We start from the raw sequence: 57671 nt of genomic DNA on the forward strand, positions 1-57671 counted from the left end.
CCGTTCATATAGATGCTTCAGATTGATCTGCTCGCGCAGCGGATGCCGGAACAAATCGCCCTCCGTTACAGCCTCCTTCGGACCCGTCCAAACCTCGCCAGAAATTGCAGGATTCAGCCTTCAATTTGCCAGGTTCCTGCAATTCCTACAACCCCATTTCCATATCAACGCCTTACCGCTCAAGGCTCGCCCGATTGTTCAGGGCCGACTCATTATTTCACGGATACGTTTCCGCATAAAACATCTTTAACCCGACTTCCCACTTCACATATCTATTAATAGTCTTTAAATCATATTTCCGGCTTGGTTCGCTCATTTCTCAGGAAGAATATATGGTTCAAATTTTTCGGAGCGACACTGCTGCCTGGAAATGAGAATGCCATTTTGCTCAACAGTTACACCAGCCCAGTGCGAATTCTTTTCGCCATCAAAATCGACGGTATAGCGAAATTCACCGTTTCTGAACGATTCAGAGCGCGCTCCATCTGTCGCGCCGGCAACGAATGACTTCTCCAATGAAAGCTCAACTTTTCGCGCTGAGCCGACTCGATATTGCAACACTTCAAAGTCATTCTTTCTGTCTATGCAAACGGAAATAGCCTTTCTTTCAAGATTGCAGACGAAGATGTCAAACTGATTGCTGTCGCACAGGCTAATTCCGCGCCCCATAAACTCGCGCCTGATCAAATTAGCCATCGACGAATCGACTTTTTTATTCAGTTGACGCGAGTAATTATCTGGAAACTCCGCATCGAGTTTTCGAATTTCATCCATCAACCCGGGAATGGCAAAGAAAACCATCGCATCATCAAGTGATTGAGTCCGGACGGCATCCGTGAACTCCCCTCGATTGAGCGAAATTGATTTAACGATTCTTGATATTTCGTCCAGACTGGCTTGTTTTATCCATTCCGGTGAACTTCGGTTGATTTCAACATACTTTCCGTTGTCCATGCTTAACTCGATCGCCCCAATGGTAACCAGACCATCATCGACCGGATCGAGGTATGTCACCTTGTAACTTCCATTCATGCCACCCACCTTTTCCGAGACGGTTACAAGGCCGAGCCCACTCTTGCTGACCATGGCCGGCGCATTAATGGAAAAGGTATAAATTTTTCGCGATACTCTCTGTCCGTCAATCTCATAAGTCAAACGCATTGATCCCCATACACCATCAGAATTGGAAGATTTTTCGACGTTGCTTGTCGTGATGATGAAGTTTCGGCCAGAATCGGTCTGACCGGCGAGTTCGCCTGAAATCGCTGGCCGAAAAAACAATATAATCCAAACATATATCGAAAATTCAATATATTTTGATAATCTTCTGCTCATCACTAAGTTTTTCAAACTGATTTTTTTGGGGAAAATAAATTTCTCAACTTCAGCAATCGAAGCGTAACAATTTTGTATTTTATGATGGATGTAATATTTAACAGAAATCGACCTCCTCCACCTGCACGCGGATAACCGTCGTCCAATAAATCACCGGCTGATCTGGCTATTTTACCTGTGCATTAATGTCAACCGCACTACACATTAGCCACATCTCTAATGGTTTCGCGCCTCGGGAATAGCTAACGTGGCACCATCCAGCTACAGCCTCGTCAACGATAGCTCGATCTCCTTCGATCAGATATTTCCTAGTCTTATTCATAACATTAGGGCTTTCGAACAGATAGCTTTTACGTTTCACTCTAACGGGAATCGACTTTTCCCTGTTCATCAGCAAGGCGAAAGGAGAATCCATTGCCTGCAGAACGTCCTTTTTTGACTGAAAGGGAAATTTATAAATTACCCTTCGCCCGTCAGATAGCCAGCTGTAGTCGGCCCCAAACCAAGCGGAAGCCCGCTCATCGAGACGCAGGGTGTTCCCGATCGGGTCAAATACAAAGACCGAATAAAATTTGCCCGATGAATTCGCCTGTACGAGAGATTCGCGTACCTCGAAGGAATGGATCACGAAGACTTTTTCATGATGACCGCGACCGCAACGCGATGAAAATGCGTCGACAATTTCACCGGGCGTATCATCGTACAAGAGGCTCCGTCCTTCTGCCCTTACGGGAGAACTTCCATTGGAAATATAGTACAAATAAATCGCCTTAGCATCGATCGGCGCACTGGTCTTAGGATCCAATACCGGCTCCTGAACAAAACAAATAGTTCCGTTCGCTATGGTGAGCGGCGGATAGCTTTGCTGACCGTGGATATCCGCACATGTGCTCTTCGCATATACCGAACCACTTATAAGGACGATAGTCAAAAGAAGGCAGCCTTTAATCATCAGTACACCCCGACGAAAAATCATGATTGAATATGACAGATATTTCTCTTTTAAATTGTTGCCGATCTGGAAGGCCTTTGTATGCGGAATTTATCGGATAAGTAACCTTCCTAACCCCATCATCGCCGATATTGGCAGGATTGTCGGCAATCAAACCAATCCCCCTGTCACTCCAAAACCACAATCCAGTTTCTATAATAACGTCGAGGTTATTTTCGACTAGCTCTGGTTGCCTATCAATAGGATAACCAATCGCCTGTGCGCAGCGTTCGTATGTCTCGTAATGAGTCAACTGTAATAAACCACGACCGCGGAAGTCTTTTCCAGGCTGTTCGTTCGTACCGAAACAGTGCTCTCCATAGGCAGGATCATTTGCGATCAAATGGTCTTGAATCCATGCGATCTTTGCTGCAGGAGTTGCAAAGGTCAGCTGTTTGCGAGTGAATCCATTATTAATTGCAGTGGGAGCCATATTATATAAGCTCTGCCCAGTATAGCTTACATAGTTGAGCGACTCTCTGAATACAGTAAAGCGTTTCGTCTCGACCTTGGCCTGCGCCAATAAATGCTTTATCTGATGGCAACTATTAATACCGTATTTCGGAAATAAATCGGCTGAAGCACGGATTAATTCATGAAGGAAGTTAGCGTTAGCATTGGGGGCAATTTTTCTCAAAAATTCTCCGGTCAATGTGATTGACGCACCACACTTCTTGCACATGATATTTTTGCGGGCAAAATTCCCCACCAACCCAATCGGATGAATATGAAACACGTCCGATTCGGGCAAATCAGGCACACCCGCCTTGACCTCATCCCACCAGACCAGCTTTTCAATCCGCTTCTGCTCGGCCTCATGCTGAGCCTGCGGGCCGGTCTGCTTTTCAATCTCCGCGATGAGCTGCTTCCACTTCTCGGGATTGGCCCACTCGCTCTCGTGCCTGATGATCAACCGCGACATGCGCAAGGCAGTCCACCGATTCTCCGCAGCCGCGTACAGTTCGTCCGCGGCCCTGCTGCCGTCGCCGGTCGGATAGAGCGCTCGATAGACCGATGCCATCAGTGGACTGAGTTTGCCAATCGCGGCCGGCTCCGGCACATCCGCGCCTGTCGAATAGTCGACAAACGCTTTCGTGGTTGCAAACATGGTGTGCGCCGGATCGTGCGCGTCCTCCAGGGGCAGGAAGTCGATCCACGACTGCGCGAACTCCCGGGTCACGCGACCGCCCGCGAAATTCTGTTCCCGCACCCAGCCATCGATGGGATTGCCTCGCACGTCGGCGCTGTCTACGTGCCACCAGTGCAGTTTCAGGTCGTCTGAACCCGGGTCAGTTTCCACATACTGTTCGCTGTGCTTCGCCAGTCCGGAAAACGTGGACACCTGGATGACGCCCGTCTGCGGTGGATTCTGCCCCGGCTGCGGATTCTGCCCGGGCTGGCTCGCTGGCCGGTACAGGCTCGTGCCCTTATCGACACGCAGAATCGTCGGGTCGCCGGACAGTCCCAACTGCTGCCATCGGTCAGGATGCGCCCCGTTATTGCGGATCCACGTTCGACCCTGCTCCAGAAACGACTTGATGCTGTCGTCACAGAACACCTCGATGTGAACCATGCGGTTTGCGCCTGGCTGACTCAGCGAGTCATAGCGCCCCAGATGACCGATCAGGTCACCTGCCTTGACGGGAAACGGCACGGGCGGCACGACCACGCGATCGAGCGATGAATCCGGCATGACTTCCTCGACGACGGGACCGCCGTTCTCCTTGCCCAGGAAAATCCATCCACTCGCCGCGTTCGTCGCTACAAGCCCGCCCACCGTCGGCGCGACCAGTTGCGCGCCATGCGTATCCGTCAGCTTGCCCCAGTCTCCCTCGCGTTGGCCGATGCTGACCTGTGCCCCCTGCGGCAGAATGCCGAGGATCGTGCCGTGCGGCCGGCTCGCGCGAATCCTTATCCCTTGCTGCCCGGCGGGAGCCATCTGTCCGTTCGGGCCGGCGTGAGGCCTGTCCCGGGCAAACCCGGTGACCTTGAACTCCGTCAACCAGTACGCAGGCCTCTCCAGTGACGTATCGTTTTCATAGCCCGCGAGATCCTGCAGATGCATGTACAGCGCGAAAAACCTGAGCGTCGTACCTCGCGGAAACTCCATCGCGTGACGCACCAGCGCAAACCCCGTGCTGTACGGCGCGCTGATCGCCGGCTTGCCGTTCTCGGCAGGAATCTCGCTGACCGGGCAGGCGCGGTTGGCACGCCATGCGACCACTTCGCCCCTGGCAATGCTTCGCACGCCATACCTCAGGTCCAGAGATTGACCGGCTCCGGCCTCGGTAACATGAATTCCACCGTGCCACATGCCCTTCGCACTGACGGAGTAGCTGCCCGACGGCTCCTGCTTCAATAGTTTGTGGAAATCATGCTCGTCAGTGAATTCGGTCGGCGACGTTGAATCGCCTTGAGCCTTCCTGCGAAATGGAAACGCAAAGCGCAACCGTTTGAGGAGGCTAACCGGGTTCGTATTTTCCATCGTTATATCTATTTAGGAAACCAGAATGGTGCATCACTGATCGCAACTGCGTGCGGCGATGCTACCGTCAAAGAACATCTCGAAAAACTATCGTCAGATGATTAAGATCAATAGATGTGCCCCACGATCGCAAGGTCGCACCCGGACAACCAGGACAGGCCCGAAACGGCGAAAAGACTTCGCCGAAGCCTCCTACCGGAGATAGCGCAAAGCCCAAACATCGGACGGTCAGTTAGATACAAGCGCAACGGAAACTAGCTCGCTGCCGGGGCGCTCGACAAACGTCGCGGGATTCCAACCTCCGGCCCGCCCCAACACGGAACCCGCCCCCGGTTTGGTACAATCCCGCAGTTCCCCACCCCATCCGGCTGCATTTCAACCCGTCGAAAACAATCATGAATATCGAGCAAGCGCGTTTCAACATGATCGAACAGCAGATTCGCCCCTGGGAAGTGCTGGACCAGGACGTGCTGAACCTGCTCTCGATCGTCAAGCGTGAGAACTTCGTCCCCCGGGCCTACGCGAACGTGGCGTTCGTCGACTTCGAAGTGCCGCTGCCCGCCGGCCAGCACATGCTGGCGCCGCGCGTCGAGGCACGCGTGCTGCAGGAACTGGCTGTCCGGAAACACGAAAGCGTGCTGGAAATCGGTGCAGGCGCAGGCTATATGGCCGCGCTGCTCGCGCACCGCGCACATCACGTGCTGACCGTCGACATCGAGCCGGAACTCGCCGAACTCGCCCGCACGAATCTCGCGAACAACGGCGTGCTGAACGCCGAAGTCGCCACCGGCGACGCATCGCGAGGCTGGGCCGGCGCCGCGCCTTACGACGTGATCTGCGTGTCGGGCGGCCTGCCGGTTCTGCCGCAGGAAATCCTCGACCAGCTGAAAGTGGGCGGCCGTCTCGCCGCGTTCGTCGGCACGGCGCCCGTCATGAAGGCGCAGATCATCACGCGCATCGACGAGAAGCAGTACCGCATCGCCGACGTGTTCGAAACCTATGTCGAGCCGCTGATCAACGCCGTGCAGCCGCCGCGCTTCAAGTTCTGAGCAGCGCTACCCCCGACCCCATCGACGTCACGGACTATTCATCTGATGCAAAACCTGACTGCTCCCGCGCTGGCCGAATGGCTCGCTGATACGTCGCGCGCCGCGCCCGTCCTGCTCGACGTGCGCGAACCCTGGGAAATCGAAACCGCGAAGATCGCCGGCAGCACGTCGATTCCGATGCGCGAAATCCCGGCGCGCAGCGAAGAACTCGAAGACGACGCGGAAATCGTCTGCGTATGCCACCACGGCGCACGCAGCGCGCAGGTCGCGATGTTCCTCGAATCGCGCGGCCACACGAAGGTGTTCAATCTGCAGGGCGGCATCGACGCCTGGTCGCGTCAGGTCGATCCGTCGGTTCCGACTTACTGAGCCATCACCCGCGTCGCATGTCAAAACGGGCGTCTCCTGAATGGAGACGCCCGTTTTTCATTGCAGCCGCGAAAACGCGCCGCTAGTCGGTCTCGCGCAGCACTTCAGCCACCGTCGTGAAGATCTCGTCGATCTGCGCTTCATCGATGATGAGCGGCGACAACACCAGGATGTCGCCTGTCCAGCGATCCGGCTGCGCCGCCGGCTGACGGATCAGACGTTCCAAGGGTTTCGCGCTGATTCCTCGAAGCTGGCTCTTCCGACGGCTCTTCCTGCAAGTCTTCCAGCGGATCTTTCAGCGCTGGCAGCGGCGACGGCATGCACACCGACGCGTCGCCCGATGCACCGCCGCCGCCCGCGCCCCAGGGGATGCGCGCGGTTGCAGCGCGGCACGCACCGTCACGATGCGCAACGTCTGGTCGTGCACCACTTTCGTCCCCAAGCCGCATAACGCCGCGAAACGCCTGCCCGCATGACGGCGGCCTTGCGGGGTCTTCAGGAATGATTTACCGCCTGGCATATGCCTTGCAGTAGGAACGGGGCACGAGGCATTTAAAACCGTCGGCGCGATACCGATACCGGCGCCCATATCAGTCACCATCCAGATGGCAAGGGGAAGCACAGATGAAACGTCGCAGTCTGCTGAAATTCGGCTCGATGTCGGGCGCACTCGCGCTCGCGGGCCAGAGTCCTTTCGCAAACGCCCAGAGCAGCGGTCCGATCAAGGTCGGCATCCTGCACTCGCTGTCGGGCACGATGGCGATCTCGGAGACCTCACTGAAAGACACCGCGCTGATGACCATCGCGGAGATCAACAAGAGCGGTGGCGTGATGGGCCGGCAGATCGAACCGGTTATCGTCGATCCGGCATCGAACTGGCCGCTCTTTGCCGAAAAGGCTCGCCAGCTGCTCACGCAGGACAAATGCGCCGTGGTGTTCGGCTGCTGGACATCAGTGTCGCGCAAATCGGTGCTGCCGGTGTTCGAGGAACTGAACGGCCTGCTCTTCTACCCGGTGCAATACGAAGGCGAGGAAATGTCGCGCAACGTGTTCTATACGGGCGCGGCGCCGAACCAGCAGGCCATCCCGGCCACCGAATACCTGATGAGCGCCGAAGGCGGCGGCGCCAGGCGCTTCTTCCTGCTCGGCACCGACTACGTGTACCCGCGTACGACGAACAAGATCCTGCGTGCGTTCCTGAAGGACAAAGGCGTGCAGGAAGCCGACATCCAGGAGGTCTATACGCCGTTCGGCCACAGCGACTATCAGACCATCGTCGCGAACATCAAGACGTTCTCGCAGGGCGGCAAGACGGCCGTGATCTCGACCGTCAACGGCGATTCGAACGTGCCGTTCTACAAGGAGCTCGGCAACCAGGGGCTGAAGGCGACGGATGTGCCGGTCGTCGCGTTCTCGGTGGGCGAAGAGGAGTTGCGCGGTATCGATACGAAGCCGCTCGTCGGCAATCTGGCTGCGTGGAACTACTTCATGTCGGTGAAGAGCCCGGCCAACACGAAGTTCAAGGAACAGTGGGCCGCGTGGGTCAAGTCGCAGAACCTGCCGGGCGGCACGAAACGCGTGACCAACGACCCGATGGAAGCCACCTTCGTCGGCATCCATATGTGGAAGCAGGCTGTCGAAAAAGCGAAGAGCACGGATGTCGACAAGGTGCGCGTCGCGATGATCGGCCAGAAGGTGGCGGCGCCCTCGGGCTTCACGCTCGAGATGGACGGCAACCACCATCTGCACAAGCCGGTGATGATCGGCGAAGTGCGCGCCGACGGCCAGTTCAACGTCGTGTGGCGCACGAAAACCACCGTGCGCGCGCAACCGTGGAGCCCGTATATCGCGGGCAACGCCGGCAAGCCGGACGTCGTCTCGTCGATCCCGGCGTTCCTGCGCCGCTCGCGCGTGGCGTGATCGCCGCGCTGGTTTCGGGGTAGCACTGCTATAGCGCTGTAACGACGGCGCGGCACCGTTTCGCGTTCGATGCCGCGCCGCCCTGCCGCTTCATCTTCAAAGGCCACCATGGCGTTTCTTACTTTCAGGTCAGCAGGGCGTGCATGCGTCGGCCTCGCGCTCGTCGCGTTGATGCCGGTGAGCGCTCATGCGCTGAGCGCGGCGGATGTCGCGCCGCTCGCCGGCGACGACTTCGATGCGAAGTCCGCCGCCATCGACAGACTGATTGCCAGCCACGACGCGCCTTCGCTGGCGCTGCTGAAGGCGCTGTCTGAAGACAACGCACTCGCGACCGATTCCGGCGAGATGCTAATTCAGGATAACGACACCGCACGCGACGCCGTGACCGGCAAGACCGTTGCCGCCGATGGCGCGCAGCCGGTCACGCTGAACAACATTTTGCGCTCGAAGGTGTCGGGCGCCGTGTCGGGCCTGGCGCTCGACGACGCCGATCCGGCCGCGCGCGGTGCCGCGATCGATGCGTTGCTGAAGAACCCGGATGCTGCGATGAAGCCGATGATCGACCGGGCGCGCGCGAAGGAGACCGACCCTACTCTCAAGAAGCGTCTCGATACGCTCTGGGCGATGACCGCGCTGCACGACAGCGACGCGGCGAAGCGCCTCGAAGCCGTGCAGCTCGTCGCCGCGCGGCACGATCTCGACATGAACGAACTGCTGCGGCCGCTCGTCGTGAAGAAACCCGACGGCACGTTCGTCGAAAGCGATGCCCGCGTGCGCGCGGCCGCGCAAGCCGGTATCGACGAACTCGATTCGATCCAGCGACGCAGCCAGATCGCGGGCACGCTGTTCGCCGGTCTTTCGCTTGGCAGCGTGCTGCTGCTCGCGGCGCTGGGGCTTGCGATCACGTATGGCCTGATCGGCGTGATCAACATGGCGCACGGCGAATTCCTGATGATCGGCGCCTATGCGACTTACGTGGTGCAAAACCTCGTGCAGCGCTTCGCACCCGGCGCGTTCGACTGGTATCCGCTCCTTGCGATTCCCGCTTCGTTTGCCGCCGCCGCGCTGGTCGGCATCGTGCTCGAGCGGCTCGTGCTGAAACATCTGTATGGACGTCCGCTCGAGACGCTGCTTACCACCTTCGGGATCAGCCTGATCCTGATTCAGGCCACGCGCATGCTGTTCGGCGCGCAGAACGTGCAGGTGGTGAATCCTTCGTGGATGAGCGGCGGCGTCACCGCGTTGCCGGGTTTGATCCTGCCGTATAACCGACTGGCGATTCTGGCGTTCTCGATGATCGTCGTCGGCATTGCGTGGGCCGTGCTGACGAAAACCCGTCTGGGTCTCTTTGTGCGCGCCGTCACGCAGAACCGCCGCATGGCTGCGTGCGTCGGCGTGAAGACCGCGCGCGTCGATTCGTATGCGTTCGCGTTCGGCGCCGGCATCGCGGGCCTTGGCGGCTGCGCGCTTTCGCAGATCGGCAACGTCGGTCCCGATCTCGGGCAGAGCTACATCATCGATTCGTTCATGGCGGTGGTGCTGGGCGGCGTCGGACAACTGGCCGGGACGGTCATTGGCGGCTTTGGGCTGGGCCTCGTCAGCAAGGCGATCGAGCCGTTCTGGGGCGCCGTGCTCGCGAAGATCGCCGTGCTCGTGCTGATCGTGCTGTTCATCCAGAAGCGTCCGCAGGGCATGTTTGCCCTGAAGGGCCGCAGCGCGGAGGCATGAGATGACATCCGTGACCTCTTCCGCCCCGGTTTCGCCCGCGCGTACGGATGCGCCGGACGAACGCGCCGCGCTATCCGGCTTCGCACTCGGCTTGCCGCCGCGTCCCGCGCTGCTATCGCGCCGCGCGTGGCAGGCGCTGATCGCGCTCATCATCGCGATCGGGCTGGGCGTGCCGTTCACCGCGCTCGTGCTGCCTGAGTCGAGCGCATTCCACCTGTCCGCGTATGCGATGACGCTGGCCGGCAAATTCATGTGTTACGCGATCGCAGCGCTTGCGCTCGATCTCGTGTGGGGCTATTGCGGCATTCTGAGTCTGGGGCACGCGCTCTTCTTCGCGCTTGGCGGCTACGCGATCGGCATGTATCTGATGCGCGCGATTGGCCACGACGGCAAATACGGCAGCGATCTGCCCGACTTCATGGTGTTTCTCGACTGGCACGCGCTGCCCTGGTACTGGCAAGGCACACAGCACTTCTGGTACGCGTTGCTGCTGGTCGTGCTGGTGCCGGCGGTGATTGCATGGGTGTTCGGCTTTTTCACGTTCCGCTCGCGGGTCAAGGGCGTGTATCTGTCGATCATCACACAGGCGATGACGTTTGCCGCGATGCTGCTGTTTTACCGCAATGAAACCGGCTTCGGCGGCAACAACGGCTTTACCGATTTCAAGCGCATCGCCGGCTTTCCGGTCACGCACCCGGGCACGCGCACGGCCCTGTTGCTGATCACGTTCGCGGTGCTCGTGCTGTCGTTCATCGGTGCGCGTGCGATCGTGACATCGAAGCTTGGACGCGTCGTCACGGCCGTGCGTGACGGCGAGACACGGCTGATGTTCCTTGGCTACAGTCCGCTTGCGTACAAGCTTTTCGTATGGACCCTGTCGGCCGTGCTGTGCGGGATTGCGGGTGCGCTGTATGTGCCGCAGGTCGGCATCATCAATCCGGGCGAGATGTCGCCGGGCAACTCGATCGAAATGGCGATCTGGGTGGCGGTGGGCGGACGCGGCACGTTGATCGGACCGATCATCGGCGCGTTTGCGGTGAACGGCGCGAAGAGTTTTTTCACGGCGAACTTCGCTGAATACTGGCTGTTCTTTCTGGGGGCGATTTTCGTGCTTGTACCGCTCTTTTTGCCGAACGGAATCATGGGACTGATCGAGCTCGCCATGCGGCGGAGGAAGCCGTGATGAACGAGAACCCGATGGTGCCCGACCTTGCCGTGCCTGACGGATTCGATGGTGGGCGCACGTTGAGCGGCGTTGCTTCGATGGGGAGAGTTGTTACGCCTGGCGAGATCGATGTATCGCACGGCGCGATTCTTTATCTGGAAGACGTCACGGTGAGTTTCGACGGCTTTCGTGCGTTGAATGCGTTGTCGCTGTCGATCGATGTGGGCGAACTGCGCTGCATTATCGGGCCGAACGGCGCGGGCAAGACGACGATGATGGACGTCATCACCGGCAAGACCGCGCCCGATTCGGGCAAGGTGTTTCTGGGTCAGACGATCGACCTGACGCGGATGAACGAGCCTTCGATTGCGCGCGCCGGGATTGGGCGCAAGTTCCAGAAGCCAACTGTATTCGAGCAGCATCCCGTGTGGGAGAACCTTGAACTGGCGATGAAGGCAGACAAGGGCTGGTGGGCTTCTTTGCGGGCGCGGCTGGATCGGGAGGCCCAAGCTCGTATCGAGGAGACGCTGGTGCTGATTCGTCTTGAGAGCGAGGCTCGGAGACTGGCTGGCGAGTTATCGCATGGGCAGAAGCAGCGGCTTGAAATCGGGATGTTGTTGATGCAGCAGCCAGCTCTTTTGTTGCTCGATGAGCCTGCTGCCGGGATGACTGATGATGAGACCATGGAGCTCGCGGTTTTGCTTGATAAATTGCGGGGGACGTGTTCGATGATGGTGGTCGAACATGATATGGAGTTTGTCGCCGCGCTTGCTGGTGACGCCGGGCGGGTCACCGTTATGGCTGAAGGACGTGTTCTGGCTCATGGGTCGCTTGATGAGGTTAAGCAGGACGAAACGGTTATTGAGTCTTATCTTGGCAGATAGGCTTTTTCGTTTTTCTGGTTTTTCTGGTTTTTCTGGTTTTTCTGGTTTTTCTGGTTTTTCTGGTTTTTCTGGTTTTTCTGGTTTTTCTGGTTTTTTTGGCCTTTCCTTGAATTCGTGTCGGTCTATTAGTGTTGCCCCTGTGCGAGGCGGCATTCTGGTTTTCTCTTGCCGATGCGGGTTTTTGCTTTGGCCTTTCCTTGCATTCATGTCGGTCTATTAGCGTCGCCCCTGTGCGGGGCGGCACCTACTTTTCTTTGTCTTCCAAAGAAAAGTAGGCAAAAGAAAGGCGCTTCGAAAGGCCATCTTTTCCTGGTGCATCATCGCCGGGGAATGGCAACCCGCGAAGTGTCGCCCCCGCACTTCAGCCGGCATGGGTCCCCGCGCGATTCCGTCCCGCGCGCGGTCCGTGCCCGTGACAAGGCAGTCATTCACGCCGCTTCGCACTGCGTGCGTCGCGGTTGGGTCGGACCGATGGGTGCTGGGTGTGAGCAGTGGGTGTGAGCGGTGGGTGTGAGCGGTGGGTGTTATGCCGAACGGCGACGCACGCAGTGCGGAGTCGGATGGATGAGTGCTTTGTCATGGGTGCTGCTGTGCGAGGGACGGAATCGCGCGGGGACCGATGTCGGCTGAAGTGCGAGGGCAACACTTCATGGGTTGCCATTCCCGATTGATGACACACCTGGAAGAAATGAGTTTTCGAAGCGCCTTTCTTTTGCTTACTTTTCTTTGGAAGACAAAGAAAAGTAAGTGCCGCCCCGCACAGGGGCAACGCTAATAGACCGACACGAACACAAGGAAAGGCCAAAGCAAGAACCCGCATCAGCAAGATAAAATCAGAATGCCGCCCCGCACAGGGGCAACGCTAATAGACCAACATGAATGCAAGGAAAGGCCAAAGCAAGAACCCTGATCAGAAACCAAAAAACCCAGCAAAGGCAAAACCCAAAATGCTAGAAGTAACAAAACTAAACCAGTACTACGGCGGCAGCCACATCCTCCGCGATGTAAAACTCACCGTGCCGGACGGCAAACTCACCGTACTGCTCGGCCGCAATGGCGTCGGCAAAACAACGCTCCTGCGCTGTCTGATGGGCACCGTCCAGACAAAAAGCGGTTCGATCACCTGGCGTGATACCCCTCTCACCAGACTCCCCACCCACGCGCGCGTCGCGCAAGGCCTCGCCTACGTGCCACAAGGCCGCGATATCTTCCCGCGTCTCACAGTCGAAGAAAATCTCCTCGTCGGCGCAGCCAGCAAAAAAGCCCCATCGAAAATCCCGGACAGGATCTATGAACTCTTCCCAGTCCTGAAAGACATGCGCGCCCGCCGCGGCGGCGACCTCTCCGGCGGTCAGCAGCAACAACTCGCCATCGGCCGTGCCCTCATGAGCGACCCGCAACTCCTCATCCTCGATGAACCCACCGAAGGTATCCAGCCCTCCATCATCCAGGATATCGGCCGGACGCTACGTCAACTCGTCGAGGAAATGAACCTCACCGTCCTCCTCGTCGAACAGTATTACGACTTCGCCAAAGCCATCGCCGACCGCTACTGGGTCATGAGTCGCGGTGAAATCGTCGCCGGCGGCGAAGGCGCCAATATGGACGCAGACGGCGTGCGCACGCTCATCGCCGTCTGATCGCTCAACCCGGCATCAGCCAGCAGGCAACGCGCCGCTATTCGACTCCTCGTCTGCGTCGCCGCACGGCTCCCAATCCGCAGCACAGTAGCCGTCGTCCGGTGACGACGCAGTCCGGCTCATGCGCCGCGCCCGGCAGTACAATCCGTCGACAAGCCGTCGCCCCGCGCGACTACACCGCCGCTCCATTTTCGAACGCCCACCCGATGTCGCTTCACGAAAATCACGCTGCACTCGTCAGCGCGCAATCCGTCGCTCATCGCGAGTGGCGCGCGCGTCTCGAACTCGGCTTCACGCAGCAAGGCGAACGCACCACGCTCTCGCATCGTCTTCATGACGGTCCGTTGCGCGTGCAACGTCCCCTCTATCCGGAAGGTCATGCGATCTGTCACGCCGTGATCGTCCATCCGCCCGGCGGCGTCGCGGGCGGCGACCGGCTCGACGTCGACGTCTCGCTCGGCTCCGCCACGCACGCGGTCCTCACGACGCCCGGCGCCACCAGGTGGTACAAGTCGAACGGTCGAACGGCGCGGCAACGCATCGATATCCGCGTCGGCGAAAATGCAAGACTCGACTGGCTCCCGCAAAACAACATCGTCTTCGATCACGCACACGCAGACCTGGACTTCTCGCTGACGCTGGCGAAAGGCGCAACCGCCCTCGGCTGGGATGCGACGCAGCTCGGTCGCCAGGCTGCCGGTGAACGCTGGTCGGCCGGCACGCTCCATGCGGTGTCGCGTATCGTCGGCAGCGACGGAAAACTGCTGTGGCTCGAACGCGCCCAGCTCACGGCAACCGATCCGCTGCGCGATTCGGCACAAGGCCTCGACGGCTTCCCCGCCTACGGCACGCTATGGGCCGTAGGCCCGGCATGTAGCGACACGCTCGCCGAAACCCTCACCGCGCAACTCCCGTTCGACGATACCCTGCGCGCCGCCGCCTCATGTGTCAGCGAAAATGTGCTGCTGGTGCGCGCCGTATCGCGATCGATGGAAACGCTGCAACGTGCATTGACGCAGTGCTGGCTACACCTGCGCCCGGTGGTTCACGGTGTCGAAGCCGTGCCGCTGCGAATCTGGACGACGTAAGGCCCAAAAGCCACGCGCCCTCAAAAGAACCGTACCGGCGCCAAAGCCCGACGCACCAAACCGGCGCAACAATCGCGCGGCGCGTGCCCGGATGTGGTGCCACCCTGTGCGCTCCTTGCCGCGCGCCCTTGTTGCACAGTCATGGCACACGGCTTGCTGTGGTTAGCGCCTCGACGCTGCCGCATCTTCGACGGCAGTCACCCGGTTCGCCGGACTACACGCCCATGAAAAACAACATGACCCAACCGATCGTCCGCCGTTCGCGCCGCGCATGGCTTGCCGCGCTGCTGGTTTCGCCCGCCCTCGTCTGCTTCGCCGGCACCGCTCACGCCGATGCGCTCGACAACATCGTGAAGTCCGGCACGCTCAAGGTCGCCGTGCCGGAGGACTATCCGCCGTTCGGCTCGGTCGGCCCGGACATGAAGCCGCAAGGCTATGACATCGACACCGCCGCGCTGCTCGCGAAATCGATGCACGTGAAGCTCGAACTCGTGCCGGTGAACAGCGCGAACCGCATTCCCTATCTGCAGACGAACAAGGTCGATCTCGTGATCTCATCGCTCGGCAAGACGCCGGATCGCGAGAAGGTCATCGATTTTTCGACGGCCTACGCGCCGTACTATCAGGGTGTCTTCGGCCCGGCCGACATCAAGGTCAGCAGCCCCGCCGATCTCACCGGCAAAACGGTGGGCGCGACGCGCGGCGCACTTGAAGAAGTCGCCCTCACGCAGATGGCGCCGAACGCGACGATCAAGCGCTTCGAAGACAACAACGCGACGATCGCCGCGTTCCTGTCGGGCCAGGTGCAGTTGATCGCGGCGGGCAACATCGTCGCGGCTTCGATCCTCGCGAAGAATCCGCCGCGCCGTCCGGAGCCGAAGTTCGTCATCAAGAATTCGCCGTGCTTCGTGGGGCTGAACAAGGGCGAAACGCGTCTCTTGCAGAAGGTCGATGCCGCGATCGCCGCCGCGAAGCAGGACGGCACGCTCAACGCGATGTCGAAAAAGTGGTTCGGCGCCGCGCTGCCTTCCAGTCTGTAAGCCGCGCACGGGTCGACCTGTTATAGACTGACCTGCCACTGGGTCCGCGCTGCCGCGCGGGCTCAATCACGTACCCACGTAGCCACTCACCCATCCGATGAAGCTGACACCTCGCGAAAAGGACAAGCTCCTGATCTTCACCGCCGCACTGCTCGCCGAGCGGCGTCGCGCACGCGGCCTGAAACTGAACTATCCGGAAGCCGTCGCGTTCATTTCGGCCGCGCTGATGGAAGCGGCGCGCGACGGCAAGACCGTCGCCGAAGCGATGCACTACGGCACCACGCTCCTCACGCGCGACGACGTCATGGAAGGCGTGCCGGAGATGATTCCCGATATCCAGGTCGAAGCGACGTTTCCCGACGGCACGAAGCTCGTGACCGTCCACCATCCGATCCCGTGAAGGAGCCCGCATGATCCCCGGCGAACTGTTCACCGACAATGGTGAACACGAACTGAACGCGGGCCGCGCGACGGTGACCGTCACGGTTTCGAATACCGGCGACCGTCCGGTGCAGATCGGCTCGCACTACCATTTCCATGAGGTCAACGCGGCCCTCGCGTTCGACCGCGAAGCGGCGCGCGGCTTTCGCCTGAACATCGCGGCCGGCACCGCCGTGCGCTTCGAGCCCGGCCAGGAACGTACCGTCGAACTGGTCGAACTGGCGGGTGACCGTGTCGTCTACGGTTTCAACGGCAAGGTGATGGGCAGGCTTTAAGCGCTGCACTTCGCGCTATCGAAACCCCTGTTCATCGCGCCGCTCATTTCCGGACTCATACCATGACACTACGCATTGGCCGCCGCGCATACGCGGAGATGTTCGGCCCCACGACCGGCGACCGCGTCCGCCTCGCCGACACTGAACTGCTGATCGAAGTCGAACGCGACTTCACGACCTACGGCGAAGAAGTGACGTTCGGCGGCGGCAAGGTGATCCGCGACGGCATGGGTCAGTCACAGCGCGTGCACGCCGACGTCGTCGATACGGTCGTCACGAACGCAGTGATCCTCGATCACTGGGGCATCGTGAAGGCCGATATCGGCATCAAGGATGGCCGCATCGCGGCAATCGGCAAGGCGGGCAATCCGGACATCCAGCCAGGCGTGACGATCGCGATCGGCGCGGCCACCGAAGTGATCGCCGGCGAAGGCCTGATCGTGACGGCCGGCGGTATCGACACGCACATCCACTTCATCAGCCCGCAACAGATCGAGGAGGCACTCGCGAGCGGCGTCACCACGATGCTCGGCGGCGGCACGGGTCCGGCGACGGGCACCAACGCCACGACATGTACGCCTGGCCCCTGGCATCTCGAACGCATGTTGCAGGCCGCCGACGGCTATCCGATGAATCTCGGCTTTCTCGGCAAGGGCAACGTGAGCCAGCCGGCGCCCGCGCTCGAGCAGATCGCCGCCGGCGCCATCGGCCTGAAGCTGCACGAGGACTGGGGCACGACGCCCGCCGCGATCGACAACTGTCTGTCGGTCGCCGACGACACCGACACGCAGGTCGCGATCCACACGGATACGCTGAACGAAGCGGGTTTTGTCGAAACGACGGTCGCGGCGTTCAAGGGCCGCACGATCCACACTTATCACACGGAAGGCGCGGGCGGCGGCCACGCACCCGACATCATCAAGGTCTGCGGCGAAGCCAACGTGCTGCCCTCGTCGACGAATCCGACGCGCCCGTACACCGTCAATACGCTCGAAGAGCATCTCGACATGCTGATGGTGTGCCATCACCTGGACCCGTCGATCGCGGAAGACATCGCCTTCGCCGAATCGCGCATCCGTCGCGAGACGATTGCGGCCGAGGATATCCTGCACGACCTGGGCGCGCTGTCGATGCTCTCGTCGGATTCGCAGGCAATGGGACGCGTGGGCGAAGTGATCATCCGCACGTGGCAGACCGCGCACAAGATGAAAGTGCAACGCGGCGCGCTCGCTGAAGACACCGCGCGTAACGATAATTTCCGCGCGAAGCGCTACGTCGCGAAGTACACGATCAATCCCGCGATCACGCACGGCATCGCGCACGAAGTCGGTTCGGTCGAGCCGGGCAAGTGGGCCGATCTGGTGTTCTGGGAGCCGGCGTTTTTCGGCATCAAGCCTTCGCTGATTCTCAAGGGCGGCATGATCGCGATGGCGCAGATGGGCGACCCGAACGCGTCGATTCCAACGCCGCAGCCCGTGCATTACCGGGAAATGTTCGCGACGCGCGGCGGTGCACTGGGTCGCACGTCGCTCACATTCGTCTCGCAGATGGCGTCCGATGCCGGCGTCGCGGAACGTTACGGCCTGAACAAGCGGGTCGTCGCGGTCAGGAACTGCCGCAACATCACGAAGGCCGACATGATCCACAATGCGTGGAGGCCGGCGATCACGGTCGATCCGGAAACCTATGAAGTCATCGCGGACGGCCAGTTGCTGACCTGCGAACCGGCTACCGTGCTGCCGATGGCACAACGCTATTTCCTGTTTTAAAGCCCCCATGCGCACGATCGATAAACGCATCGAACCGCACATCAAGCTCGCCGCCGTGCTGGTCAGGCGCGCGCCGACCCTGACGCTCGCGTTCGATGCTCGCTGTAAAAGCCGGCTCGCGGCAACGCTCGACAACGGCGAGGAAGTCGCGCTGCTGCTGCCGCGCGGCACGGTGCTGCGCGACGGCGACGTACTCGTCGCGCAGGACGGCGCGCTGGTGCGCGTCGTCGCGGCTGCCGAAGCCGTGCTCCGCGTGCGCGCGCCGGACCGCATCACGCTCACGCGCGCCGCGTATCACCTCGGCAACCGTCACACGCCGGTCGAAATCGGCGACGATTACCTGAAGCTCGAATTCGATCCGGTGCTCGCCGACATGCTGAAGCGTCTCGGCGCGACGGTCGAGCAGGTTTCGATGCCGTTCCAGCCGGAAACAGGCGCGTACGGCGGCGGCCACAAGCACGGTCACGACGAAACTTTCGCCGAAGACTACGCGATCGCCCAGCAGGTGTTCGATGAACATCATGGGCATGATCACGCGCACGACGACGGCCACGACCACAGCTATTGCGGCGACGCACATCATCAGCATCATCACCATGCGCATCGCTGAACTCACTGCGCTGCTGCATCTCGCGTCACCGGCGCTGCCGATCGGCGCATTCAGCTATTCGCAAGGGCTTGAAGCCGCGATCGAAGCGCAACGCGTCACCGATGCGGACAGCGCGCGCGACTGGATCGCAGGCGGCCTCACTACCGTGCTCGCGCGCGGCGAGTTGCCGTTTCTCGCGCATCAGATCGAACGCTGGCGTTCGCACGACGCCGCCGCGCTGGCCGTTGCGAACGAGGAATTTCTCGCGAGCCGCGAATCGGCGGAACTGCGTCGCGAAACGGAACAGATGGGCTGGTCGCTGCGGCAACTGTGCGCATCGCTCGAATGGGGCGACGCAGCGCGCCGCGCGACGCTCGCCGCGATGACACCCGTCGCGCAACCCACGGCATTCGCGTACGCCGCCTGGGCCCACGATGCCGCCACCGATGCCGCCCTCGCCGCTTACGCCTTCAGCTGGGTCGAGAACCAGGCGGCCGCGGCGCTAAAGGCGGTGCCGCTCGGACAGCTCGCGGGCCAGCGCATCATCGTGGCGCTGCGCGAACGCATCGGCGAAGCGGTCGCCCACGCGCTCGCCACGGCGCCTCAAGACATCAACACCTTCGCGCCGCAACTCGGCATTCTGTCGGCGCGCCACGAGTCGCAGTATTCGCGGCTCTTCCGCTCATAAGCTCACCGATCATGAACGCACCTCATCCTGCCCAACGTACGAAGAAACTGCCTGCGCTGCGCGTGGGCGTCGGCGGCCCGGTCGGCTCCGGCAAGACCACGCTGCTCGAAATGCTCTGCAAGGCGATGCGCGAGCGCTACGACCTCGTCGCGATCACGAACGACATCTACACGAAGGAAGACCAGCGCCTCCTGACCGTCGCGGGCGCGCTGCCGGCCGAACGCATCATGGGCGTCGAAACGGGCGGCTGCCCGCATACGGCGATCCGCGAGGACGCGTCGATCAACCTGGAAGCCGTCGACCGCATGCTCACGCGCTTCCCCGACGCCGACATCGTGTTCATCGAATCCGGCGGCGACAATCTGGCCGCGACCTTCAGCCCGGAACTGTCGGACCTGACGATCTACGTGATCGACGTAGCCGGCGGCGAGAAAATTCCGCGCAAGGGCGGCCCCGGCATCACGAAATCCGACCTGCTCGTGATCAACAAGACCGATCTCGCGCCGATGGTCGGGGCGAATCTCGACGTAATGGCCGCCGATGCGAAGAAAATGCGCGGCGAACGGCCGTTCGTGATGTGCAACCTGAAGGCGCTCGACGGACTCGCCGACGTGATTGCGTTTATCGAGAAGAAGGGGTTGCTGGCGGTTTGACTGTATTGCGTCCATGTACAGCACGGACACCGGAGAGGCCAAAGGTCACAAATGTTAAAATACGGGCTGCTTTCAATTCAGCCCGTCGCCGACTTCTCCTTCCGGTCGCACCGACGCTACACAGTACATCGCTGGCAGACAATATCCATTTCAATGACCCAACCGGCCAGGCGCACCTCGATTCTCTTTCATGTTACCGATTTCAATGATGGCGGAATCGAGAGTTCCTTGATCCAGTGGCTGCGCATCTTCGACCGGACACTATTCGACGTCACGCTTTCGGTGATGTTCAATTCGCCAGGCTTCGAAAGCCGCTATCGCGCGTTGATTCCTGCCGACGTGAAAGTCGTGATCCTCGCCGACCGGCCCTGGCTCAACTTTTTCCAGACACGTCGTTACGCAAGACGTCTGAGCAAAGCTGGACGTGTCGGGCGCGATGTGTTCAACACGCTGGCCGTGCGTCCGTATGTGCGGGCCCGCGTGGCGGCGCTCGCACAACAGAACGATTTGATCGTCGACTTCGATATGTCGCTGCGACGCTGGGCCGGCCGCTTCAACACCGCGTGGCTCGGCGTCAATCATTTCAGCTTCGATGCGCGGCTCGGCGGCCGACGTCGTAAGGCGCAACGACTCGCGGCGCAGTACGGCCGCTACGATTGCGTCGTCGCGCTCAACCAGCATATGGCGGACGAAGCCACCGCAATGTTCGGGGACACGCTCAAACACCTGTTCGTGCTGCCGAATGCGATCGACATCGAAAGCATTCGCGCGTCGTCCGTCGCGCCCGGCGCACCCACCGCACCGCACGACAAGCCGTATATTGTGTCCGTTGCACGACTCGACGAAATCCAGAAAGATCACCGCACGCTGCTCGACGCGTACGCCCAATTAGTGCGCGATGCCAATCCGGTCGAAAATCTCGTGATTGTCGGCGACGGCGCGTTCCACGATGAACTGAAAGCGTACGCGAAGGAACTGGGCATTGCGAACCGTGTGCATTTCACGGGACACCTGCGCAATCCTCACGCGCTAATCGCAGGCGCGACCGTGCAGGTGCTCAGTTCGCGTTACGAAGGCATGCCGATGGTATTGCTCGAAGCACTCGCGCTCGGCAAGCCGATTGTCGCGACCGACTGCCCAACGGGTCCACGCGAGATTCTCGACGACGGCCGCGCGGGCCTGCTTGTGCCGATCGGCGATGTGGCAGCGATGGCAGACGCAATGGCGCGCGTGCTGGCCGACCAGCAACTACGGCATTCGATGAGCGAGACCGCGACGGCACGCTCGCATCACTACGGCATCGGGAAAAGCAATGTGCGTTTCGCGGCATGCGTGGCCGGGATTCTGGCGCGACGCGTGTAGGCCTCGCTATCAGGCCCGTGATTCACGCTCGTCGATCGCGGGCAGTAGCGTCGTCAGCACATCCACCGTCCGCACCGTCGCGCCGCGATGGCGTGCGGCAAACGCCGACGCCGCGCCGCCCATCGCGATGCGTCGCGAGCGGTCTTCGAAGAGTTCGCGCAACGCGCGCGCGAGCCCAGCCGGATCCTGCACCTGCACCGCCGCGCCGGCGGCGACCGCATCGGCCGTTGCCTGCGTGAAGTTGAACACGTGCGGGCCGATCAGCACCGGCACACCCACCGCGCACGCCTCGATCAGATTCTGTCCGCCGAGCGGCAGCAGACTGCCGCCGATAAACGCCAGATCGGAAGCGGCATAGTAAGCGCCCAGCTCGCCCATCGAGTCGCCGAGCAGCACCGTCACATCCTGAGGTAACGCCGCGATCGTCTGCGCCGAGCCGACGAGACTCGACGCCGCGCCGGCAGGCGCCCACTTCGAACGGCGCTCGAGACGCAGGCCGGTTTTCTCGACGAACGCGGCGACTTCATCGAAACGCTGCGGATGGCGCGGCACGAGAATCAGCAGCGCATCTTCGACGCCGAGCGCCGCGAACGCCTGCAGCACCAGCGCCTCTTCGCCTTCGCGCGTGCTCGCCGCGACCCAGACGGCCCGCGTACCGATTGCCGCACGCCACGCGTGGCCGCGCGCCGCGAGTTCAGGCGGCGTCGTCATATCGAACTTCAGGTTGCCCAGCACAGCCACGTTGCGCGCGCCGAGCGCGGTCAGCCGCTCGGCGTCCGACGGGCTTTGCGCAAGCACGCGCGCGAAACCGCCGAACACCTCGCGCGTCGCCTTGCCGAACTTCGCCGCGCGTTTATACGAACGCGCGGACATTCGCGCATTCGTCAGCACGAGCGGCACATCCGCGCGACGGCATTCGTCGATCAGCGTCGGCCACACTTCGGTTTCCATCACCACGCCGATCGTGGGCCGCCACGCGCGCAGGAAGCGTCGTACGACGTGCGGCATGTCATACGGCAGATAGGCGCGCAGCACGCGGTCGCCGAAAATCTGCTCACCGGTCGCGCGGCCGCTCGGTGTCATGTGCGTAAGCAGAATGCGCGCATCCGGACGCGCCTTGATCAACGCTTCGATGAGCGGCTGCGCAGCACGCGTCTCGCCCACCGATACCGCATGCACCCAGATCAGCGGTGCGTCGTCGTCGGGACGACGACCCCGTGCGCGCCCAAAACGCTCGGCAATATGCTCGCGATAACCGTGCTCGCGACGCGAGCGCACATAGAGCCGGATCACGGCGATGGGCGCGACGATCCACCAGAGCGCGTTATAGATGGCCCTCAGCATCCCGCCTCCGCAAGCGCGAAAACGCAGGGGCCTGTCCCAACGCCATGAAGACGGACACAACGGCGAAACGCCGGGCGCAAATCCAGGCGCGGCGCGCGAAGAGCCGCGCTCAAACCAGCGCCCTGCCCTTCAGGCGTTCGAGGATGCCCAGCGGCGCGCACTCCGGCTGCGCCATGGCCCTGACCGGCAGGAAGAACGTCTGCTCGAGCATGAACTGGCCGGACATCACCGCGTGCGACGTCTGATCCGAAAAGCACACCCAGACGCTACCCGGCGGAAACGGCATGGTCTCCTGCGGGCTGGCCTTCTGATAATCGAGGTCGGCCTTCATGCCGTCGTGCAGGTTCAGCATCAGATGGTCGTATTCGCTGCGCTTCGATTTCGTGACGTGCAGCAGATGCTGCAGCCAGGCCGAACCCGGCATCTGCGGCTTGATCTTCGGCAGGAAGCGTTTTGCCATGTCCTCGAACGGTTCGCCCACGCGCCACACGCGCGGTGCGCCATTCGGATTCACGTTCGTGAAGACGCGCAGAATCCGCTCGCCGTAATTGGGCCGCGACGGGAACGCATCGACGTGCAGGCGGCTGTCGTCCTTGCGCCATGACGTCTGGCGCGTTTCGACCTGATGCAGGCGCAGGCTCGTCGGCGCGACACGCAGCTTGCCGTCGTATTCGGGGAAGAGGCCGTCGACCAGCGAGCGCGCGTTCGCCTGATACCGCGCGATCAACGCACGCACGGCCGTCTGCGTGACCGCGTCGCCGAGCACGCCATGTAGCGCGCCGCCGTTCGGTTCGAGGCTGATGTTCTTGCGCTTCGGATCGGCGAGCGCCGGGTCGAGCAGCGCCTGCTCTCCGCCTTCAATCGAAAAACGCAGGTTCGGGAAATACAGCACCTTGCCGCGCTCGACGCCGGCAAGCAGCGTCTCGCGCGCGATGGACAGGTTCATGCCCTGCCAGTCGGCGGATGCGACTTCGATGATCTGGGATTCGTTCATGGTCGCCCTTTTTGAAGCGGATGGAGCGTAGCGTGTTCGTCGCCTGTCGCGGTGCCGGCGCGTGCGGCTGCCCGGTTGCCGTCAGGGTGCATATTCAATACGTTTGCGTTCCCTGCAGCAGACCGCTCTGCACTCACAGCAGGCCGAAGCCGGCCAGCGCGGCCTTCACCTGTTGAAGCGTCGGCGGCTGGCCAGCCGTGCCGAGATTGATGACATTCGGCGACCAGTAGCCGCCCGTGCGCCACGCGGTGGCGAAATTGTACAACTCGACTGTCGGCCGTTTCAGGGCCGCCGCGATGTGAACAAGACCTGTGTCAACGCCAACCGTCGCCGCTGCGCCGTCGATGAGGCCAACCACCGCCGGCAGCGAGAGCTTCGGCGGCACGACCGCCGCCGCGCCGAATTCGCGTGCAAGCCGCTCGCTCGTCTCGCGTTCGGCGTCGCTGCCCCACGGCAGCACGATCGAGCCGCCGCGCCGCACGAGCGCCTGCCCGAGCTCGATCCACGCGGCGTCGGGCCACTGCTTGTCGGTGCGTGAGGTTGCGTGCACGAACACCACGTACGGCACCGGCAGGTTCAGCCCGAGCGCGGAGACCGCCAGCGCGGCCTGGCGCGTGTCGATGCCGAAGTCGATGTCGTCGGTGGGTTGCGGCGCGGGTGCGCCGAGCGCGGCCGCCACCAGCTGGCGCGTGCGCTCGACCACGTGTGTGCGCGGCGCGATCGGCACGCGCCGGTCGTAAAAGAAGCGCACCGGCCATTCGAAGCCGGCGCCGTCGGTACGGTTCGCGAGGCCCGTGAGCGGCCCGCGCGCCCAGCTCGCGACCCACGCGGTCTTGATAAGCCCCTGGCAGTCGATCACGAGATCGTATTTCTCCGCGGCCAGCGCGCGGCGAAACGCACCGATCTCGCGCCAGTTGTCGGGCGAAAACAGACGCTTGCGCCAGCGACGCAGCGAAAACGGAATCGCACGGCGCACGCCGTGGACGAGTTGCACCAGCTCGATAAAGCTTTCTTCGACGAGCCAGTCGATCTGCGCCTCGGGATAGCGGCGAAGAATATCGGCAATCACCGGCATGTTGTGGACGACGTCGCCCAGCGACGACACCCGCACGATCAGTATCTTTTGTACGCTCAAGTGGCAATTGCCGGCAAACCGGCTCGAAGATGCGTGAATGGGACGGCAATTCTATCGCGACCGGAGCCTTTTCCAGGACAAGTCGCAGGATAAGTCGCATGCGAACGCCCGGGTTGGCGGGCCCCCACGCCGGTAGAACACATAAAAACGCGGCGCAGTGGCTCCCGCCACGCGCCGCGTCCGACGGCGGTGTCATCGCGCAAGGGGTGCAACCCAACCGCGATGCCGCCCGTCTGACCGTCAGAACGGCAATTTTGCATCCGGCTTCGCCGCGAGAATCACGCGACGGAAGTCTTCCTGAATCCGCTTCAATGCCGCGTCGTTGTCCGCCTCGAAGCGCATCACGACGACGGGTGTGGTGTTCGACGAGCGCGCGAGACCGAAGCCGTCCGGATACTCGACGCGCAGGCCGTCGATCTTCACGACGTCGTCGGCGCCCGTGAACCGCGCGTTTTCCTGCAGACGCGCGATGAGTTCGAAGTTCTCACCTTCTTCCAGCTTCAGTTGCAGCTCTGGCGTGGAGTGCGAATTCGGCAGGCTGTTGAGCAGCTTGCTCGGGTCCTTCACGCGCGAGAGGATTTCGAGCAGACGTGCGCCCGTGTACAGGCCGTCGTCGAAACCGTACCAGCGATCCTTGAAGAACACGTGGCCGCTCATTTCGCCCGCGAGCGGCGCGCCCGTTTCGCGCAGCTTCGCCTTCACGAGCGAGTGGCCTGTTTTCCACATCAGCGGCTCGCCGCCCTTCTCACGCACCCACTTCGCGAGATTACGCGTGCACTTCACGTCATAGATGATCTGCGCGCCCTTGTTGCGCGACAGGACTTCTTCGGCGAACAGCATCAGCTGACGGTCCGGATAGATGATCTCGCCGTCTTTCGTGACGACGCCCAGGCGGTCGCCGTCGCCATCGAACGCGAAACCGATTTCCGCATCCGTTTCCTTCAGGGCGCGGATCACGTCCTGCAGGTTTTCCGGGTGCGCCGGGTCCGGGTGATGGTTCGGGAAGTTGCCGTCGATCTCCGTGAACAACTCCACGAGTTCGCAGCCGAGCTTCCTGAAGAGCTGCGGCGCGAGATCACCCGCCACGCCATTACCGGTATCGACGACGATCTTCAGCGGACGCGCGAGCTTGATGTCGCTGACGATACGGTCGAGGTACGCGTCGGCAATGTCGTATTCGGCGTAGGTGCCGCTGCCCGCGGCGAAGTTTTCATCGACGATGCGCTGATGCAGCGCGAGAATCTGCTCGCCGTAGATCGCCGCGCCGCGCAACACCATCTTGAAGCCGTTGTAATCGGGCGGATTGTGGCTGCCGGTCACGACGATGCAGGAATCGACGCGACGCTCGCCGCCCGCGAGCTTGAGCGGCACGCTGGCCGCGAAATAGCCGACGGGCGTCGGCACCATGCCAACGTTCACGACGTCGACGCCGGCCGCACGCAGGCCGTCCGAGAGTGCCGCGATGAGATCCGGGCCGGACAGGCGTCCGTCACGCGCGACCACGACGGCGTCGCCGCCCTGCGCACGCACTTCGCTGCCGAACGCGCGACCGATCGAGCGGGCCGCATCGGTGTCGAGCGTCTTGCCGATCACGCCGCGAATGTCATAGGCCTTGAAAATCGATTTGGAGATCATGAATGGCTCACTTGCGTGCAATGGAGAAATTTGACTGGCTCAAGACTGGCTCGACTCACTCATCACGATGACTCCCATGATGAACGCGTTGCGCCCTTGCCGGAAGCGGTCCGGTTCCAACTTATAATTGCGGTTTTTCAAACACGCCTTCTGGCGCCTATTCTAATGCTTAGACGCGTCTCCCTCATAAAGTTGCCACGGCGTGCGACGAGGCGGGCATGCGCTCACGGTCCGGTTCCTGTCTCCATCGGAGCAGGCATGGTGCGTGCTGAAGGGGCGGCCCGGCGTGCATCACAGGCAACCGGGCAGATACCGTCGGGCGGCGGATGCTGACGCTCAGGCGCTTCGCCAGTCCGGATGTCACGCGGGCGTTCGCCAATATCGTCTGGCTGGGCCTCGAACGGCTCACGCAGATTGCCGTCGCGATCGCCATCAGCGGCGTGCTGGCCCGCTATTTCGGCCCCGATACGTTCGGTAAATGGCAGTACGCCAATACGCTCCTTCTTGTGCTTTCGCCCGTCACATGGGTGTGCGGCGCGGAAATTCTCGTGCCGACCATCGTCCATCGTCCACCCGAACAGCTCGGCACTGTGCTGGGCAGCGCGTTCGTGCTGCGCATCGCGGTTTCCGCCGTCGCGTTGCTGCTGACGTGGGCCGGCATTGCCGCGGGTCTCACCGATCCGCTCGTCGGCGCGATGCTCGCCGGGCTCGCGGTCACGATGCTGTTTCGCGAGCCGTTTGTCGGCGTGATCAACGCGTGGCTGCAAAGCATGACGTACAGCAAGCCGCAGCTGCTCACCAGCATGACGACGGCCATCTTCAAGGCCGTGCTCGTCTGGGTACTGGTGCGCGCGGCCACGGCGCCCGCGCGCTTCGGCTGGCTGTGGGCGCTGGAGTCGGCGGCGATCGGCGGCGTGCTGCTGGTGTATTACATACGCCGGCATGGCGGCCGGCTCGGCTGGCATCTCGACCGTTCGCTCTTTCGTCACTTCGCGACGGCGGGCACGGTGTTCTGGCTCGGCCTCATCTGCATGTATCTGTTTCTGAAGCTCGACCGGCTGATGCTCGAGCGCACGATCTCGTTTGCCGATCTCGGGCGCTATTCCGCCGCGCAGCAGTTGAACGAAAACTGGATCACGCTTGCGCTGATGCTCGCGCAGACGCTTGCGCCCGCCTTCGTCTATCGCGTGCAGGACGCTGCCCGCCTGCGCCGCAACATGGCCCGGCTGATGGCGATGACCGCGCTCCTGATGGTGGGCGGCGCGCTCGTGCTCGATCTGCTGGCCGGTTTCATCATCAGTCATGTGTTCGGGCCTTCGTATGAAGGCGCTATCGGGATTTTTCGCTGGGCCGTGTGGCTCTCCGTGCCGGCGGGTATCGAAGCGATCGGCAATCTCGTCGTGCTGAAATATCAGGCGAAATTCGTTTTGCTGTCGAAGTGGCTGCTCGCGCTGGCAGTGGCGTTCGCCGTCAATCTGCTGACGATTCCGCGGCTTGGCGCGTATGGCGCGCTCGTCGGCCTCGCGGCCGGCTATCTGGCCGCCGCCGCGGTCAACTTCTACTACATCGGTTTCAAGCTGCGCTCATGAGTTCTTCCGTGCCGTTATCCGCCGACCTGACCGCGGGCACGCCTCGCGTGGGCGCGCCTCGCGTGGGCGCGCTTCGCGACGTCGCGATCCTGATGCCCGCGTACAACGGCCAGGCCGACGTGGAGCGCACACTCGCATCGTTCGACGAAGACGCGCCCGTCCATGCACTGATCGTCGACGACGGCAGCACACCGCCGATCGTCGCGCCCACGATCGCGAACATGTCGATCGAAGTGCTGCGCATGCCGCAGAACGGCGGCATCGAGCGTGCGTTGCAAACCGGCATCGACGCGCTCGCCGAACGCGGCTTTCGCTACGCCGCGCGTATCGACGCGGGCGATCTCACGGTGCCGCACAGGCTCGCGAAACAGCGCGCGCATCTCGAAGCGCATCCGCAGGTGGCGGGTCTCGGCATGTGGGCGCAGGTGGTCACGCGCGATGGCACGCCGGTCTTCATGCTGAGGCCGCCGGCCGAGCCGCGGGCGATCCGCCGCATCCGTTTTCTGCGCGGCTGTTTCGTGCATCCTTCGATGATGCTGCGTATCGACGCCGTACGCGCCGTCGGCAACTATCGCGCGGCGTATCGTTCGGCGGAAGACCTCGACCTGTTCCTGCGCCTGATGGAACGTTACGAGTGCGCGAATCTTGCTGAACTGGGCCTCTATTACGAATTGAACGAAGGCGGCATCAGCGCGACGAAACGCCACCAGCAGATCGCTTCGACGCTCCGGCTGCAACTGCATTACTTCAATGTGGCGAACGTGTACGACTGGCTCGGTCTTGCCAAGAACCTGTTGCATTTCCTGATGCCCTATAGCGTCTTGCAGCGAATCAAGCGCACGCTGTTCGCCGCGCGCGCGCAAGGCTGAACCGCACTCGAAGCAGTTCCCCTTCAACGACATTCCACGACAGGCCGCGAACCCTGCATGAAGCCTTCCCGACCGCCAGCCAGCACACTGCGCATCAGCCTTGTCTGCAACACAGCGTGGGCGATCCATACGTATCGTCAGGGGCTGATCCGCATGCTTGTGAGCAAGGGCGTCGACGTGACCGTGATCGCGCCGCGCGACCGCACGTTCGAACTGCTCATGCAGATGGGCTGCCGTTGCATCGATCTGCCGGTCGCCTCGAAAGGCACGAGCCCGCTCGACGATCTGCGCACGCTCTGGGCGCTCTATCGCCACTACCGGACGATTCGCCCGGATGTCGTGTTTCACTATACGATCAAGCCGAATATCTACGGATCGATCGCGGCGAAACTGGCGGGCGTGACGTCCGTCGCGGTAACGACCGGACTGGGCTACGTTTTCATCCAGCAAAGCCGCGCGGCACAGGTCGCGAAAAAACTGTACCGTTTCGCTTTTCGCTTCCCGCGCGAAATCTGGTTTCTCAATCGCGACGACGAAGCCGCGTTCCTCGACCAGAAGCTGCTCGTGCATCCTGAGCGTGCGCGTCTGCTGCACGGCGAAGGCGTCGATCTCGAACAGTTTGCGTTCGCGCCGCTCGGGGACCGGGCACAATTCACGTTCGTGCTGATCGGCCGCCTGCTGTGGGACAAGGGCGTCGGCGAATATGTCGAAGCCGCGCGCCAGCTGCGCGTGCGTTACCCGCATGCGCGCTTTTTGCTGCTCGGGCCGGTTGGCGTCGATAATCCCAGCGCGATCACGCGGGCGGAAGTCGACACCTGGCAGCGCGAAGGCGTGGTGACGTACGCGGGCGAAGCGCACGACGTGCGGCCTTTTATTGTCGATGCCGACTGCGTTGTTTTGCCGTCGTATCGCGAGGGCGTACCACGCACGCTGATGGAAGCGTCGGCGATGGGCCGGCCGATCGTCGCCACCGATGTGCCGGGTTGCCGCGAAGTGGTCGCCGACGGCGTGAATGGATTGCTGTGCGAGGTGAAGAGCGCGGAGAGTCTGACCGCGAAACTCGCGCAGATGCTCGATATGAGCGGTGACGAACGCCGCGCGATGGGCGAACGCGGCCGGCAGAAAGTCGCGTCGGAATTCGACGAGCGGGCCGTCGTCGAACGATATAAAGACCTCTTGCACACCTTGACGGGCGTTTCACTTTAACGGAGTAAAGCATGTCTGCAACGAACGCGAAGGGCACGATCCTGGTGACGGGCGGAGCGGGTTTCATCGGCTCCCATACGTGCGTCGAATTGTTGAACGGCGGCTATGACGTCGTGGTCATCGACAACCTCGTGAACAGCAATCCCGAGTCGCTCAGGCGCGTCGAGAAGATTACCGGCAAAAAGCCCGCATTTTACGAAGCCGACGCGCGCGACGAAGCAGCGCTCAGGCGCATTTTCGATGCGCATCCCGTTACGGCCGCGATCCACTTCGCGGCGCTGAAATCCGTGGGCGAATCGGTGGCAAAACCGGTCGAGTACTACCGCAACAACGTCGACAGCCTGCTTGTGCTGCTCGACGTGATGCGTCAGCGCGACGTGAAGCAGTTCGTGTTCAGCTCGTCGGCGACGGTATATGGCGTGCCGGAAAGCTCGCCGATCGACGAATCGTTTCCGCTTTCCGCGACGAATCCGTATGGGCAATCGAAGTTGATCGCCGAGCAGGTGCTGCGCGATCTTGAGGTTTCAGATCCGACGTGGCGCATCGCGACGCTGCGTTATTTCAATCCGGTCGGCGCGCATGAAAGCGGCTTGATCGGCGAAGATCCGGCCGGCATTCCGAACAACCTGATGCCGTACGTCGCGCAGGTTGCGGTCGGCAAGCTCGAAAAGCTGCGCGTGTTCGGCGGCGATTACGACACGCCCGATGGCACCGGCGTGCGCGATTACATTCACGTCGTCGATCTCGCTCGCGGGCACCTTGCGGCACTCGATGCCTTAGTGAAGCACGATGCGAGTTTTGTCGTGAATCTTGGTACAGGCCAGGGATATAGCGTGCTGGATGTGGTGCGCTCGTTTGAAAAGGCGTCGGGCAAACCGGTGCCTTATGAGATCGTCGCGCGCCGGCCAGGCGACGTCGCGCAATGCTTCGCCAATCCGGCCGCAGCGGAAAAACTGCTCGGATGGCGCGCGCAGTTCGGTATCGAGCGCATGTGCGCCGACCACTGGCGCTGGCAGTCGACGAATCCGAAGGGGTTCGACGCGGCGTAGGCTTCGCGCGGGCCGGGTTCCTGATCCGGTGCGGCTGCGTGCCCGGTCTTCACGACGAGATAGATAGTCGAATCAAGACCGGGCGTATCGCGCGTTCATTTGATAATAATTGATAAAGAATATGGAATTGGCTTGTTCACCTGGGGGACTCTGCCATGATTAGCGCGGACTTGGGACAGCCACTCGATGTGGTATGTCACGAAGCCGGTTGAAACGGGCCGCTATGGCTCGAAAAGCGAAGACTTACGCGAAGGCGTGATGCGGATTCAGGATCGCGAGACGCAGCTTCTCGCGCTGGATGCCGTGATAGAGCGCAGCATCGCCGATTCAGATGCCGGTCGAGGGGAACCAGCCGAGAAAGTGTTCGACGAGCTCGAAGCCAGGTATCAGGCAATGGTGGACCGCAAGGCATGATTGTTCGCATCTTGCCTGTCGCAAGGGCCGAGCCGGAAGCGATCGGCGATTACATAGCCCGGGATAATTCGCGTCGCGCCGTGAACTTCGTTCGCGAACTGCGCGACAAATGCCTGAGTCTCGCAGACATGCCCTTCGCTTTCCCGCTTGTGCCGCGCTACGAAGATCGAGGCGTGCGGCACCGCGTTCATGGCCGCTATCAAATTTTCTACCGCGTCGTCGGCCAGCCCGAGCGCATCGACGTTCTTCACGTCCTGCACGGCGCGCGCGATTACGCCTCGATCATTTTTCCGTAGCACGGAAAGACTGTATTCAGTTACCTCGATTCCGTCACGGCACAGCGCAGCCCCATCAACCAGAGGCTCGACTCACCCCCTGCGCGTCATCGCGAAGCGCCGCGCTCGCGGCACTGCTTCATCGGGTCCTGGCTGCAACGGCGAGCTTGTCCGCGGCTTCCTGTGCGGTTTCGTTATCGTCGCTCCAGTAGTTGCCGATCACATCATAAAAGGCGCCTTCGACCGCTGGGGTATCGACCATGTCATGCGCCCAGGACGGCACGAGTGTTCCCCTGGCTTGCGAACTGGTGAAATCGGCTGCCGACCGGTGCGCGCAGGCGTCGAACTTCGACAGGTCCATGCCCTGCCGCACCGGAATCGAACCCTTGTTGAGATTGAAGATCTCCTGGAACTTCGGACTCAGAAGCAGGCTCGCAAGATCCTTCTGTCCTTTCTGGACGTCCGGGCTCTTGACCTTGAAGAAAGCGAAGCTGTCGACATTGAACGTATAGGCGTTTTGCGAGCCGGGACCCGGCACGCACAAATAGTCCTTACCCGGGACCTTATTGGCCACGCTGAACTCGCCCTTGGCCCAATCCCCCATGAACTGCATTGCCGCCTTGCCGGTGATCACCATGCCGGTCGCCATGTTCCAGTCACGCCCTGTCTGGCCCTTGTCGGTGTAGGCCTTGATCTTCTTGAATGTTTCGAGCGCCTTGACCATTGTCGGCCCTTTGAGCGTCGCCGGATCGAGTTGCACGAAAGCCTTCTTGTAGAAAGCCGCGCCGCCCACGCCGAGCGCCACGGTTTCGAAGGTTTCGGCTTCCTGCCAGGACTGGCCGCCGATCGCGACCGGGATGATGCCCGCTTTCTGCAGCGCGTCAGCGGTCTTGAAGAACTCGTCCCACGTCGCCGGTGGCTGCGCGCTCACCTTCTTCAGCGCATCCGCATTGATCCACAACCAGTTGACCCGGTGCACATTGACCGGCGCCGCCACATATTGGCCCTTGTATTTCATGATGCTCGAGATCTGCGGCGGGATCAGCTTGTCCCAGCCTTCATGCTTCGCCACATCGTCAATCGATACCAGGACGCCTTCATCGCCCCACTCCTGAATGGCCGGCCCCTTGATCTGGGCGGCAGCAGGTGGGTTCCCGGCGATCACGCGCGTCTTGAGCGCGGTCATCGCGTTGCCGCCGCCGCCACCCGCGACGGCGAAGTCCTTCCACGTATCACCCTTTTCGTCGAGCATCTGCTTGAGGACCTGCGCGGATTTTGCTTCACCACCGGAGGTCCAGTAATGCAGCACTTCAACCTCCGCGGACCGCGCTACCCCGGCGGCAAGGAGCGCCGCGACGCCAACCGCACAGGCGGTGAGCTTCACAGTGCGGCTGTATGGCTTCGACAGGTTGCTTGATTGGGTTCGCATCCGGCAGTCTCCTTGTATCGTCGTGGTTTTCCCATCCTGGGATGATGCGCATGGTAGCGATACCAGACCACTTCGCCCTATCCGGATGAACCCTGACTCAAGTGCTTTCCCGGGCTTCCTTTCCGGCGTATGCAAGGCGATACTCGCCCGATGAACAGAAAACCGACCGGCGCGACCAGACAGCCCAGACCGCTTCAGCGCCCGCGCAATTCCACCGCTGCAACACCCAATGAGCGAGGCGCACGCTCGCAACTGGCCGATCTTGCAGACGCCGTGGAGCGGGTGGCGCCGTACCACAATGTGCCCGCTTCGCCGGGCGCCCCCCGCGACGTCGACGGGCATCCACGCCGGCCCGCGCGGCGCAGGCCGAGCGGGCGCGCGACGATCACCGATGTCGCCGATCGTGCGCAGGTCAGTCCGATGACCGTGTCCCGCGCGCTTAAAAACCCGGCGCAGGTATTGCCCGAGGCGCGCGCGCGCGTTGAAGCGGCCGTCGCCGCGCTCGGCTATGTGCCGAGCCATGCGGCGCGTACGTTGGCCTCGTCGCGCTCGCGCGTGGTGGGGGTGCTGGTCCCGTCTTTATCGAATGAGGTTTTCGTCGATACGCTCGCCGGCATCCAGGATTGCCTGGGGCCTGCGGGCTACCAAATTTTGATTGGCAATACGAACTATTCTGCCGACAAGCAGGCCGAACTCGTATCGACCTACCTCACGCACGCACCCGATGGTTTTCTCGTCACGGGCATCGACGGCTCGGGGGCCATCCGTCAGCGTCTAACGGCTGCGCGCGTGCCTGTAGTTCATATGTACGACCTGAGCCGCACTCCCGACGAATGGTCGGTCGGCTTTTCGCAGCAGCGCGCGGGCTTCACGCTCACGAAATATCTGCTTGAGCGCGGTTATCGGCGACCGGGATTCATTGCCGCGCAACTGGACCCACGCACCATGCAGCGCCGCGCCGGCTTTCGCCGCGCGCTGCGCGAGGCGGGGCTCGATCCCGATGTGGAAATATTGACCAGCGAGCCATCGAGCGTCGGCCTTGGCTCGAAGTTGCTCGCGCGGATGCTAGAGCATGCCCCCGCGTGCGACGCGGTTTTCTGCTGCAACGATGACCTTGCGCTCGGCGCGCTGTTCGAGTGCCAGCGGCGCAGCGTCCTGGTGCCTGGCCAGATGGCGATTGCGGGATTCAACGATCTGCCGCCTTCCGCATGGGCAACACCGTCGCTCACGACCATCACGACACCGCGCTACCAGATCGGATTCGAGGCCGCCCGACTGTTGCTGCAGATACTGGACGGGCACCCGCCCGAGCGGAACCATATCGATCTGCGGTTTACGCTCACGCCGAGGGAAAGCGCGTAGCAGCGGGGCGAGTGCGAACGGGTCGCTATGGCTCGAAAAGCGAAGTCTTACGTGAAGGCGCGAAGCTGATTCAGGATCGCGAGACGCAGCTTCTCGCGCTGGATGCCGTGATAGAGCACGGCATCGCCGACTCCGGTGCCGGCCGAGGGGCGCCAGCGGAGGAAGTGTTCGACGAGCTCGAAGCCAGGTATCAGGCAATGGTGGACCGCAAAGCATGATTGTTCGCATCTTGCCTGTCGCGTCGGCCAGCGTGAGCGCATTGCACGTTATCAACAGGCCGCTTCGCGGCAAATCGCGACCACGCCCGGTTAGGTGTAACTCCAGACAGCCACACCGACATTCGAACGTCGCATCCACTCAGGTAACAGCCGCGAACACTCGCTCGAGGGTCGTTCGAAATGCGTTGAACAAGCGCTCGATCGCACCAGTTCCTTCTCCTTCGAACGGTAGCATACGGTGTCCCCCGCCCAGCATCTGGTTAAGCAACAGCGGGTAGGCTTCGCCGGGTGCCAACGCCTCCAGGATCAGCGGCCGGATTGCTGGTGCGACGAGAACCGCCATGTCCCGCGCGAGCAGTGCAGCCCCAGCGACGTCCGGATCGAATCCGTGGGCTTCGAGAAGATCCAGAGCGTCGCCGTCGTAGAGGCGATCGTAGTTACCAGCCTCTGCATATCTCGACATCAGGAACCGCAGATCTGTCGCGTCCCTTGCGTGCGCGGTGTGCCTGTCTCGCCACGCGAGGATCTTGAGCATCGCGAGCGCCGGAAGGGACGCAACGAGGACAACGACGTCGTCTGCCAGTTCAACCTCGACGGCCGCTTCCAGCGCTTCGCCAAAGCCTGCGACGTTCATCCGGAATGCGCCACCTGGCCATTCAATCTCGCGATCGCCCTCGCGCTCGAGTCCCCCGAAGGGAACAACATCCAGCCACATCCTTTCGCCTGAGTCGGGCGCGATGTAATAGAGCCGCTGAGCCTCCTCACCGGGCTCGAACCTTCCCGTCCCAATGAGCGCGTCGCGCAGTTCCCTGTCGCCTTGCCAGCTTTCAATGCACACACCAATGTCGACGTCGGCGGTCGCCCGCGACTGCTCGATCCCGAAACGGTGCGTGGTCAGGATATCGCGGGCCGTCGCCCCGCCCACAAACCATGCTGCGCCAGCTTGATTCGCCACGATCGAGACGTCACGCAGGACGGCGACGGACATCTCGGGGAAAGGATGGGCCTCGTGCAGCTTAATTGCCATGCTGGATGTACTGGTCACGAATCAGTTGCGCGGTTTCGAGGTTGCGCGAGTCACCGCTCGCGACGAGATCGGCGTACACGAGCACGGGATAGACGACGTTGTCGACCAGCCCCGGGGGGCGGTTCAACTCGAAGGGCGCCTTGAGAAACTCAACGTTTCCCGTAGGGTCCGGGCGCAGCCGCCCGCGACTGATCATCTGGGTGGGGATCCCGTTGGTGCAGTACACCGTCACGACCGCCGGCTTCAGATAATTCGTCATGAGTGCAGCAGCCGACTCACCACCCAACATCCATTCGTCGTTCGGCGCCCGCATGTCGGTCCACCAGTTCGGCTCCGTCGCACGGTATCGTCCGAGTTTCAGTGATTCCCTCAGGAGCGAGGGATACAGGGTGACCCATTCATCGAGCAACCGGTCGAAGTTGGTGAAAGCCAGCCCGTCCCCGCGCTCGACCAGGTCCTTACGCTGCAGTAGCGTTTGCACGGTGGTGTGTGCAGTGCCGGTGCTCACGCCGGCGAACATTGCGATCGTGCGTCTGCTTTCGTGGAGCAACGCTGGCCTGACGAGCAGCGCGAGAATGACCTGAAGTGATCGCCTGGACCAGAGGCTGGGTCGACGGAGCTCGGTGGCGCGCGGACGACCGGAAATCAGGACTAGGGTATTACCGTCTTTCACGAATGCGTTGCCAGCCTCGTCGATCGCGTTCACGCCAAGGCTGCGGCAGGCGTTGACAAGGGCGGGTGAAAGATACGATGTCACGAGAAGAACACGCTGGGCGTCGTGCAGGCCGCCGGTGGCAGCCAGAGCGGAGAGCCGCTCCTGACGGTCGATTGAGGGTATTACGACGGCCACGCGGCGCATCGGTGGATCTAGCTCGAATTCGACTGTGCTGTCGTAGCCGGTACCGCGCGGCGTCGGCACGACCGACGTCGCAACGCCCGCGCTGACGCTGAATGCCTGGGTGGCGGACGTGACGAGTGGATCGGGTGCGGCGACTGATGCGCGCATCTGCAACTCCGTTCAATTTTTCTCAGTGTACACGATGCGTGAACGGCGACAAATATTGAACAGTCTCAGGAAAGTGTTCAAACCGGCTGGCCGTTCACGGCGCCTGAACGCGACGTAAAAATGAACGGGGGGTCTCGGGCCGTCTGCGAGCCAGGGCCCTCCGATCGGTTCACGCAGCGGGAGGAGCAGCGTGACCGTCTCACCTGGCGATACGCGTTGGTCGCCCTCTGCGCTGACCACAGGACCTACCTCAACCCGCGTAAAAACCCTGGCTGCTCCCGTTTGGTGTATCGATTTACTATATCGATACACCAAAACCTGTCCGAAGAATACGGACTTCAGGAGACATCCCATGGCTTCGATTTCCCGGCGAAAATTCCTGCAACTCACCTCCGCCGCGTCGGTCGCCGCGGCGGCCGGTTCCTTGCCCGTGATCGCGCGTGCTTCCGCGCCGGTTTCGCTGCGGTTTTCGTCGTCGATGGTGGCGGACCCGAACGCCTCGCACTACGTCTGGTATCAGAATTTCGCGGCGAATCTGAAGGCAAACCTGGGTGACGCGATCCATGTCGACTACTTTCCCAATAACCAGCTCGGCAAGGAAAGCGACGTCGTGCAGCAGGTCAAGATCGGATCGATCGACATGATGGTGACGGGTGTTTCGATATGGGCCACGCTCGCCCCGGAAATCGGCATGCTGGACATGGGTTATCTGTTCGACAGCTTCGCGCATGCGGAGAAGGTGCTGGATGGCCACGTGGGTGCCGCGCTGAACAAGTGCCTGCAGGACCGCTCGGGTTGCCAGATTCTCACGTGGACGTCGCAGTTCGGCGCGCGCAACGTCTTCACCAAAAAGCCCGTGCGTTCGCTGGCCGAGTTCAAGGGCACCAAAATCCGGGTATTGCCGACGCCCGCGTTCATCGAGACGTTCAAGGCAATGGGCGCGGTTCCCACGCCGATTCCGTTTGGCGAGCTCTACATGGCCGCGCAAACGGGCGTCGTCGACGGGCTGGAACACGACTCGGCCACAGTGCTGTCGGGCAAGTTCTACGAGGTCGTGAAGTCATGCTGGAAAACCCAGCACAACTTCAGCCCGCTCGTTGTGGTGATCGGAAAACGATCCATGGACAAGATCCCCGCCGAGCTGCGTCCGGGATTCTTCAAGGCCATCAAGGACGCCAGCCTGAAGCAGCGTCCCATCGCTGACGAAAAAGTCACGCAGGCAGAGCAGGCGCTCAAGGAGCGCGGCATGACGTTCTACCCGATGGCGAGCGCCGAGCGCGATGCGGTGCGCAGTCAACTGCAGGGCACGCTGTATCAGAGCTTCGCAAAACAATATCCGGTGACGGCGCCGCTCTTTTCAGAAATCGCCGCGGCAAAGGCCTGACCGATGAGCGCGCTCCCCACCACTCCGACGCCAGGCGAGAACGCCCACGCCACTGCCACGGCGCTGGCCTTCGACCGTGGCACACCGTGGGGACCGGGCCTCGAACGCCTCGTGCGATGGACCGAATATCTCTCGGCAGCCGTGCTTGCCGCCGACGTGGCCGTGGTATTCATCTCGGTGATCTACCGCTACTTCCTGCACGACCCGGTGGACTGGGCGGAAGAAATCGCATCGGCCCTGATGATCGTTCTGGTCTTCTTCGGCGCCGCGACGGTGCTCGCGCGTAGCCAGCACGTCGGCATCGAACTGTTCCGCAGCCTTTTGCCGAGGCGCTGGCAACCCGCGATGATTCACGCCGGGCACTGGATCATCGCGGGTGTGTCGGCGAGCCTCTTTTTTTCGTCGTGCCTGCTGCTCGTCGATTCGTACGGGCAGACGACGGCGAGCGGCTTACCCGGCTGGATCAACGTCTATCCGCTCATGATCGGCAGTCTCTTCATGACGCTCTTCGCGGTGGCGAATGCACTCAACGGCGCCGCGCGCGTCGTACTGGGAAGCCTGGCCGGATGCGCGGTCATTGCCCTCGCGCTCGTCGCATGGAACACGTTCGTCCCGGCGCATCCGACCGAACCGGGCCTGCTGCTCGCCGCGGGATTTTTCGGTGGTCTCCTCCTTGGCATACCGATCTGTTTCGTACTGACCTTTTCCGCGCTGCTATTTTTTCTCGCTGAACCGAGCCTGCCCATCCTCGTGTACTCGCAGCAGGTCATGGCAGGTGCCAATCACTTTGTTCTGCTCGCGATACCGTTCTTTGTCCTGGCCGGCCTGCTGATGGAGTCCAACGGCATGTCGTCGCGTCTGATCGAGCTGCTGCTGCGCGTATTCGGACGCGTGCGTGGCGGCCTCGGCCTGATCGCCATTACGGCAACCGCGTTCTTTTCAGGCGTGTCCGGCTCCAAACTCGCCGATATCGCGGCTGTCGGCGGAGTCATCATGCCTGCCGTACGCCAGAGCGGCGAAGATCCCGACGAGATCGCCGCGCTCCTTGCCAGCAGCGCGGTCATGGCGGAAACGATCCCGCCCTGCGTGAACATGATCATCATGGGATTCGTCGCCAACATCTCGATTGCCGGGCTGTTTCTCGCCGGGATCGTGCCGGCCGTCGTGCTCGCCGTGTCGCTCTGCATCATGGCCGTGATCTTCGGCCGGCGCATCGATCCCGACCAGGCCTTCAGCGTGCGACGCCCGCTGGTGCCGCTGCTCGGCGGCGCGCTCGTTGCGCTCATCATGATCGGCATGATCGGCAAGGGCGTCACGTCAGGCGTGGCGACTTCGACCGAGGTATCGGCCTTCGCCGTGGTCTATGCGCTCGTCGCGGGATGGATCGCGTTCCGCGAGCTGACGCCCCGTGGTGTAGGACGGCTCTTCGTGCGCGCCGCGTCGATGGCCGGCAGCATTCTGTTCATCGTTGCCGCGGCATCGAGCGTCTCGTTCGCACTCACCCTCGAGCAGATTCCGGCGCTCGTATCCAGCGTGATGATCTCTTTCGGCAGTCACTACGGTGCATCAGGGTTCATGCTGCTGTCCGTACTGGTCATGATCGCGTTCGGTGCAATACTTGAAGGCGCGCCCGCGTTGATCATCTTCGGGCCTCTGCTGACGCCGATTGCGCAGCAGTTGGGAATCAACCCGCTACACTTTGGAACGGTTGCGGTGGTGGCGATGGGACTCGGCCTCTTTGCACCGCCTGTAGGGCTGGGCCTGTTCGCCACGTGCGCGATCACGGGCACCCGGGTCGAGCGCGTCGCGCGGCCGATGCTCAAATACCTCGCGGTACTGGCTGTCGTCCTCATCCTGCTGGTGCTTGTACCCGGCTTCTCTCTCTGGCTACCATCCCGCTTTGGGATGTAAGTCACCTTACTGAGGATCTCGTGAGCACGATACAAGACGTCGCCCGACATGCCGCCGTCTCGGCGAGCACCGTGTCGAATGTACTGAACGGCCGCACGGAAAAGATGCGTCAGGAGACGCTCGCACGCGTGGAGGAAGCGATCGTCGCGCTGAAATACCGGCCCAGTACGCTCGCGCGTCAGCTGAAAACCGGTCAGACACCACTGCTTGGCCTGCTGGTGCCGTCCATCGCCAACCCGATGTACGGCTACATCGCCCGCGAGGTCGAGACCTTCGCGCAGGAGAAGTACGGACACCGGGTGTTGATCGGGAACACCTATCGGGACAAGGAAAAGGAAGCGTCTTTTTTCGAGGATCTTCTCGCCCATGGTGTACGGCGCGTGATCGTGATCTCTTCGCTTGCCGACGAGAGCCACCTTACGCAGGCCGTGCAGCGCGGCATGGTTGTCGTCAGCTACGACCGGCGCGCGACACCGGGCGAACACTCGAAAGTCAACCACGTCGCGCCGGATAACTTCGAGGCAGCGCGGATCGCCACCCGTCACCTGATCGCGCATGGCCATACGCAGCTCGCGTTCGCGACGGTCGCGGGCATGACCGTGAGCCGCAGCGACAAGATCGACGGTTTCTACGCAGCGGCGAGCGAAGCCGGCTTGCGCGAACACGCGCGTGTCATCGAAGGGGGGCCGTCGAACGAATACGGCGATTCCGTCATCGGCGAAGCGGGACACGATCTTGCGCTGCAAATCGTCAAGGATGCGCGCCGCCCAACGGGAATCGTGGCGGTCAACGACCTGATGGCGCTGGGGTTGATGTCCGGCCTGCGCGAGACAGGGCTGAACGTGCCCTCGGACATCTCGGTCGTGGGAATGGATGGCCTCTTTCTGTCCGCGATTTCCAATCCCGGATTGACGACGGTACAACTGCCCGTGACCGAAATGGCTCGCGCGATGGTCGAGCGGGCCATGACCGGCCCCTGCCCGCCCGACGCGGATGCAGACGATCTGGTTTTCAACACGACGTTGCTCGTCGAACGCGAATCCGTCGCGGCGCCCCCCGCACAGACCGCGTCTACCCATGCAAGAAAGCGGAAGACCAGCACATGAATACGGTTTTTGTTACTCACCCCCGAAACATGCTGGAGCGTTACTTCGGCGACAAGGCGCTTGCTGAATTGCGCGCGCGGGCCCGGGTGAAACTGAACGCCGGGCATCGGGAACTCACCACCGATGAACTGGCGATCGCGGCGCGCGATTGCGACGTCATCATCGCCTATCGCCAGACGCCGGCGCCGCGGGCTTTATTCACCGCGCTACCGGGGCTGGCCGCACTCGTCCGGTGCGCGGTCGACATCCGCACCATCGATGTCGACGCCGCCTGCGAGCACGGCGTGCTCGTCACCCAGGCAAGCGCCGGGTTCGTGCCGTCGGTATCGGAATGGGTGATCGGCGTGATGGTCGCGATGGCGCGCGGCATCGATACCTACGCGGCGGCATACCATCGCGGCGTGCCCGCGGAGCCTGCCATGGGACGGCAGTTGCGCGGTGCAACCCTCGGGGTCATCGGATACGGCCAGATATCGCGCTATCTCTGCGACGTAGCGTGCGCATTGGGCATGCGTGTCGTCGTCGCCGATCCGTACGCTGATGTCGAGCGGCACACGCTGGAGCAGGTCACGCTGCCCGCGCTGCTGGGCATGTCCGATTTCGTCGTCTGCCTCGCGCCCGCAACGGCCGAAACCGCCCACCTGATGAATGTCCGGACGTTCGCCTCGATGAAACCCGGGACGTACTTCATCAATGCCGCGCGCGGCGAACTGGTCGATGAAGCTGCGCTGCGCTGTGCGCTGGATTCCGGCCATCTGGCTGGCTGCGCGCTCGACGTCGGCAGCGAGCCGGACCAGATGCCGTCGCTGCTACTCGCACGGCATCCCAAGGTTATCGCGACCCCTCATATCGGCGGTCTCACGCCGGAGGCTATCGAACACCAGGCGCTCCAGACCGTGTCGCAGGTCGAGGCGATATTCCGCGGAGAAATTCCGGAAGGCGCCGTCAATGCTCCTCATGCGAGCCGCCTGAGCAGATTCGCGCATGGCGGGTCGACGGGTACAGACAACGGTGGGATCGCGAACGCTCCGTTTTCCGTACCGGACCGCAACTGACACCGGGTATGGATTCGACTTTGGCTACGGTGTACCCGGGCGCATGTGATTGCCACATTCATATCTATGAAGACGGCTATCCGCTTGCGTCCAGCGCGACGTTTCTTCCGCCGCCCGCGCCCGTAAGCGCATACCTGCGAATGCAAAAGGCGTTGGGCCTGACACGTGTCGTCGTGGTGCAACCCACCGGCTATGGCTTCGACAACAGCTGCACGCTGTCGGCACTGGAAAAGTTCGGTGCTAACGCACGCGGCATAGCGATGCTGCCGCCGCAGCACTGTGACGATGAGATTGCCCGTCTGCACGAGGCGGGCATTCGCGGTCTGCGTTACATGATGCTGGCCGGCGGTCTCACCTCATGGAGCAATCTCAAGGCCGACGCTGCCCGCATCGCCCCACTCGGCTGGCATATCGATCTCCAGCTCGATGGGCGCGGCCTGCCGGGTCACGAGTCCGAACTGATGGACTTGCCCTGCAAGCTGGTCATCGACCATACGGGCAAGTTCATCGAGCCGGTGCGCCCGGACAGCGAAGCGTTCGGCTCGCTGTGCCGCCTGCTCGATCGCGGACAATGCTGGGTCAAGCTGTCCGCCCCTTATGAAACGTCCCGCCCTGGCGCACCGGACTACGAAGACGTGGCGCTGCTCGCGCGCACGCTGGCTGCGCGCTACCCCGAGCGCTGCCTGTGGGGAAGCAACTGGCCGCATCCTGGCGCGCAGCCACGTCCCGATGACGCACTGCTGCTGGACTGGCTTGTCCGCTGTGCCGGTGATGAAAGTACGGTGGAAAAAATTCTTGTGGGTAATCCTGAAGCGGTCTACGGTTTCTCCGCGTCGTTGGCCCGGGATCAGGGTATTGCCAGTTTCTCGTGAGTGGTTGGTCGCATTGAAATGCCTGATATTTAAGGCATTCTCTCGACCATACTCGCGCACGGAGGGCTGAACCTGCAGTGGACGATCGTCAATCTTTACGTGTGGGTCAATGGTGTCAAGCGGGAACATCGCTATTACGCCAGCGACTTCCTGAACGCCCCGAATGGCAGGCCGTTCCGGATCACGTGATCCGCTGGGTACGACACAGGCTTTTGCCATTCAGAAGCGAGGCACAAGGCAGTTTCGGGTGAGCTTCACCCCCTGCCTTTTTTCGCCCCCATCCAGCGACGGATTTTCCCAGCAGGTGCGTTCAAGCAGAACAGGAGCCCACGCGCTCCGCCTGAACGCACGGAAAAATCACATGAAACGCATTCTCGCGGCTCTCCTTCTTGCCACGCTGCTTGCCGGCTGCGTCGTCGTGCCGGCGCGTCCTGCGTATTACCGTCCCGCGATCGTCGTATATTGACGGCCAGGCCGCTGCGTGCCGCCGATGCGACGGGCAGCAACCCAACGCCGGAGCAGGTTGACTGAGGGAGCCACGACATTTGAAAAGCGTTCGAATCGCGATTTGCTCCGCCCACGCGGCGCGCGAACAGCCGTCGTTGTTGCGGCAGTGGACGAAGCGCACGCTGCGGGATCGCACGCCTTGAGCGGGCAGGATCCCGATGCGGAACTGGTGGCGCGGGTCGGAAAACAGGATCCGGCCGCTGTCCGCACGCTCGTCGCGCACAAGTTGCCGCGGCTGCTGTCGCTCGCCACGCGCATGCTGCGAGACCGTATGGAAGCAGAAGACGTCGCGCAGGAAGCGTTCGTGCGCATCTGGAAGCAGGCGCCGCGCTGGAAAACCGGCGAGGCCCGGTTCGACACGTGGCTGCATCGGGTGGTGCTGAACCTGTGCTACGACCGTCTGCGCCGCCATCGTGAAGACCCGATGGCCGACGATCTGCCCGACCCGGTCGATCCGGCCGCATTGCCCGACGCGCGGCTCGAAGCCCACGCGCGCGACGAACGCGTTCGCGCGGCGCTTGCGCAACTGCCCGCGCGGCAGCGCGAGGCGCTTGTTCTGAACTACTACCAGGAACTGTCGAACATTGAAGCGGCAGCCCTCATGGGCATCACGGTCGATGCGCTCGAAAGCCTGCTCGCGCGCGCCCGTCGTAACCTGCGCACTCTGCTGGCCGGGAACGATCCCGGCAAGGACACACCATGACACCTGAAAGATTTCACACCATCGTCGCTGCTTACGGCGCCGATCCGCGTCGCTGGCCGGAGCAGGAGCGCGAAGCAGCGACGACCTGGGCCGCGCTGCATCGCGACGAAGCCAACGCCGTGCTGGCCGCATCGGCCGGTATCGACGCCTGGCTCGACAGCGACACCATCGCACCGCCCGATTACGCGTTACAGGCGCGCGTCGTCGCGAGCGCGCCGGTGCGGCGTCCGGTGCCGCCGCGCCGTCTGATGTGGTGGTCGAGTGCGGCTATCGCGGGCGTCGGGCTCGCTGGTGGGCTTGCCGGAGCGTTCGCGGTGTCGTTTTTTCTGGTGACGGGCGAGCCGCCGCCGGTGCACGAACTGTCGTGGCTGACGACAGGTTTCGGCGGATCATCCGCTGACTGGAGTGGCGAATGAACGGCCGGTCATGGAAATTCATCCTGGTGGGCTCGCTCGTGCTCAACGTGTTTCTTGTTGGGGCGATTGCCGGCGGCACATATCAGTGGTTCGCGACGCACGGTTCGACGACCGCAGCCGCCGTGGCCCAGCAACGCGCGCTGCGCTTCGCCGCCGAAACGCTTTCGCCAGAGCGCCAGCAGGCGTTTATCGACGGCCTGAGGAGCGCGCGTCGCGAAGGCCGGCAATACGCGCGCGAGGGCCGGGAGGGGCGTCGCGAGGTACTACGCCTGCTCGCCGCGCCGCAACTCGACCGTGCCGCGCTCGACGCCGCGCTGGCCCGCACGCGCACGGCCGACACCACACTGCGCGCGCAGGTTGAAAGCAGCGTCGCCGATTTCGCGGCGACGCTCACGCCAGAGGAACGCGTGCAGTTTGCAGAGAGCCTGAAGTTGCGCGGCCAGTGGCGCGAGCCTCAACCGCCGGCGCACCCGGCTTCGCAGTCAGGCGGGTAACTTTTCTTACAGGACACGCGACGGATTTCCCCCCTCCGTCGTTTAACCGTTATTCATCGCCCGATGGGGACAGCATGACCAGTTCGCCGACCGTGAACGCAGCGACGATCGCGCTCAACCGCTTCGGCCTCGGCGCGCGCGCGGACGATACGCCGCCAGCCAGTCCGAAGGCGTGGCTGCTCACGCAGTTCGACCAGTATCAGCCGCGGCCAGCCGCATGGTCGAGCCAGCCAGGATCGGTGGCGCTTGCCGCCGACCTCGCTCAACAACGTCGGCAGCTGCAGCAGAACCCGCAGAGCCCGCAAAGCGCCAGCGATGCCGCGGCAAAGCTGGAAGCGCGCAAGGCGATGCGCACGGAGATTCGTGACGTCTATCGCGCGGCGGTGAACGCGCGCATCGACAGCGCGCTCACCACGCAGACGCCGTTCATCGAGCGGATGGTTCACTTCTGGTCGAATCACTTTGCCGTCTCCAGCGAGAAGCCGGGGGTCGCCGCGCTCGCCGGTGCGTTCGAAGCGGAAGCGATCCGCCCGCACGTGCTCGGCCGCTTCGAAGACATGCTCGTGGCCGTCGAGCGTCATCCGGCGATGCAGCTGTTTCTCGACCAGACGCGCTCGGTCGGGCCGGACAGCATGGCGGCCATGCGCGCCGCGCAACGCAACCCGGGGAGCAGGCGCGGGCTGAATGAAAACCTCGCGCGCGAAATCATGGAACTGCATACGCTCGGCGTGCGCAGCGGCTATACACAGGACGACGTGACGGAATTCTCCCGCGCGCTGACCGGCTGGAGTCTCGCCGGCTATCAGGGACCGCAGCCGGACAACGCGGCGCCCGGTACGTTCGTGTTTCGCACGGCGCTGCACGAACCGGGCACGCGAACGATCATGGGGCGCCGCTACGATCAACCCGGCGAAGAGCAGGCGCTCGCGATCCTGCACGATCTCGCTACCGCACCTGCTACCGCGCAGCACATCGGCGGCAAACTCGCGCGTCATTTCGTGGCGGACAATCCGCCGCCGGCTGCGAGCGCGCGGCTGGCGGATGCATTCATGCGAAGCGATGGCGATCTGCCGACGGTCTATCGCGCGCTGATCGAAACGCCCGATGCGTGGTCGCCGGTTGCCGTCAAGTTCAAGACACCGTGGGAATGGACGATCTCGTCGATGCGCGGTCTCGGCTGGCAGGACGTTGGCAAGCTGCAAGGCGCGCCGCTTCTGACGCAACTCGGCCAGCCGGTCTGGCGGCCGGGCTCGCCGGCGGGCTACGACGATATCGCCGCGAGCTGGGCCGCGCCCGACGCGCTGGTGCGACGTGTCGAAGTCGCCCAGCGCTTCGCGGCACGTGTCGGCGACCGGCTCGATGCACGTGCCCTTGGGCAGACGCTGTTGATGGGCTCGCTGAGTCCATCGACCGCAACGGCTGTCGCGCATGCGGAAAGCGCGTCGACTGCGATTGCGCTGCTGCTGGTTTCACCGGACTTTCAACGGAGATAAACGCCATGCTGACCCGCCGCAGGTTTTTGAGCTTCGCCGCAGCAGGCGCGGGCGCCATGCTTGCGTCGTCGCAGATTGCGTTCGCGAGTGTGGAGACCGATCGCCGTTTTGTTTTCGTGATCCAGCGCGGCGCCGCCGACGGCCTGAACATCGTCGTGCCGTATGCCGATCCCGCCTACGCGAATCTGCGCGGCGCGCTCGCCATCGATCCGTCTTCCGCGACGAAACTCGACGGCACGTTCGCGCTGCATCCATCGCTCGCACAGACCGCGAAGATGTACGCGGACGGTCAGGCGCTCTTCGTACACGCGGTGGCTTCTCCGTATCGCGACCGTTCGCACTTCGACGGTCAGAACGTGCTGGAGACAGGCAGCACGTCGCCATACCAGACGAAAGACGGCTGGCTCAACCGGCTTGTCACGCTGATGCCCGCCACGCGCGAAAATGCGATCGCGTTTGCGCCTACCGTGCCGATGGCGTTGCGCGGCACCGCGCAGGTGACGTCGTACGCGCCATCGGTGTTGCCGCAGGCGCCCGACGATCTGCTCACGCGCGTCTCGCAGCTCTACGATCAGGACGCGCAGTTGCGACCGCTATGGAAGGCGGCAATGACCACACGCGGCCTCGCGGGCGATGCCAGCGCGCGTCAGGACCCGGCGAGCCTCGGCAGTCTCGCAGCCGGTTTTCTGTCTCGCGACGACGGTCCGCGTATCGCCATGATCGAGACAGGCGGCTGGGATACGCACAGCGCGCAGAACCCGCGCCTCGCGAACCAGTTGAAGGCACTCGACACGATGCTGGCTGCGTTGCGTGACGGCATGGGCCCGCAGTGGAACAAGACGACGGTGCTCGTCGCCACCGAGTTCGGCAGAACCGCCGCGGCCAACGGCACGGGCGGCACGGATCACGGCACGGGATCGGTGGCGATGCTCATAGGCGGGGCGGTGCATGGCGCACGCGTGCTCGCTGACTGGCCGGGCCTCGGAACATCGGATCTCTACGAATCGCGCGACCTCAAACCCACGACGCAACTCGACGCGTTGATCGCCGGTGCCGCTGGCGAAAGCCTCGGCATCGATCCGCATCGCGCCGCGACGGCGCTGTTCGGACTGGCGGGAAGCATGCGGCCGCTAACCGGTCTCGTGCGCGCCTGAATCCTCTCGCGGCCCCTTCGACGTCGGGCGCCGCAGCTCCTGTCAAGCAAAGCAAACCTGGTGCGAATCTGCTATTTGCACTAGCGCCCCTGAAAATACCTGCTTTCAGGTATAGCCAGCGCCGGTCGACCAGAATATCGTCGCGAGGAATGCAATCCGGCGCCGGCTGACCGGTGTCGCCCGCGCCATCGCACAGAAACCCGGCGTCAGGCTAACAAGACCCGGCGTACGTTGCACAGTGGATCAATGTCACTAATGTCGTTATCGACGGTTAAGCGTTGCCGGCCGTGCAGGCAACACGCTCACACACCGACCGGTTCACTCTTCCTGTGCTGCCTTCACGGCGCAATCTTCGTCAGACACTTTCGATTCCGTGCTGTCTGGCCCGCTCCTGATCGTCGAGAACGAACCGCCGGTTGCGATGCATATCGAGGATGGCGATGTGTTGGTTAAACCCTGCTGGAGGATGCAGTGACGCTTGCTGGTGCAATGGTTCAAGAGGAGGCGGGTCAGACTGCGGACCGTGCACATGCTTACCGGCTGCTTAACGAAATCGCTCGTTATAAGAACTTCCTTTACAGGCCGGCGAGTTTAACGTTACTAAAAAACTGGAGGATGTGAAATGCACATACGTAACATTTGGGATTATGCAAGGTACAGAGTCGACAACAAGAGTGTCGCTGCGAGGATTGGTCACTCGGCCCGGTTTCATGGGATCCGCAGTGCCGTGAATTCGTCAGGTTCTTTCGCGTCGAAGGCGTCAGGGGCGGTTTTAGCGGTGGGTCGTGCGTCGCTTAGCCTGATTCCAATTCCTGTATTCGGCACAATAGTGTCTACGATCGTGAGTGGGGTGGAGGCAAAAACCCGCACCTGGTTGCACGAACGGCATCTGAAGTGCGATCCGAATGGGGTTCCCAAGAATCCAGAGTACGTGAAGTTCGCGCTTAAGGAAGTCTCTGTAGCGGATATGGATCGCTATCGCTTCAAGGTGGAACACGCTATCAGTGAACTGAATGCGGCGCTTTCGAGTTGGCCATCCATGCAAGACAAGGCGGAAAAGCTTGGTGGGCGATGTACGGCCAAGGTCGACGTGGCCTTGAAGATTGCTCAGGCTGAACGGCGTCTGGACATTTTTGACGGAAAAGTGCTGGAGCTGCAATGCTTGATGAAGGCATGCACGAAATGGTCAGAAGAGCTTCGTGACTCTGTCAATACGACCAAGAGTGACACGACAAAGTCTTTCCTGAAGCTGGAGCAGGATCAGGGCTGGAATGCTACTGGCCACGAGAACTGCGGTGATTATTGCCTTTACGACGGCGGATCTGTCAGTACCACCTGGGACAAATTCAAGAAAGATGCTGCTTCAGTGATCAAGCAGCTACAAGATCCTATCGATCCCGAAAGTCTTTTGTCCTTAAACAAAACATCTTTCACAAAGGCGGACCAGGTCAAGGCCAACTACGAGTAAGTGAGTGGTGTCAGCGATTTTGGCTGTTCTCTGCCAACGGGAAGCAGCACGTACCTCGGAGAGAAGTTCACGCTGTTTTCATTGCAGGGGTTGCCCGCATTCTCCGTTAATCGAGTCCGAGCATCGACAGGTAGCGCGCAAGCCCGCCCTCTTCGCGCGCGACTTCGCGCATCAGTTCCGGGAGCGGCATGCGCCCCCACACCACGGCACGTCTGAGCAGATAAGGCGTCGGGCTATGCGGTTCCTGCTGGGCCAGATAGTCGGCGATCGTCGCCAGCATCTGGTAAGCGTGATCGCGGCTTGCGATCGTTGTACCAGCAGTAGCCGTCCTTGCACTCGCAACCGGCGAACCCGGCACGGCAACAGGTACGTCTGCACCGGATAACGGCACTAAGGCAGTGGCAACCTGCGATGCCGGCGCATCATCTGACTCGTGCATACCTTGCACCCCCTGCGGTCCAAGCAAAACGGTCACCGCACGCCGCAGGCGTTCAAGCGCCGTCGACACCCGCCCAAGGCTCGGCGCTTCGTCACCGAGCAGCACATCGACCTGTGCCACCAGCGCGGCCCACTGCCCGCTCGCCTCGTCCAGTTGCCGGTACATATGGATCAGCGCCGCGCGCGCCGGCCGCTGCGCCGCTGCACTGACGATCAGATCACGCGTGAGAACGGCGGCGCCCTCATCGTCCTCCGCGGACGCGGATGCAATCGCGCTACGCTCCCAGCGATCGAGACTGATCGTCTCAGGCTCGTTCGCGTCGATCACGAGCAACGGCACATGCAATGTCAGCACCTGGGGAAACACCTCGTTTGCCCATGCGAACGGCGCGCAGCGCGGCTCCGTATCGCCATCCTCGATACGCGGATGCGCGCTGTCCCAATAGTGCTGCGCGAACGCCGCCAGCAACCGCGTGCCGGCGAGAAAGCCGTCGATGCCATGCACGTACGTCCACGCTTCGCACAGCCACGCGGCCAGTTGAAAGTCCTTGCTGCGGTGCTGCAGCGCGTCGCTGCACAGCAACGCGACGCGCTTCCAGTCGGCCTTGACGAGCGGCCGTTCCCAGTCGCCCATCGGCAGTGTGTGGTCGTCTTCCTCGCGCGCCGTGCGGATCGACTGATACAACGGGTCGTAGCGCAAGGCGACGCCGCCAGGGTCATCACCGGGCAACGGTTCCAGCAGCGCATCGAGTTCGACCGGCGAGGTCTCATCCAGGTCCATCGTGGGAATCGCGTTCATAGGGCACTCCATTCGGGCGCTCTTGTCGGAAAACTGCGCGGCCACGGCAGTGGCGTCTTGCGACCGGCGGGCATCAGCGTGAGGCGCAGAAAAACGCGTCCCCGCGAAGCTTTCGGCAGCATCGGCGCATCGGTGGGACTGGCCGTGCCAAGCGGAAATTCAAGCTGCAGCAACTGCGATGCGGCGTCCGCGCGCAGGCTCGAATCCGCCACGCGCTGGCGTGCGATCGCCGTGATCAGTGCCCACGGGTCGTCGAACTGCCACGTCAGCGTGCGGCCATCGGTCGACAGCGCGTGCTGCTTCGCATCGTTGAGCGCGATCAGCGGCGAGTCCTTGGCGAAGCGCAGCGTCAGCACCACCGGCGTGCCGTAGTCCCAATGCAGCGGATGCGGCGCATCGCGCAACGACACGCTTTGAGCGCCGAACGTCACCGTCCAGTCGATCACCTGGTTGCCGGCAATTTCGCCGTCGCGGCTCGCCCGGAACTCGACACCGACGTCATAGCCGGTCGGCGCTCCGCTGTCCGACGGATAGAGCGGCGCGAGCAACGTCTTCACCTGGTTGAAGTTGTCGACGAACTGACGCACCGGCACGCCCGCCACGTTGCTCCGCGCGCCTGTCGTACCGCGCGCTTCGGCGAACGTCGTCGAGATCCGCTGATAGCGTTTCAGCACGCCGCCGAGTTCGCCGAAGTCGGCACTGGCGGAGCCGTCCGCGCGGGCGGGTATCGCGCCGCCGAACGGTTGCCGCCCGGCGACGGTCTGGTTGAACGCCGTCGAAAAATCGCCCCATTGTTGCCGCAGGTCGAACGTGTAGCCCCGGCTGCAGGTCGTCAGCAGTTTGTCGTAGAGCTGCGCATGCCGCTGCGCGAAGTAGTCGTCGCCGCCGCTCGCGGAAGGGCGCGCGACGAACTTCTCCATGCAACCCCCGGCGCCTGGGTCCGCCGCCACCGTCTGCACGAACTGCTCGAGACCCAGCAGGCTGCTGTTGGGATTTTTCAGCTGGTAACGCTCCAGATCGCGATTGATGGCCTGCCAGCGCTGGGCAAGCGGCGTCGCGAGATCGGTTGCGTCGAGCGCGGCCAGATACAGCGATGCTTCATGACCGAGCGCCAGCGCGCGTGCCGACTGCTGCGCGAGGTACGGCGCGAGTCCCGCTACATCGGGCACGCCGAAAGCGGCAAGCACCAGCGAATGCGCCGGCCGCACGCTGTCGTACACCGCTGGCCGCGTTGCGTAGAGTTCGGATTGCGTCAACGCATCGTCGACTGCGCGCAGATGCGCGAGCGCGTCGTGCGAGACGAGTGTGTCCAGATCCTCGATGCGCGCGTTCGCGCCCATCTCGGCCAGCATCGCCTTGATCTTGACGAGCCGCGCATTGGCCGCGTCGAAACTCGCGCTGTCCGGATCGCCTTGCACGGACGTAACGGTCGCCGCGGCAGCGATGGCGTCGGTCGCGAGACGCGCGAACTGCGTATCGAGCGCCTGCCCGATCGCAGGCTGTGCCGATGCCGGCAAACCGGTGAGCCCTTCAGCGAGGAAACGCTTGCGCATGTCGCCGAGCGTCAACGCCTTGTCGAGTTGCGCCCGGTCCCACACGATCATCGAACCATCAGGCAGGAGCGGCAACGCGAGATCGCGCGGTGCGGCCATGAACGGCTGGTTCAGGAGTGCCGTCAAACCGTCGCGAAGTGCAACGCGACCAGGTGCGAGCGCGTAACGGCCGTCCTTGTCGAGCCACACCACCCCGCTATCCGGTCCGCCGAAGCGCTGCGCCAGCTCGCTTCTGAACACCTGGAACGCTGTCGCCGAGCGCTCGCGATCCTGCGCGACGATATCGGCGCCGATCAGGCGGTTCTGCGCGGCCTGCGCGAACGTGCGCTCGTAGACCGGACCCGGCGAGAACTGCTCGCGCCGCATCCATGCGCCCTTGCCGGAGGCGAGCAGATCCTGCTGCGCATTGATCCCCGCGACGATGGAACGGTAATCCGCCGTGATCTGGCCAAAATCGCCGCCAGCCGTATCGGCGAGCGACAGATTGCCAAGATGGTCCGTCACCGCGCGCTCCGCGACGAGCAGCGCATTGTTCTTGAAGAGCCGGTCGTCGAGTCGTTGCATGCCCTTCTCGAACGTGCAGCGCAACGGCGGTTGCAGGATCGCCAGCCCGACACCGGCTGAGGTGGCGGCGTCGCCCGCGTAGGCCCGGCCGCCATCGGAATCGCGATAGAAGAACGGCAGGCTGCCCGACACGTTGCCCTGCAGTTCCGCGCCGAGCGTATAGCGCACGACGAGCCGCAGCGCATCGGCATTGCGCGGGTCGGGACGTTGCAGCCTTTGCAGCGCCCGCAATGCCGCGTCGAGCTGATCGAGCGAGCCGACGTATCGCTGCATGGCCCGCAAGTCGGGCAGGTCGTCGACGGAAAGACTGCCTGCCGGTCGCTGAACGGCGTCCATGCCGTCCGGCGCGGCGCAGTCGTCCCCGGTAATCAGCTGTCCGGTGGACGGGTCGCGACCGACGCCCGTGAGCTGGCTGACGCGCGCCAGCAGTTCACGCTGGATCGCCGTGACGGCGACGTCGCCGAACGCATGCTCGAAGCGATCCCGAACGCGCCGGTCGAGATCGTCGAACATGCTCCACGAACCTGGCATGAAGAAGGACGACGACGTCTCGGCCGCGAGCCGCTGGTTCATCGCGATCAGCGAGAGCGCTTCGCGCCGGTACCAGTCGGGCGACAGGTCCTGCGCGTGCTGCGCGGCCATCGCGCGCTGCTGCCCGACAGTGTGCAGCTCGTCCAGTGCCGTCACCAGTTCCGCGTTACGGTGGTTCAACTGCCAGGTCGCCGCGATCAGCCCGATACCCCAGCCGCCGAGCAGCACGATACCGCCCCAGCGCAAGGCCCGATGCACCATCGGACGCGACAGATGCTGCGAACGCGACGGCCGGGTGAGCCCATATTCAGCGAAGATCTTCTTTTCGAACAGGTCGCGCAGAAACGCCGGCTGAAGCATCAGCTCATCGAGGATGTCGCCCGCCGCGTCCCGCTCGCCGTCTGCCCTGAATCGCGGTTCGGCGTGATCGGCGCGCTCGCCGTACAGAACCACGGCATCGCGGCTCTGCGGATCCTGTGCGCCGCTGTCGTCGCCATAAGGCACGAGGCCAGCGCCGGGACCTTCGACGACACCGGCTGCCCCACCCGGAACCGTGGCCCCGCCCTGCGCGATTTCGCTGCTGTCACCGGTGAGATAGATACCGCGAAAGAAGAACGGCTCGTGATACGCGCTCGGGCGCAGCAGCTCTTCCACATACCGTTGCAGCTGCGCGCGCAAGCCTTCGATGCGCGACGGCAGCATCAGAAACTGGCGTGCGTCCTGATCGCCCGGTGCGAGCGCGAACAGTTCGGCGGTCGCATCCGATACCGCACCCGTCATGCAGGCCATCGCGGTGTCGATCCAGTCCGGCTGATACGTGGTGGACAGATCGTATGGCGACGACCAGCCGAGCATGCTGGAGCGCATCGACTCGGGCAGCGCCCGCGCGAACGCCGCGAAACCGGGCAACGCTTCACAGCCGGTCACCACGACGTACACCGCGAAGCGGACCGCAAAGCGGTTTTGCGCGAGCCACAGCCGCCGGTGCGCGAGCTTCGCGCGCCGCACCAGTTCGAGCTGCGCATCGGTATCGCCGGCCAGCAGCATATCCGCCGGCACGGTCACGACGACGCTGTCGAACGGCCGTTGCGGACGATAGTTGCGACAAAGACCGAGGAACTCGTCCCACGGTTTTTCGTCGCCGTCGTCGTCGGGCGATCCCAGCCACGCGGCCTTGATGTCGATCACCACGCCGCGATCGAAGAAGTTCCACGCGATGCCCTGCGTCGATGCCGCGTTGGCCGCATCGGAACCTAGCGCATTCGCCACGCCGGATTGCGCGATCGGCAACGGCTGCCGCTCGTCGTCTTCGTTGAGCACCATGATCCACGGCACGTTGTAGCGCTCGGCGCGCGACGCGATATTGCCCTCGATCAGTTCGACTGCCTGACGGAACGCCGTGCGCAGCGAATCCGATCGCAGGCGCACGATCTTGCGCTCGCCCTCCGGCTTGGTTCGTGCGCCATGCGCGGCGAAGTAAAGCACCGCACCCAGCACGATGCAGACGACCAGCGTCAAAACGCCGATCGACAACAGGAAGAGATTGCTCGTCAGCATCGCCGGCCTCCGGCATGCCTTGCGTCACAGGTGCGCATCACGATCACGGTGCGCCTCCGACCAGCGTATCGGCATGCAGTGCTTCGCGCACCGGCCACGATTGCCACAGCCACAGCACCTCCGAGATCGCCAGCAGCGACACGGCGGTGAGCAGGAAGATGACGGTCCAGCGCGTGACCGTCGGCAGCTTGCGCGGCGCGATATGCGACAGCGTGTTCGAATAAGCCTCGTCGACCAGCACGCGATCGCGGCCGCCGAGATCCGGCCTGCGCTGATAGACGAATTCGTACAGCTCCTCACGAAAGCCGCGCAGGCGCGGGTCGGTCTCCATGCCGCGAAACCTGCCGTGAAAACCGAGCGCGAGGGCGAACAGATAAAGCCGCGCGATGTTGCGGCGTGACGGCTCGCGATCCGAGAGCAGCTGCTCGATGCGCGTGAACACGAGATCGCCCGCCACGTTGGTGCGAAAGAGCGTCGATTCGAGCAGATACGCACCCCAGTGCGAGCGCCCCGTCCACGGTGTGTTCAAGAGGATTTCGTCGGCGAGCACGGCCTTCAGATAGCGTGCGTCCGCGACGTTCTCCATTTCGAAGCGCGTGCTGTCGCGCCGCGACTGCAGCGTCTGGATTTCCAGCAGATTCAGCAGATGCCGGTGCAGCCCCTGGGCGGCGGCCTCGGGGTCCGTATCGTGCGCGTCGGCAAGACGTGTCTGCACGTTCATCAGTTCGCCGATAAACGCGCGGAACTGGCCGGCGATGAGATCGTCTTCCTGATTGTCGGGTCGGTAGCGTGCCATGCGTGTGTGACCTTCCTGTTACCTGTTTATTGCCCGTGTTTTAACTTCGACCTGGCTGCGGGTTGCCGGTGAACCACGGCGGCGAACGACGGCCGCGACCGGGATCAACCCTTCACGAACAGCAGCATTTCCTGCGGTCGCTGCGCGTTCGCGCCCTCGTTCGGATTACCGATCACCAGCAGCTCATCGCCGCAAATCAGCGCGGGGTCGACTGCGATCTCGAACAGCAGATAGCCGGTTCCAGAGCGCACCCCCAGATCGTCCGCATGCTCGACGCCGCGCCGCGCCGCGCCCAGCACACGCCGGCTGCGCAGCGACGCATAAACCGGCTGCGAGCCGATCACCGCGCCTGCCATCCACGCCAGCAGATCGCGATCGGACTGACCGCGCAGACCGATCACAAGACGCTCGCCGATCCATTCCGTCTGCAGGCCGATTTCGAACGCGCCGTGGCTGAACAGGAATTTGTGCTCGCGATATTTCTCGCTCACTTCAGAGACCGACTCGCGCAACGCGCGCAGCAGCGGCGTGAAAACCGCCTGCGGATCGGCATGATCGTAGTCTTGCGGCCCGGGCGCCAGGCCGCCCGGCCGCAGCATGCTCAACGAGCCGAGCAGCGAAGTCAGCGCGAGATACAGCGTCAGCGGATGCAGATGTGGCGTGCGCAGCACGGCTTCCACGAACGGCAGATCGCTCAGCAGACAGCGCAGCCGCTCTTTCAGCTCCAGCTGGGTCAACCGGTCGTCGGCCTTCGACGAAGGAATCGTCATCTGCCGCGCGACGAACGCCGCCTTGCCGCGCAACTGGCCAAGGAGCGCGGCGACGCCGGTCCACAACGGGTTGTCGCGGCTCACTTCGAGCAGCGGCGGCAGACGCTCGCCGAGCCTCACGACCTCGTTATCCTTGTAGACAGAACCGATGCACATCGACACATGAAGCGCCGAAGGCCGTTCGCCCGCGACCAGCGACAGATTCGGCAGTTGTCGCGGGATATCGGCGGGCGGTGCGTCGGACACTTCGTCTTCGACGGGCGCGCCGCGCGACGAGCGAAAGCGCCTGACCTGCGCGTCGCGGCGCATCGTGCCGGCCACCGGCAGCGCGAGATACAGATCGAGCGGACCTTCGGCGATGCGCTCCGCAAGCGGCGCCAGCGAGAGTTCGAGCCGGCCGTGCCCGTTCGCCTCGGCGGCGTAGGCGACCGCGGTGCCGTCCGGCATGATGGCTTCGAGTTCGAGCACGCGTACAAGACCGGTCGGCAGCAGTCCGTTGTCGAGTACGAGCCGGCGCACGCCCCAGCTAAAAGGCGAAGCCGCGAGCGTCTGCCACGCGACCAGCGAATCGAAGCGCGCCGACATCAACTGGAAATGCTGTGGCGCGAGCAGCAGCCCTTCATGCCACTCGACGCGATCTACGACGTTCATCGCTTCATGCATGGGAAATCGTCCTGGGCAAGGCCCGATGGGTTTGACGCGACACGGGCGATTCGCCGCAGGGCCGGCCGGATGTGGCCGTGCAAAAGGCAGCGAGGGAAAGACATCGCAACATGTTCACTTTGTGTCCGAGACAGAAAAAGCCGTGCTGTCCAGCTGCACGACGAGCGTGCCGCTGAACTGCTGGATCCGCACGCGATGGGCACCGGCCTGTGGGTAATCCGCGAAGACGAAGGCGCCGGCTACGCGCGTGCCATCGAACGTGTCGCCGGACACCTCCAGACGTTGACCCGGCACCAGTTCCCAGCTTTGATAACGCAGCCCCTTCGGGAACGACGCCGCCAGGTCCGCGCGGCCGTCGAACCACTTCGACGCGGGCAGCGCGGTGAGCCGGTCGACGAGCGCATCGTCGGTCAC

At 62.7% G+C, this 57671-nt stretch carries 52 protein-coding genes and 1 pseudogene (1 of these 53 running past the window's edge); 37 read left to right on the forward strand and 16 right to left on the reverse strand.

Annotated features, from left to right (window positions below):
• Window positions 1-312: 312 nt before the first annotated feature.
• The 3 genes from LPA37_RS19610 to LPA37_RS19620 form a co-directional block, all read right to left on the reverse strand.
• Window positions 313-1335, reverse strand: a complete 1023-nt coding sequence (locus tag LPA37_RS19610; protein ID WP_229013404.1) for a hypothetical protein — start codon at window positions 1333-1335, stop codon at window positions 313-315.
• A gap of 166 nt (window positions 1336-1501) precedes the next feature.
• Window positions 1502-2287: a hypothetical protein gene (locus tag LPA37_RS19615; protein ID WP_229013405.1), complete on the reverse strand. Its 786-nt coding sequence runs from the start codon at window positions 2285-2287 to the stop codon at window positions 1502-1504.
• On the reverse strand, window positions 2280-4811 hold the full coding sequence (locus tag LPA37_RS19620; RefSeq protein WP_229013406.1) for a glycoside hydrolase family 19 protein: 2532 nt from the start codon (window positions 4809-4811) through the stop codon (window positions 2280-2282). Before LPA37_RS19620 ends, LPA37_RS19615 begins: the two co-directional genes overlap by 8 nt.
• 395 nt (window positions 4812-5206) lie before the next feature.
• On the opposite strand from LPA37_RS19620, the gene LPA37_RS19625 reads away from it, so the two are divergent.
• Together LPA37_RS19625 and LPA37_RS19630 are read left to right on the forward strand one after the other, a co-directional pair.
• Entirely contained in the window at window positions 5207-5860 is a 654-nt protein-coding gene (locus LPA37_RS19625; RefSeq protein WP_229013407.1) for a protein-L-isoaspartate O-methyltransferase family protein, read from the forward strand.
• Window positions 5861-5905: 45 nt separating this feature from the next.
• A complete protein-coding gene (locus tag LPA37_RS19630) occupies window positions 5906-6229 on the forward strand; it encodes a rhodanese-like domain-containing protein (protein ID WP_229013408.1) in 324 nt (107 codons plus the stop codon).
• A gap of 82 nt (window positions 6230-6311) precedes the next feature.
• Here LPA37_RS19630 and LPA37_RS19635 read toward each other — a convergent pair.
• Window positions 6312-6416, reverse strand: a pseudogene (locus LPA37_RS19635) (aminotransferase class III-fold pyridoxal phosphate-dependent enzyme); the annotation flags it as partial.
• A 437-nt stretch (window positions 6417-6853) separates the two neighbouring features.
• Here LPA37_RS19635 and urtA point away from each other — a divergent pair.
• The 15 genes from urtA to LPA37_RS19710 all read left to right on the forward strand — a co-directional run bounded on the left by urtA (window position 6854) and on the right by LPA37_RS19710 (window position 21471).
• Window positions 6854-8149: an urea ABC transporter substrate-binding protein gene (urtA, locus tag LPA37_RS19640; RefSeq protein WP_228973816.1), complete on the forward strand. Its 1296-nt coding sequence runs from the start codon at window positions 6854-6856 to the stop codon at window positions 8147-8149.
• Window positions 8150-8257: 108 nt separating this feature from the next.
• A complete protein-coding gene (gene urtB / locus LPA37_RS19645) occupies window positions 8258-9877 on the forward strand; it encodes an urea ABC transporter permease subunit UrtB (RefSeq protein WP_229013409.1) in 1620 nt (539 codons plus the stop codon).
• 1 nt (window position 9878) lies between these two features.
• Complete coding sequence (urtC, locus tag LPA37_RS19650) at window positions 9879-11060, forward strand: urea ABC transporter permease subunit UrtC (RefSeq protein WP_228973812.1); 1182 nt, start codon at window positions 9879-9881, stop codon at window positions 11058-11060.
• Window positions 11060-11926, forward strand: coding sequence for an urea ABC transporter ATP-binding protein UrtD (gene urtD, locus LPA37_RS19655; protein ID WP_228973809.1), 867 nt, complete (start codon window positions 11060-11062; stop codon window positions 11924-11926). Before urtC ends, urtD begins: the two co-directional genes overlap by 1 nt.
• A complete protein-coding gene (locus tag LPA37_RS19660; RefSeq protein ID WP_229013410.1) occupies window positions 11916-12146 on the forward strand; it encodes a hypothetical protein in 231 nt (76 codons plus the stop codon). The genes urtD and LPA37_RS19660 overlap by 11 nt, the downstream gene beginning before the upstream one ends.
• A 727-nt stretch (window positions 12147-12873) precedes the next feature.
• A complete protein-coding gene (gene urtE / locus LPA37_RS19665) occupies window positions 12874-13566 on the forward strand; it encodes an urea ABC transporter ATP-binding subunit UrtE (RefSeq protein WP_228973806.1) in 693 nt (230 codons plus the stop codon).
• A gap of 206 nt (window positions 13567-13772) precedes the next feature.
• Window positions 13773-14654: an urease accessory protein UreD gene (locus tag LPA37_RS19670; RefSeq protein ID WP_228973804.1), complete on the forward strand. Its 882-nt coding sequence runs from the start codon at window positions 13773-13775 to the stop codon at window positions 14652-14654.
• A gap of 236 nt (window positions 14655-14890) precedes the next feature.
• Window positions 14891-15694, forward strand: coding sequence for a transporter substrate-binding domain-containing protein (locus tag LPA37_RS19675; protein WP_229013411.1), 804 nt, complete (start codon window positions 14891-14893; stop codon window positions 15692-15694).
• Window positions 15695-15791: 97 nt separating this feature from the next.
• Window positions 15792-16094, forward strand: coding sequence for an urease subunit gamma (ureA, locus tag LPA37_RS19680; RefSeq protein ID WP_228973800.1), 303 nt, complete (start codon window positions 15792-15794; stop codon window positions 16092-16094).
• Window positions 16095-16104: 10 nt separating this feature from the next.
• Window positions 16105-16410 (forward strand): urease subunit beta, encoded by a 306-nt coding sequence (locus tag LPA37_RS19685; protein ID WP_229013412.1) that lies wholly within the window; start codon window positions 16105-16107, stop codon window positions 16408-16410.
• Between the two features lie 62 nt (window positions 16411-16472).
• Window positions 16473-18179 (forward strand): urease subunit alpha, encoded by a 1707-nt coding sequence (ureC, locus tag LPA37_RS19690; RefSeq protein WP_229013413.1) that lies wholly within the window; start codon window positions 16473-16475, stop codon window positions 18177-18179.
• Between the two features lie 7 nt (window positions 18180-18186).
• On the forward strand, window positions 18187-18789 hold the full coding sequence (ureE, locus tag LPA37_RS19695; protein ID WP_229013414.1) for an urease accessory protein UreE: 603 nt from the start codon (window positions 18187-18189) through the stop codon (window positions 18787-18789).
• Window positions 18776-19456: an urease accessory protein UreF gene (locus LPA37_RS19700; RefSeq protein WP_229013460.1), complete on the forward strand. Its 681-nt coding sequence runs from the start codon at window positions 18776-18778 to the stop codon at window positions 19454-19456. The genes ureE and LPA37_RS19700 overlap by 14 nt, the downstream gene beginning before the upstream one ends.
• An 11-nt stretch (window positions 19457-19467) precedes the next feature.
• On the forward strand, window positions 19468-20109 hold the full coding sequence (gene ureG / locus LPA37_RS19705) for an urease accessory protein UreG (protein WP_228973792.1): 642 nt from the start codon (window positions 19468-19470) through the stop codon (window positions 20107-20109).
• 228 nt (window positions 20110-20337) lie between these two features.
• Window positions 20338-21471 (forward strand): glycosyltransferase, encoded by a 1134-nt coding sequence (locus tag LPA37_RS19710; protein ID WP_324251893.1) that lies wholly within the window; start codon window positions 20338-20340, stop codon window positions 21469-21471.
• Between the two features lie 9 nt (window positions 21472-21480).
• Here LPA37_RS19710 and waaA read toward each other — a convergent pair whose 3' ends face one another.
• The 4 genes from waaA to LPA37_RS19730 form a co-directional block, all read right to left on the reverse strand.
• Window positions 21481-22815: a lipid IV(A) 3-deoxy-D-manno-octulosonic acid transferase gene (gene waaA / locus LPA37_RS19715; protein WP_229013415.1), complete on the reverse strand. Its 1335-nt coding sequence runs from the start codon at window positions 22813-22815 to the stop codon at window positions 21481-21483.
• Window positions 22816-22924: 109 nt separating this feature from the next.
• The gene (locus LPA37_RS19720) at window positions 22925-23809 is read right to left on the reverse strand and encodes a Kdo hydroxylase family protein (protein WP_228973780.1); all 885 of its coding nucleotides are present in this window, start codon (window positions 23807-23809) and stop codon (window positions 22925-22927) included.
• 133 nt (window positions 23810-23942) lie between these two features.
• Window positions 23943-24944 carry a lipopolysaccharide heptosyltransferase I gene (gene waaC / locus LPA37_RS19725; protein ID WP_267478184.1) on the reverse strand — a complete coding sequence of 334 codons (1002 nt, stop codon included), beginning with the start codon at window positions 24942-24944 and terminating at the stop codon, window positions 23943-23945.
• 240 nt (window positions 24945-25184) lie between these two features.
• Window positions 25185-26579 (reverse strand): phosphomannomutase/phosphoglucomutase, encoded by a 1395-nt coding sequence (locus tag LPA37_RS19730; protein ID WP_229013416.1) that lies wholly within the window; start codon window positions 26577-26579, stop codon window positions 25185-25187.
• Window positions 26580-26905: 326 nt separating this feature from the next.
• Between LPA37_RS19730 and LPA37_RS19735 the strand changes: the two genes are divergently transcribed.
• The 6 genes from LPA37_RS19735 (at window position 26906) to LPA37_RS19760 (ending at window position 32002) form a co-directional block, all read left to right on the forward strand.
• Window positions 26906-28168 (forward strand): oligosaccharide flippase family protein, encoded by a 1263-nt coding sequence (locus tag LPA37_RS19735; protein ID WP_229013417.1) that lies wholly within the window; start codon window positions 26906-26908, stop codon window positions 28166-28168.
• A 92-nt stretch (window positions 28169-28260) separates the two neighbouring features.
• Window positions 28261-29037: a glycosyltransferase gene (locus LPA37_RS19740; RefSeq protein WP_229013463.1), complete on the forward strand. Its 777-nt coding sequence runs from the start codon at window positions 28261-28263 to the stop codon at window positions 29035-29037.
• A gap of 57 nt (window positions 29038-29094) precedes the next feature.
• The gene (locus tag LPA37_RS19745; RefSeq protein ID WP_229013418.1) at window positions 29095-30243 is read left to right on the forward strand and encodes a glycosyltransferase family 4 protein; all 1149 of its coding nucleotides are present in this window, start codon (window positions 29095-29097) and stop codon (window positions 30241-30243) included.
• Window positions 30244-30254: 11 nt separating this feature from the next.
• Complete coding sequence (galE, locus tag LPA37_RS19750; protein ID WP_229013419.1) at window positions 30255-31292, forward strand: UDP-glucose 4-epimerase GalE; 1038 nt, start codon at window positions 30255-30257, stop codon at window positions 31290-31292.
• 186 nt (window positions 31293-31478) lie between these two features.
• Window positions 31479-31706 (forward strand): ribbon-helix-helix domain-containing protein, encoded by a 228-nt coding sequence (locus LPA37_RS19755; protein ID WP_324251894.1) that lies wholly within the window; start codon window positions 31479-31481, stop codon window positions 31704-31706.
• The gene (locus LPA37_RS19760; protein WP_229013420.1) at window positions 31703-32002 is read left to right on the forward strand and encodes a type II toxin-antitoxin system RelE/ParE family toxin; all 300 of its coding nucleotides are present in this window, start codon (window positions 31703-31705) and stop codon (window positions 32000-32002) included. The genes LPA37_RS19755 and LPA37_RS19760 overlap by 4 nt, the downstream gene beginning before the upstream one ends.
• Before the next feature lie 118 nt (window positions 32003-32120).
• On the opposite strand, the gene LPA37_RS19765 is transcribed toward LPA37_RS19760, so the two are convergent.
• Window positions 32121-33410, reverse strand: coding sequence for an ABC transporter substrate-binding protein (locus LPA37_RS19765; RefSeq protein WP_228974157.1), 1290 nt, complete (start codon window positions 33408-33410; stop codon window positions 32121-32123).
• 300 nt (window positions 33411-33710) lie between these two features.
• Between LPA37_RS19765 and gntR the strand changes: the two genes are divergently transcribed.
• Window positions 33711-34772, forward strand: a complete 1062-nt coding sequence (gene gntR / locus LPA37_RS19770) for an HTH-type transcriptional regulator GntR (protein ID WP_324251896.1) — start codon at window positions 33711-33713, stop codon at window positions 34770-34772.
• An 11-nt stretch (window positions 34773-34783) separates the two neighbouring features.
• Entirely contained in the window at window positions 34784-34990 is a 207-nt protein-coding gene (locus tag LPA37_RS19775) for a type II toxin-antitoxin system ParD family antitoxin (protein WP_229013422.1), read from the forward strand.
• Between the two features lie 139 nt (window positions 34991-35129).
• Here the strand turns inward: LPA37_RS19775 and LPA37_RS19780 are convergent, their stop codons facing one another.
• Window positions 35130-36017 carry a nucleotidyl transferase AbiEii/AbiGii toxin family protein gene (locus LPA37_RS19780; protein WP_229013423.1) on the reverse strand — a complete coding sequence of 296 codons (888 nt, stop codon included), beginning with the start codon at window positions 36015-36017 and terminating at the stop codon, window positions 35130-35132.
• A complete protein-coding gene (locus LPA37_RS19785) occupies window positions 36007-37023 on the reverse strand; it encodes a type IV toxin-antitoxin system AbiEi family antitoxin (protein ID WP_229013424.1) in 1017 nt (338 codons plus the stop codon). The genes LPA37_RS19780 and LPA37_RS19785 overlap by 11 nt, the downstream gene beginning before the upstream one ends.
• A 352-nt stretch (window positions 37024-37375) precedes the next feature.
• Between LPA37_RS19785 and LPA37_RS19790 the strand changes: the two genes are divergently transcribed.
• The 12 genes from LPA37_RS19790 to LPA37_RS19840 all read left to right on the forward strand — a co-directional run bounded on the left by LPA37_RS19790 (window position 37376) and on the right by LPA37_RS19840 (window position 49586).
• Window positions 37376-38407 (forward strand): TRAP transporter substrate-binding protein, encoded by a 1032-nt coding sequence (locus LPA37_RS19790; RefSeq protein WP_228973755.1) that lies wholly within the window; start codon window positions 37376-37378, stop codon window positions 38405-38407.
• Between the two features lie 3 nt (window positions 38408-38410).
• Window positions 38411-40318 carry a TRAP transporter large permease gene (locus LPA37_RS19795; RefSeq protein WP_229013425.1) on the forward strand — a complete coding sequence of 636 codons (1908 nt, stop codon included), beginning with the start codon at window positions 38411-38413 and terminating at the stop codon, window positions 40316-40318.
• Window positions 40319-40338: 20 nt separating this feature from the next.
• Window positions 40339-41424, forward strand: coding sequence for a LacI family DNA-binding transcriptional regulator (locus LPA37_RS19800; RefSeq protein WP_229013426.1), 1086 nt, complete (start codon window positions 40339-40341; stop codon window positions 41422-41424).
• Window positions 41421-42479, forward strand: coding sequence for a hydroxyacid dehydrogenase (locus tag LPA37_RS19805; RefSeq protein WP_229013427.1), 1059 nt, complete (start codon window positions 41421-41423; stop codon window positions 42477-42479). The genes LPA37_RS19800 and LPA37_RS19805 overlap by 4 nt, the downstream gene beginning before the upstream one ends.
• Before the next feature lie 8 nt (window positions 42480-42487).
• Window positions 42488-43351 carry an amidohydrolase family protein gene (locus LPA37_RS19810; RefSeq protein ID WP_229013428.1) on the forward strand — a complete coding sequence of 288 codons (864 nt, stop codon included), beginning with the start codon at window positions 42488-42490 and terminating at the stop codon, window positions 43349-43351.
• Window positions 43352-43712: 361 nt separating this feature from the next.
• Window positions 43713-43817 (forward strand): lipoprotein, encoded by a 105-nt coding sequence (locus LPA37_RS27840; RefSeq protein ID WP_324251895.1) that lies wholly within the window; start codon window positions 43713-43715, stop codon window positions 43815-43817.
• A 24-nt stretch (window positions 43818-43841) separates the two neighbouring features.
• Window positions 43842-44561, forward strand: coding sequence for an RNA polymerase sigma factor (locus tag LPA37_RS19815; RefSeq protein ID WP_267478185.1), 720 nt, complete (start codon window positions 43842-43844; stop codon window positions 44559-44561).
• The gene (locus LPA37_RS19820) at window positions 44558-44977 is read left to right on the forward strand and encodes a hypothetical protein (protein WP_229013430.1); all 420 of its coding nucleotides are present in this window, start codon (window positions 44558-44560) and stop codon (window positions 44975-44977) included. The genes LPA37_RS19815 and LPA37_RS19820 overlap by 4 nt, the downstream gene beginning before the upstream one ends.
• Window positions 44974-45471 carry a periplasmic heavy metal sensor gene (locus LPA37_RS19825; RefSeq protein ID WP_229013431.1) on the forward strand — a complete coding sequence of 166 codons (498 nt, stop codon included), beginning with the start codon at window positions 44974-44976 and terminating at the stop codon, window positions 45469-45471. The genes LPA37_RS19820 and LPA37_RS19825 overlap by 4 nt, the downstream gene beginning before the upstream one ends.
• A 74-nt stretch (window positions 45472-45545) precedes the next feature.
• Window positions 45546-46964, forward strand: a complete 1419-nt coding sequence (locus LPA37_RS19830; RefSeq protein ID WP_229013432.1) for a DUF1800 domain-containing protein — start codon at window positions 45546-45548, stop codon at window positions 46962-46964.
• A 5-nt stretch (window positions 46965-46969) separates the two neighbouring features.
• Window positions 46970-48118, forward strand: a complete 1149-nt coding sequence (locus tag LPA37_RS19835; RefSeq protein WP_229013433.1) for a DUF1501 domain-containing protein — start codon at window positions 46970-46972, stop codon at window positions 48116-48118.
• Between the two features lie 829 nt (window positions 48119-48947).
• Window positions 48948-49586 (forward strand): hypothetical protein, encoded by a 639-nt coding sequence (locus tag LPA37_RS19840; protein ID WP_229013434.1) that lies wholly within the window; start codon window positions 48948-48950, stop codon window positions 49584-49586.
• A 106-nt stretch (window positions 49587-49692) separates the two neighbouring features.
• On the opposite strand, the gene tssA is transcribed toward LPA37_RS19840, so the two are convergent.
• From tssA to LPA37_RS19865, 5 genes are all read right to left on the reverse strand, one after another.
• Window positions 49693-50823, reverse strand: coding sequence for a type VI secretion system protein TssA (gene tssA, locus LPA37_RS19845; protein ID WP_229013435.1), 1131 nt, complete (start codon window positions 50821-50823; stop codon window positions 49693-49695).
• Entirely contained in the window at window positions 50820-55028 is a 4209-nt protein-coding gene (locus tag LPA37_RS19850) for a type VI secretion system protein (protein ID WP_229013436.1), read from the reverse strand. The genes tssA and LPA37_RS19850 overlap by 4 nt, the downstream gene beginning before the upstream one ends.
• A gap of 43 nt (window positions 55029-55071) precedes the next feature.
• Window positions 55072-55824, reverse strand: coding sequence for a DotU family type IV/VI secretion system protein (locus tag LPA37_RS19855; protein WP_228973719.1), 753 nt, complete (start codon window positions 55822-55824; stop codon window positions 55072-55074).
• Between the two features lie 104 nt (window positions 55825-55928).
• Window positions 55929-57257, reverse strand: a complete 1329-nt coding sequence (gene tssK, locus LPA37_RS19860) for a type VI secretion system baseplate subunit TssK (RefSeq protein ID WP_229013437.1) — start codon at window positions 57255-57257, stop codon at window positions 55929-55931.
• A 114-nt stretch (window positions 57258-57371) separates the two neighbouring features.
• A protein-coding gene (locus tag LPA37_RS19865) for a hypothetical protein (RefSeq protein WP_228973713.1) crosses the window boundary here: on the reverse strand, window positions 57372-57671 show its 3' portion. It continues 192 nt past the right edge of the window; 300 of the gene's 492 nt are visible here — the last part of the coding sequence; its start codon lies beyond the right edge, outside the window; its stop codon occupies window positions 57372-57374.

Source organism: Paraburkholderia gardini (assembly GCF_907164545.1).
GTDB lineage: Bacteria > Pseudomonadota > Gammaproteobacteria > Burkholderiales > Burkholderiaceae > Paraburkholderia > Paraburkholderia gardini.

What these genes read in the sequence shown, in the direction of transcription:
- LPA37_RS19610 (WP_229013404.1), bottom strand. Translation starts at nt 1,335, where the DNA reads ATGAGCAGAAGATTATCAAAATATATTGAATTTTCGATATATGTTTGG.
- LPA37_RS19615 (WP_229013405.1), bottom strand. Translation starts at nt 2,287, where the DNA reads ATGATTAAAGGCTGCCTTCTTTTGACTATCGTCCTTATAAGTGGTTCG.
- LPA37_RS19620 (WP_229013406.1), bottom strand. Translation starts at nt 4,811, where the DNA reads ATGGAAAATACGAACCCGGTTAGCCTCCTCAAACGGTTGCGCTTTGCG.
- LPA37_RS19625 (WP_229013407.1), top strand. Translation starts at nt 5,207, where the DNA reads ATGAATATCGAGCAAGCGCGTTTCAACATGATCGAACAGCAGATTCGC.
- LPA37_RS19630 (WP_229013408.1), top strand. Translation starts at nt 5,906, where the DNA reads ATGCAAAACCTGACTGCTCCCGCGCTGGCCGAATGGCTCGCTGATACG.
- urtA (WP_228973816.1), top strand. Translation starts at nt 6,854, where the DNA reads ATGAAACGTCGCAGTCTGCTGAAATTCGGCTCGATGTCGGGCGCACTC.
- urtB (WP_229013409.1), top strand. Translation starts at nt 8,258, where the DNA reads ATGGCGTTTCTTACTTTCAGGTCAGCAGGGCGTGCATGCGTCGGCCTC.
- urtC (WP_228973812.1), top strand. Translation starts at nt 9,879, where the DNA reads ATGACATCCGTGACCTCTTCCGCCCCGGTTTCGCCCGCGCGTACGGAT.
- urtD (WP_228973809.1), top strand. Translation starts at nt 11,060, where the DNA reads ATGAACGAGAACCCGATGGTGCCCGACCTTGCCGTGCCTGACGGATTC.
- urtE (WP_228973806.1), top strand. Translation starts at nt 12,874, where the DNA reads ATGCTAGAAGTAACAAAACTAAACCAGTACTACGGCGGCAGCCACATC.
- LPA37_RS19670 (WP_228973804.1), top strand. Translation starts at nt 13,773, where the DNA reads ATGTCGCTTCACGAAAATCACGCTGCACTCGTCAGCGCGCAATCCGTC.
- LPA37_RS19675 (WP_229013411.1), top strand. Translation starts at nt 14,891, where the DNA reads ATGACCCAACCGATCGTCCGCCGTTCGCGCCGCGCATGGCTTGCCGCG.
- ureA (WP_228973800.1), top strand. Translation starts at nt 15,792, where the DNA reads ATGAAGCTGACACCTCGCGAAAAGGACAAGCTCCTGATCTTCACCGCC.
- LPA37_RS19685 (WP_229013412.1), top strand. Translation starts at nt 16,105, where the DNA reads ATGATCCCCGGCGAACTGTTCACCGACAATGGTGAACACGAACTGAAC.
- ureC (WP_229013413.1), top strand. Translation starts at nt 16,473, where the DNA reads ATGACACTACGCATTGGCCGCCGCGCATACGCGGAGATGTTCGGCCCC.
- ureE (WP_229013414.1), top strand. Translation starts at nt 18,187, where the DNA reads ATGCGCACGATCGATAAACGCATCGAACCGCACATCAAGCTCGCCGCC.
- LPA37_RS19700 (WP_229013460.1), top strand. Translation starts at nt 18,776, where the DNA reads ATGCGCATCGCTGAACTCACTGCGCTGCTGCATCTCGCGTCACCGGCG.
- ureG (WP_228973792.1), top strand. Translation starts at nt 19,468, where the DNA reads ATGAACGCACCTCATCCTGCCCAACGTACGAAGAAACTGCCTGCGCTG.
- waaA (WP_229013415.1), bottom strand. Translation starts at nt 22,815, where the DNA reads ATGCTGAGGGCCATCTATAACGCGCTCTGGTGGATCGTCGCGCCCATC.
- LPA37_RS19720 (WP_228973780.1), bottom strand. Translation starts at nt 23,809, where the DNA reads ATGAACGAATCCCAGATCATCGAAGTCGCATCCGCCGACTGGCAGGGC.
- LPA37_RS19730 (WP_229013416.1), bottom strand. Translation starts at nt 26,579, where the DNA reads ATGATCTCCAAATCGATTTTCAAGGCCTATGACATTCGCGGCGTGATC.
- LPA37_RS19735 (WP_229013417.1), top strand. Translation starts at nt 26,906, where the DNA reads ATGCTGACGCTCAGGCGCTTCGCCAGTCCGGATGTCACGCGGGCGTTC.
- LPA37_RS19740 (WP_229013463.1), top strand. Translation starts at nt 28,261, where the DNA reads ATGCCCGCGTACAACGGCCAGGCCGACGTGGAGCGCACACTCGCATCG.
- LPA37_RS19745 (WP_229013418.1), top strand. Translation starts at nt 29,095, where the DNA reads ATGAAGCCTTCCCGACCGCCAGCCAGCACACTGCGCATCAGCCTTGTC.
- galE (WP_229013419.1), top strand. Translation starts at nt 30,255, where the DNA reads ATGTCTGCAACGAACGCGAAGGGCACGATCCTGGTGACGGGCGGAGCG.
- LPA37_RS19755 (WP_324251894.1), top strand. Translation starts at nt 31,479, where the DNA reads ATGTGGTATGTCACGAAGCCGGTTGAAACGGGCCGCTATGGCTCGAAA.
- LPA37_RS19760 (WP_229013420.1), top strand. Translation starts at nt 31,703, where the DNA reads ATGATTGTTCGCATCTTGCCTGTCGCAAGGGCCGAGCCGGAAGCGATC.
- LPA37_RS19765 (WP_228974157.1), bottom strand. Translation starts at nt 33,410, where the DNA reads ATGCGAACCCAATCAAGCAACCTGTCGAAGCCATACAGCCGCACTGTG.
- LPA37_RS19780 (WP_229013423.1), bottom strand. Translation starts at nt 36,017, where the DNA reads ATGGCAATTAAGCTGCACGAGGCCCATCCTTTCCCCGAGATGTCCGTC.
- LPA37_RS19785 (WP_229013424.1), bottom strand. Translation starts at nt 37,023, where the DNA reads ATGCGCGCATCAGTCGCCGCACCCGATCCACTCGTCACGTCCGCCACC.
- LPA37_RS19790 (WP_228973755.1), top strand. Translation starts at nt 37,376, where the DNA reads ATGGCTTCGATTTCCCGGCGAAAATTCCTGCAACTCACCTCCGCCGCG.
- LPA37_RS19795 (WP_229013425.1), top strand. Translation starts at nt 38,411, where the DNA reads ATGAGCGCGCTCCCCACCACTCCGACGCCAGGCGAGAACGCCCACGCC.
- LPA37_RS19805 (WP_229013427.1), top strand. Translation starts at nt 41,421, where the DNA reads ATGAATACGGTTTTTGTTACTCACCCCCGAAACATGCTGGAGCGTTAC.
- LPA37_RS19810 (WP_229013428.1), top strand. Translation starts at nt 42,488, where the DNA reads ATGGATTCGACTTTGGCTACGGTGTACCCGGGCGCATGTGATTGCCAC.
- LPA37_RS27840 (WP_324251895.1), top strand. Translation starts at nt 43,713, where the DNA reads ATGAAACGCATTCTCGCGGCTCTCCTTCTTGCCACGCTGCTTGCCGGC.
- LPA37_RS19815 (WP_267478185.1), top strand. Translation starts at nt 43,842, where the DNA reads ATGCGACGGGCAGCAACCCAACGCCGGAGCAGGTTGACTGAGGGAGCC.
- LPA37_RS19820 (WP_229013430.1), top strand. Translation starts at nt 44,558, where the DNA reads ATGACACCTGAAAGATTTCACACCATCGTCGCTGCTTACGGCGCCGAT.
- LPA37_RS19825 (WP_229013431.1), top strand. Translation starts at nt 44,974, where the DNA reads ATGAACGGCCGGTCATGGAAATTCATCCTGGTGGGCTCGCTCGTGCTC.
- LPA37_RS19830 (WP_229013432.1), top strand. Translation starts at nt 45,546, where the DNA reads ATGACCAGTTCGCCGACCGTGAACGCAGCGACGATCGCGCTCAACCGC.
- LPA37_RS19835 (WP_229013433.1), top strand. Translation starts at nt 46,970, where the DNA reads ATGCTGACCCGCCGCAGGTTTTTGAGCTTCGCCGCAGCAGGCGCGGGC.
- tssA (WP_229013435.1), bottom strand. Translation starts at nt 50,823, where the DNA reads ATGAACGCGATTCCCACGATGGACCTGGATGAGACCTCGCCGGTCGAA.
- LPA37_RS19850 (WP_229013436.1), bottom strand. Translation starts at nt 55,028, where the DNA reads ATGCTGACGAGCAATCTCTTCCTGTTGTCGATCGGCGTTTTGACGCTG.
- LPA37_RS19855 (WP_228973719.1), bottom strand. Translation starts at nt 55,824, where the DNA reads ATGGCACGCTACCGACCCGACAATCAGGAAGACGATCTCATCGCCGGC.
- tssK (WP_229013437.1), bottom strand. Translation starts at nt 57,257, where the DNA reads ATGCATGAAGCGATGAACGTCGTAGATCGCGTCGAGTGGCATGAAGGG.